This window comes from Streptomyces sp. NPDC002793, from assembly GCF_040295485.1.
Classification (GTDB): Bacteria; Actinomycetota; Actinomycetes; order Streptomycetales; family Streptomycetaceae; genus Streptomyces.
The window spans coordinates 115,344-173,014 of sequence record NZ_JBEOVL010000016.1 but is presented as its reverse complement, the minus strand read 5'-3'; the positions used below and the strand labels follow the sequence as shown (position 1 = coordinate 173,014).

Annotated in this window: 48 protein-coding genes and 1 tRNA gene (2 of these 49 cut by a window edge); 8 read left to right on the top strand and 41 right to left on the bottom strand. The window is 70.8% G+C overall.

Annotated elements, in window-relative coordinates; genetic code table 11:
* The 4 genes from ABT001_RS18395 to ABT001_RS18380 all read right to left on the bottom strand — a co-directional run.
* Positions 1–2,425 carry the 5' portion of an AAA family ATPase gene (locus tag ABT001_RS18395; RefSeq protein ID WP_351278348.1) on the bottom strand. 371 nt of this gene lie to the left of the window's left edge, so only the first 2,425 of its 2,796 coding nucleotides appear in the window; its start codon is at positions 2,423–2,425; its stop codon lies off the left edge, out of view.
* Positions 2,426–2,461: 36 nt separating this feature from the next.
* On the bottom strand, positions 2,462–2,899 hold the full coding sequence (locus ABT001_RS18390) for a hypothetical protein (protein ID WP_351278346.1): 438 nt from the start codon (positions 2,897–2,899) through the stop codon (positions 2,462–2,464).
* 165 nt (positions 2,900–3,064) lie between these two features.
* On the bottom strand, positions 3,065–4,165 hold the full coding sequence (locus tag ABT001_RS18385) for a methyltransferase domain-containing protein (protein ID WP_351278343.1): 1,101 nt from the start codon (positions 4,163–4,165) through the stop codon (positions 3,065–3,067).
* The gene (locus ABT001_RS18380; RefSeq protein ID WP_351278340.1) at positions 4,162–4,287 is read right to left on the bottom strand and encodes a hypothetical protein; all 126 of its coding nucleotides are present in this window, start codon (positions 4,285–4,287) and stop codon (positions 4,162–4,164) included. Before ABT001_RS18380 ends, ABT001_RS18385 begins: the two co-directional genes overlap by 4 nt.
* A gap of 576 nt (positions 4,288–4,863) precedes the next feature.
* Here ABT001_RS18380 and ABT001_RS18375 point away from each other — a divergent pair.
* Both ABT001_RS18375 and ABT001_RS18370 read left to right on the top strand, forming a co-directional pair.
* On the top strand, positions 4,864–6,234 hold the full coding sequence (locus ABT001_RS18375) for an NsdA family TPR-like regulatory protein (RefSeq protein ID WP_351278336.1): 1,371 nt from the start codon (positions 4,864–4,866) through the stop codon (positions 6,232–6,234).
* Positions 6,235–6,270: 36 nt separating this feature from the next.
* On the top strand, positions 6,271–6,753 hold the full coding sequence (locus ABT001_RS18370) for a hypothetical protein (protein ID WP_351278334.1): 483 nt from the start codon (positions 6,271–6,273) through the stop codon (positions 6,751–6,753).
* 173 nt (positions 6,754–6,926) lie between these two features.
* Here the strand turns inward: ABT001_RS18370 and ABT001_RS18365 are convergent.
* The 3 genes from ABT001_RS18365 to ABT001_RS18355 form a co-directional block, all read right to left on the bottom strand.
* Positions 6,927–6,999: transfer RNA gene (locus tag ABT001_RS18365), tRNA-His, on the bottom strand.
* Between the two features lie 126 nt (positions 7,000–7,125).
* Entirely contained in the window at positions 7,126–7,731 is a 606-nt protein-coding gene (gene orn / locus ABT001_RS18360) for an oligoribonuclease (protein ID WP_351278331.1), read from the bottom strand.
* A gap of 10 nt (positions 7,732–7,741) precedes the next feature.
* On the bottom strand, positions 7,742–8,977 hold the full coding sequence (locus ABT001_RS18355) for a helix-turn-helix domain-containing protein (protein WP_351278328.1): 1,236 nt from the start codon (positions 8,975–8,977) through the stop codon (positions 7,742–7,744).
* A gap of 825 nt (positions 8,978–9,802) precedes the next feature.
* Here ABT001_RS18355 and ABT001_RS18350 point away from each other — a divergent pair.
* A complete protein-coding gene (locus ABT001_RS18350) occupies positions 9,803–10,324 on the top strand; it encodes a universal stress protein (protein ID WP_351278326.1) in 522 nt (173 codons plus the stop codon).
* A 67-nt stretch (positions 10,325–10,391) separates the two neighbouring features.
* Here ABT001_RS18350 and glmS read toward each other — a convergent pair whose 3' ends face one another.
* The 7 genes from glmS to ABT001_RS18315 all read right to left on the bottom strand — a co-directional run bounded on the left by glmS (position 10,392) and on the right by ABT001_RS18315 (position 19,886).
* On the bottom strand, positions 10,392–12,221 hold the full coding sequence (gene glmS / locus ABT001_RS18345) for a glutamine--fructose-6-phosphate transaminase (isomerizing) (RefSeq protein WP_351278323.1): 1,830 nt from the start codon (positions 12,219–12,221) through the stop codon (positions 10,392–10,394).
* A 60-nt stretch (positions 12,222–12,281) separates the two neighbouring features.
* On the bottom strand, positions 12,282–12,557 hold the full coding sequence (locus ABT001_RS18340) for a hypothetical protein (protein ID WP_351278320.1): 276 nt from the start codon (positions 12,555–12,557) through the stop codon (positions 12,282–12,284).
* A gap of 309 nt (positions 12,558–12,866) precedes the next feature.
* The gene (locus ABT001_RS18335) at positions 12,867–13,895 is read right to left on the bottom strand and encodes an ABC transporter substrate-binding protein (protein WP_351278318.1); all 1,029 of its coding nucleotides are present in this window, start codon (positions 13,893–13,895) and stop codon (positions 12,867–12,869) included.
* A 176-nt stretch (positions 13,896–14,071) separates the two neighbouring features.
* A complete protein-coding gene (locus ABT001_RS18330) occupies positions 14,072–15,238 on the bottom strand; it encodes an acyl-CoA dehydrogenase family protein (protein WP_351278315.1) in 1,167 nt (388 codons plus the stop codon).
* Between the two features lie 7 nt (positions 15,239–15,245).
* Positions 15,246–16,196 (bottom strand): hydroxymethylglutaryl-CoA lyase, encoded by a 951-nt coding sequence (locus tag ABT001_RS18325; RefSeq protein WP_351278312.1) that lies wholly within the window; start codon positions 16,194–16,196, stop codon positions 15,246–15,248.
* On the bottom strand, positions 16,193–18,241 hold the full coding sequence (locus ABT001_RS18320; protein ID WP_351278310.1) for an acetyl-CoA carboxylase biotin carboxylase subunit: 2,049 nt from the start codon (positions 18,239–18,241) through the stop codon (positions 16,193–16,195). The genes ABT001_RS18325 and ABT001_RS18320 overlap by 4 nt, the downstream gene beginning before the upstream one ends.
* A gap of 13 nt (positions 18,242–18,254) precedes the next feature.
* The gene (locus ABT001_RS18315) at positions 18,255–19,886 is read right to left on the bottom strand and encodes a carboxyl transferase domain-containing protein (RefSeq protein WP_351278308.1); all 1,632 of its coding nucleotides are present in this window, start codon (positions 19,884–19,886) and stop codon (positions 18,255–18,257) included.
* 99 nt (positions 19,887–19,985) lie between these two features.
* On the opposite strand from ABT001_RS18315, the gene ABT001_RS18310 reads away from it, so the two are divergent.
* Both ABT001_RS18310 and ABT001_RS18305 read left to right on the top strand, forming a co-directional pair.
* A complete protein-coding gene (locus ABT001_RS18310; RefSeq protein ID WP_351278306.1) occupies positions 19,986–20,600 on the top strand; it encodes an SACE_7040 family transcriptional regulator in 615 nt (204 codons plus the stop codon).
* Positions 20,601–20,767: 167 nt separating this feature from the next.
* Entirely contained in the window at positions 20,768–21,562 is a 795-nt protein-coding gene (locus ABT001_RS18305) for a phosphatase (RefSeq protein WP_351278303.1), read from the top strand.
* A 7-nt stretch (positions 21,563–21,569) separates the two neighbouring features.
* Here ABT001_RS18305 and ABT001_RS18300 read toward each other — a convergent pair whose 3' ends face one another.
* The 4 genes from ABT001_RS18300 to ABT001_RS18285 form a co-directional block, all read right to left on the bottom strand.
* Positions 21,570–22,799 (bottom strand): cytochrome P450 family protein, encoded by a 1,230-nt coding sequence (locus tag ABT001_RS18300; protein ID WP_351278301.1) that lies wholly within the window; start codon positions 22,797–22,799, stop codon positions 21,570–21,572.
* A 132-nt stretch (positions 22,800–22,931) separates the two neighbouring features.
* A complete protein-coding gene (locus ABT001_RS18295; RefSeq protein ID WP_351278298.1) occupies positions 22,932–23,924 on the bottom strand; it encodes a cation diffusion facilitator family transporter in 993 nt (330 codons plus the stop codon).
* 28 nt (positions 23,925–23,952) lie between these two features.
* The gene (locus ABT001_RS18290) at positions 23,953–24,828 is read right to left on the bottom strand and encodes an acyl-CoA thioesterase (protein WP_351278295.1); all 876 of its coding nucleotides are present in this window, start codon (positions 24,826–24,828) and stop codon (positions 23,953–23,955) included.
* Between the two features lie 21 nt (positions 24,829–24,849).
* The gene (locus ABT001_RS18285; protein ID WP_351278292.1) at positions 24,850–26,007 is read right to left on the bottom strand and encodes an acyl-CoA dehydrogenase family protein; all 1,158 of its coding nucleotides are present in this window, start codon (positions 26,005–26,007) and stop codon (positions 24,850–24,852) included.
* Between the two features lie 266 nt (positions 26,008–26,273).
* On the opposite strand from ABT001_RS18285, the gene ABT001_RS18280 reads away from it, so the two are divergent.
* Complete coding sequence (locus ABT001_RS18280) at positions 26,274–26,738, top strand: Asp23/Gls24 family envelope stress response protein (protein WP_351278290.1); 465 nt, start codon at positions 26,274–26,276, stop codon at positions 26,736–26,738.
* Between the two features lie 47 nt (positions 26,739–26,785).
* Here ABT001_RS18280 and ABT001_RS18275 read toward each other — a convergent pair whose 3' ends face one another.
* From ABT001_RS18275 to ABT001_RS18245, 7 genes are all read right to left on the bottom strand, one after another.
* The gene (locus ABT001_RS18275; RefSeq protein WP_351278288.1) at positions 26,786–27,187 is read right to left on the bottom strand and encodes a peptidase inhibitor family I36 protein; all 402 of its coding nucleotides are present in this window, start codon (positions 27,185–27,187) and stop codon (positions 26,786–26,788) included.
* A 171-nt stretch (positions 27,188–27,358) separates the two neighbouring features.
* Positions 27,359–29,671, bottom strand: a complete 2,313-nt coding sequence (locus tag ABT001_RS18270; RefSeq protein ID WP_351278285.1) for a glycoside hydrolase family 3 N-terminal domain-containing protein — start codon at positions 29,669–29,671, stop codon at positions 27,359–27,361.
* A 37-nt stretch (positions 29,672–29,708) separates the two neighbouring features.
* A complete protein-coding gene (locus ABT001_RS18265; RefSeq protein WP_351278282.1) occupies positions 29,709–31,643 on the bottom strand; it encodes a glycoside hydrolase 5 family protein in 1,935 nt (644 codons plus the stop codon).
* 53 nt (positions 31,644–31,696) lie between these two features.
* Entirely contained in the window at positions 31,697–32,749 is a 1,053-nt protein-coding gene (locus ABT001_RS18260) for a LacI family DNA-binding transcriptional regulator (RefSeq protein ID WP_351278279.1), read from the bottom strand.
* A complete protein-coding gene (locus ABT001_RS18255) occupies positions 32,746–33,573 on the bottom strand; it encodes a carbohydrate ABC transporter permease (RefSeq protein ID WP_351278277.1) in 828 nt (275 codons plus the stop codon). The genes ABT001_RS18260 and ABT001_RS18255 overlap by 4 nt, the downstream gene beginning before the upstream one ends.
* A 14-nt stretch (positions 33,574–33,587) precedes the next feature.
* Positions 33,588–34,529, bottom strand: a complete 942-nt coding sequence (locus tag ABT001_RS18250) for a carbohydrate ABC transporter permease (protein ID WP_351278274.1) — start codon at positions 34,527–34,529, stop codon at positions 33,588–33,590.
* A gap of 30 nt (positions 34,530–34,559) precedes the next feature.
* Positions 34,560–35,852: an ABC transporter substrate-binding protein gene (locus tag ABT001_RS18245; RefSeq protein WP_351278271.1), complete on the bottom strand. Its 1,293-nt coding sequence runs from the start codon at positions 35,850–35,852 to the stop codon at positions 34,560–34,562.
* Between the two features lie 228 nt (positions 35,853–36,080).
* Here ABT001_RS18245 and ABT001_RS18240 point away from each other — a divergent pair, with 228 nt between their 5' ends.
* A complete protein-coding gene (locus tag ABT001_RS18240) occupies positions 36,081–36,935 on the top strand; it encodes an alpha/beta fold hydrolase (protein WP_351278268.1) in 855 nt (284 codons plus the stop codon).
* Positions 36,936–36,983: 48 nt separating this feature from the next.
* Here the strand turns inward: ABT001_RS18240 and ABT001_RS18235 are convergent, their stop codons facing one another.
* On the bottom strand, positions 36,984–37,523 hold the full coding sequence (locus ABT001_RS18235; protein WP_351278265.1) for a GNAT family N-acetyltransferase: 540 nt from the start codon (positions 37,521–37,523) through the stop codon (positions 36,984–36,986).
* Positions 37,524–37,646: 123 nt separating this feature from the next.
* Here ABT001_RS18235 and ABT001_RS18230 point away from each other — a divergent pair, with 123 nt between their 5' ends.
* Positions 37,647–38,507, top strand: coding sequence for an alpha/beta fold hydrolase (locus ABT001_RS18230; protein WP_351278356.1), 861 nt, complete (start codon positions 37,647–37,649; stop codon positions 38,505–38,507).
* A gap of 93 nt (positions 38,508–38,600) precedes the next feature.
* On the opposite strand, the gene ABT001_RS18225 is transcribed toward ABT001_RS18230, so the two are convergent.
* From ABT001_RS18225 to eccD, 15 genes are all read right to left on the bottom strand, one after another.
* A complete protein-coding gene (locus tag ABT001_RS18225; RefSeq protein ID WP_351278263.1) occupies positions 38,601–39,809 on the bottom strand; it encodes a sensor histidine kinase in 1,209 nt (402 codons plus the stop codon).
* A complete protein-coding gene (locus tag ABT001_RS18220) occupies positions 39,806–40,549 on the bottom strand; it encodes a response regulator transcription factor (RefSeq protein ID WP_351278260.1) in 744 nt (247 codons plus the stop codon). The genes ABT001_RS18225 and ABT001_RS18220 overlap by 4 nt, the downstream gene beginning before the upstream one ends.
* 4 nt (positions 40,550–40,553) lie before the next feature.
* Positions 40,554–41,120: a DM13 domain-containing protein gene (locus ABT001_RS18215; protein WP_351278257.1), complete on the bottom strand. Its 567-nt coding sequence runs from the start codon at positions 41,118–41,120 to the stop codon at positions 40,554–40,556.
* 197 nt (positions 41,121–41,317) lie between these two features.
* Entirely contained in the window at positions 41,318–41,728 is a 411-nt protein-coding gene (locus tag ABT001_RS18210) for a RidA family protein (protein WP_351278255.1), read from the bottom strand.
* A 148-nt stretch (positions 41,729–41,876) separates the two neighbouring features.
* Positions 41,877–45,851, bottom strand: coding sequence for a type VII secretion protein EccCa (gene eccCa, locus ABT001_RS18205; RefSeq protein ID WP_351278252.1), 3,975 nt, complete (start codon positions 45,849–45,851; stop codon positions 41,877–41,879).
* A 9-nt stretch (positions 45,852–45,860) separates the two neighbouring features.
* On the bottom strand, positions 45,861–46,022 hold the full coding sequence (locus ABT001_RS18200) for a hypothetical protein (RefSeq protein WP_351278251.1): 162 nt from the start codon (positions 46,020–46,022) through the stop codon (positions 45,861–45,863).
* An 817-nt stretch (positions 46,023–46,839) separates the two neighbouring features.
* Positions 46,840–47,223, bottom strand: a complete 384-nt coding sequence (locus tag ABT001_RS18195; RefSeq protein WP_351278248.1) for a hypothetical protein — start codon at positions 47,221–47,223, stop codon at positions 46,840–46,842.
* Between the two features lie 15 nt (positions 47,224–47,238).
* A complete protein-coding gene (locus ABT001_RS18190) occupies positions 47,239–49,470 on the bottom strand; it encodes a DUF8616 domain-containing protein (protein WP_351278246.1) in 2,232 nt (743 codons plus the stop codon).
* Positions 49,467–49,895, bottom strand: coding sequence for a DUF6507 family protein (locus ABT001_RS18185; RefSeq protein ID WP_351278243.1), 429 nt, complete (start codon positions 49,893–49,895; stop codon positions 49,467–49,469). Before ABT001_RS18185 ends, ABT001_RS18190 begins: the two co-directional genes overlap by 4 nt.
* Positions 49,896–49,991: 96 nt before the next feature.
* Positions 49,992–50,303 (bottom strand): pore-forming ESAT-6 family protein, encoded by a 312-nt coding sequence (locus ABT001_RS18180; protein WP_351278240.1) that lies wholly within the window; start codon positions 50,301–50,303, stop codon positions 49,992–49,994.
* 55 nt (positions 50,304–50,358) lie between these two features.
* The gene (locus ABT001_RS18175; protein WP_351278237.1) at positions 50,359–50,694 is read right to left on the bottom strand and encodes a hypothetical protein; all 336 of its coding nucleotides are present in this window, start codon (positions 50,692–50,694) and stop codon (positions 50,359–50,361) included.
* 123 nt (positions 50,695–50,817) lie between these two features.
* Positions 50,818–52,236: a DUF6177 family protein gene (locus tag ABT001_RS18170; RefSeq protein WP_351278235.1), complete on the bottom strand. Its 1,419-nt coding sequence runs from the start codon at positions 52,234–52,236 to the stop codon at positions 50,818–50,820.
* Between the two features lie 38 nt (positions 52,237–52,274).
* Positions 52,275–56,249, bottom strand: coding sequence for a type VII secretion protein EccCa (gene eccCa, locus ABT001_RS18165; protein ID WP_351278232.1), 3,975 nt, complete (start codon positions 56,247–56,249; stop codon positions 52,275–52,277).
* 34 nt (positions 56,250–56,283) lie between these two features.
* Complete coding sequence (locus ABT001_RS18160; RefSeq protein WP_351278229.1) at positions 56,284–57,438, bottom strand: MinD/ParA family ATP-binding protein; 1,155 nt, start codon at positions 57,436–57,438, stop codon at positions 56,284–56,286.
* A 53-nt stretch (positions 57,439–57,491) separates the two neighbouring features.
* A protein-coding gene (gene eccD / locus ABT001_RS18155; RefSeq protein ID WP_351278353.1) for a type VII secretion integral membrane protein EccD crosses the window boundary here: on the bottom strand, positions 57,492–57,671 show its 3' end. 1,161 nt of this gene lie beyond the right edge of the window; only the last 180 of its 1,341 coding nucleotides appear in the window; its start codon lies off the right edge, out of view; it ends in the stop codon at positions 57,492–57,494.

Genomic DNA, 57,671 nt, shown 5'->3' with positions numbered 1-57,671 from the left:
GACCGTGAAATGCCGCATTGGCATCCGGCAGGCTGTCCAGAAGGACGAGGCCGGGGTGTGTGTCCGGAAGGAGGTCCTCCAGACGGAGTGCGGCAAGCGGTGGCAGAACGACGAGGGGGCTGAGAGGCAGCAGGGGAATCCGTCGCAGGGCGTCACGGCGACCGACGCGTGGGCGAGTGAGGCGTCGGACCTCCTGGAGCTGACCCTCCAGACGCCGTGCCGCGTCCGAATCGATCGTCGCGAAGTGCCCTGCAGCGATGTCCATCCATCGCCGTACCTCCCGGGCCTCGCCGGCCGAAGCGTGGGCGAGCCCCAAGTTGTACGCGGCTTGCCCCCGGCCGAACTCGTCCGCTGCCGAGAAGTCACGATAGGCGCGCAGGTAGCACTCCTGGGCGCCGGGCAGGTCTCCGCGGTGCAGGTGGATGTTGCCGAGGTGCAGGAGGGATTCGGCCTCCCCCTGCCGGTCCCTGGCCTGGTGACTGTGGCGGGCGGCCCTCTCGTGCCGGATGAGGGCTTGCGAGAGGTCTCCGCGCCGGGCATCGGCTACACCGAGATTGTTCAGGACGGCCGCGATCGCTCTCCGTGTGACCGGCCTGAGCGAGCGCGGAAGGGATGGGTCGTACACGCCGTCCCCGAAGGCCACCTCGCTGTCCGCGGAGGTTCCGAGTCGTTGCTCGACCGTCGAGAGCACGCTCTCCAGCGCTGCGACGTGGTGGTCGGACTCCAGCGGGTCGTCGAGTTCGCTCAGCACCCGGTACATGAGTGAGACCGCCTCGACCGGGGTGCTCCTGTCGGTGGCACCCCAGGCTTCGATCGCCTCCCGGTAGCAGGCCAACGCCTCATCGAGCCGTCCCTGCTGGTGGTAGGCCCGGCCGGTCTCCCGAAGCAGGAGGCTCTCGGCCGCCCAGTCGCCTGAGCGCTGTGCCGAGAGGGCTGCCTGCCGGTGGGTGAGCACCCAGTCGTCCCAGTGGTTCCGCAGGTCGAGGAAGGGTGTCAGGGAGAGCGTCAGGTCCACGGCGTGGTCCGGCAACGACGGGTGGTCGTGGGTGTGGACGACGGCGGCGACCAGGCTCGGCCGCTCCGCGTCCAACCAGGCGAGCGCGTCGTCGGGCGTCGCGAAGCCCGTCGTCGCGCGGGCGGCGGAGTGTGGTGCGAGGGCCCTGAGCTGCGCGCTGACGCCCGCGCTCGGACGCTCGTCGAGGAGCCTGGCGACGGCGATCCTGGCCGTCACGAGGTAGTGCTCCAGGAGCCTTCTGAGCGCGGCTACCTGTTCGTCTGCGGCGACCTCCTGGCCACGTTCCCGTGCGTAGAGAAGTACCAAGGACTCGAAGCGGTACCCGTCGTAGCCGGTGCTTCGTTCGAGGAAGCGCAGGTCGTGCAGTGCGCGCAGGCACTCGTCGGCGCGGAGCGGAGAGATCCCCGCGAGTGCGCCTGCGGCATGCGCACCGATGTGGGGCCCCGGATGGAGCGGCAGGAGCCGGAGCAGTTCCCGGGCCTGCTCCTGGAGCAGTTGGTGCGACGCGCCGAGCGTCGACCGGATTCCCTGGTCTCCGGCGCCGAGTTCGGTGAGGCGCCGTGAGACGTCGGTGAGCCTGTCGCGCAGCCCGGCGACGGACATGCCCGGTCCGGCGACCAGGAGTTGGGCGGCTCGCATGAGAGCGAACGGCAGCCGGTCACAGAATTCGGCGACCTCGTGCGCCATTTCGAGATCGTCGGCGACGCGCCGGTCCCCGCCGAGTGCGTGCGTGACGACGGAGTCGAGAAGGGCGACGGCGTCGGACGGTGCGAGACGGTCGACCACGTGGAAACTGGCGTGCTCGTGGAGTAGTTCGGCGAGCTGTGATCGGCTGGTGACCAGGAGCCGCCCGGTGTCGCCGGGCGGTAGGAGCGAGGCGACCTGGTCGGCGCCCGTGGCGCCGTCCACGACGATCAGCGTGGGTTTGCCGTGCTGATCGGCGTGCTCGAGCAGGAAGCGGCCGAACAGTTCCCGCTGTTCGGCGTGTGACACCGACGGGGGCACGGGCTTGCTCAGTGCCGGGGCCAGCAGGCGCAGTGCCTGGCCCAGCACGTCGGTGACGGTGTCCGCGTCGCCGGGGCGGTTGTCCACGCCGATGAACAACTCACCGCTGAACCAGCGACGTCGGGATCGTCGTGCCTCTTGAGCCACCGCCCGGACCAGGAAGGTCTTGCCCACCCCCGCCGGCCCGTGGACCACCACGGGCCCCGGGGCGCCACGGCCGGGATCCAGCCGGGCCAGCAGTTCCCTGACCTCGTTCTCCCGGTCGATCCACCGGCCGACGGCGGGCATTCGGCCCACCACATGGGCTCTGCCGGGTGGGAGCGCGGCGTGGTAGTGGTGGTTGACGACGGCGGAGTTGTTGTCCCCTTGCTGGTGGACACTCCGGCTGTACGCGTTTCCCGTCACATGCGTGCCTTGCGGGTCATCGGCATTCATACCGCTTCACGCATCAGGGCCGTAGTGGATCTGCATGTGGTTGCCGTCGCCGATCTGCTGGGGTGACCGGTCGTACGTGTTGCCGTGGACGGTCGTTCCCGGGCGTGCCTGGGCCTCCCGCACCGACTCGACCAGCCGCGTGAGCTCCGCCTCGGCTCGCTGCCGGGCCCCGTCCTCCGCACTGCTGAGCAGCCCGAGGAAGTTGTCCCGCCAGAACTGTGCTTCGCCGTCGCTCTCCGAGCCGTCCGAGGCGATGACCCGTGCGGTCTGATCCAGCCTGCGTTCGAGCTCGCCGTCCGGCTCGGCCTCCTCGGGCCGGCCCGGCCCACGGCGGCACAACTGGACCACCCCGTCCCGGACGCTCTCCCACATCTCCGTCCCTGCCGCCTGCACCACCGCGGTGCCACCCGCTGCCGCCAGTGCGATCAGCGACTCAGCCAGCATCCTCGCATCCCTCCCCCAGGAAATGATCGGTACCGGAGTCCTCCCCACCACGCCGCATGGACAAACGGCGGCGGCCGTCGCCGAGCTGCCCCGGGCGACGGCCCTGCGCCCGGGGGTGAGCAACGGGACGTGCACCTCCGGCTGCGGACCTGACCCGTGGTGCGCCTACCGGCGCGCGGACTCGATGACGGTGTGCGGGTCGCGGAGCCAGACGTGTTGCCCGCCGGCGGTCACGGTCAGCCCGAACTGTCCGGGGTCGGGCCGGCCCATGTCCTCGTACTCCCGCCAGGCCTGCTCGACCTCTTCCCACAGGAAGCCGGGTCCGTACTGCCAGACCTCCTCGCCCGAGGCCGTGGTGACGGCGGCCCCGTTCTCGTGACTCACCCAGACCCGGGCACCCTCAGGGGTCTCCCTGCCGGTGACCCGCACGCCGGGCAGTCTGGCCCCGGCGTAGAGCGCGAAACCGAGGTCGAGGACGCGAGCGGGGTCCAGGCCGGCGGCGCGGGTCCGGCCGTTGCCCTCGATCGCGTGGGCGACCGGCCGGTGCGAGCGCATCGGCATATACATGGCGCTGCCGCAGACCGGCCCGGCCGCGGTCCCGTCGTCCTGGACGTGGAGCTGGACCAGGGCGCCTGACCAGAAGTCGCGGACGAGCGGGGCGACGATGACCCCACCAGGACGCACCTGCCGGACCAGGACGTGCGGGACGTACCGGAGAGCACACGTGGCGATCAGCCGGTCGACGAGGCCCATGCCGGGGAACGGCTGTGCGCCGTCGCCCACATGCAGATGCGGACGGTACCCGGCGCCGACGAGGGCTTCAGCCGCCTGCCGCGCCAGCACGGGGTCCAGCTCGGTGCTGTATACCTGCTCGTCGCCGAGCCGTTCGCAGAGCAGTGCGGCGACGTACCCGGTGCCGGTGCCGATCTCCAGTACCCGGTCCCCGTCCATGACACCGAGCAGCCCGAGCATCCGGGCCACCATCGAGGGCATCGAGTTCGACGAGGTCGCGATGGAGGGACCGCCCTCGGCCCCGTCGTCGAGCTGCGTGACGACCGGCTCATCCGAATTGACCAGAGCCAGCCAGTCGTCCGCTCCCACGACCGGTTCGCACCGGTCGGGGAGCTGACGCCAGACGTCCGGCGGGACGAACCGGCTGCGCGGTACGGCCTCGAACGCCCGCCGCCAGCGGGCATCGAGCAGCCCACGGTCGGCGAGGTCCTGGACCAGGGCCGGGTACGTGCCGGCCCCCTGCGCCGTACTCACGGCTGCGGGGTGTGCCGCTGCGGGCGACTGCCGTCCGGGGAGGGAGCCGGGGCCGGGTCAGGTGTCCATGGTTTGTCGGAGGGGGCGCCGCCGTGCTTGCCGTCGTCGACTCGTGCAGTCATCGTGTGTCTCCTTCGCGAGCGGTTGAGATGGTTGGGCGGGAATCGACCGTCCCGGCCGGGATTTCCTGAGCGGGAGGCTTGGCCGGAACGGGGTCAGTGGGTGTGGCAGGAGCAGGCACAGCGGTGCACTTCGACGGGTCGCTCCCAGGCCGGGGCGTCCGTTAGCCGCAACTCGGCGGGGCCAGGGCATTCATCGTGTTCGCCGATGCGGCATGCCGGGGCAAGCGCTGTCCCGGCCGGTGAGGCCTTCACTGCCACTGTGGGGCGGGCTGAGCGGGCGCGTGCTGGGGGCACCGACAGGGTGGGAGGACGGAAGACGGCTTCGACCTGGGACACGGGGACGGCCTCGGCCGCTTCCCGCAGGACTCGGATCCCGCCGTCGCGGTTCACTTCGTGCACCTTCGTCGTCATCGCCATCGCTCTCTCCGCGTCGCTTGCGGTTTCCGTCGCCACTACAGCGTCGTATCGCCGACTCGGCTTCGGAATGACCGGCGGGGGTTACCGAGGCGGCAATACACTCGTTGGCGCTCCGACAAGGCGCCTGCGCGTGCATAGGATCGCAACGGAAGTCAGCTCATGGATGCCACCACCCCAGGCCTTCTCACCTCGGACGTGCTCGAGAGAGCAGACGTCCGGGCAGCACTCGTCGAGCACGACTTCGCCGCTGCTTTCGCCCTGATCAAAAAGTGGGGCGGCCTCTCCCAGAACCGCATAGCGTCCGCCTGCCAGCTCACCCCGGGCAAGGTGTCCACGATCATCAGTGGGGCCCAGCGCGTCACCTCGTTCGACGTCGTGTGCCGGATCGCCGACGGTCTCCGCATTCCGGGGGCCCTGCTAGGGCTCGCGCCGCGCCCCTGGGAAGTCGCACGCAACACAACACAGCAGGCTCGGTCGGACGTTCGAGGTGCCTGGCCTGACCCGGACGAGATCCCGTGGCGGCCCGACACCACCGTGGACCTGGCTACCCACCTCACCAGGAGTGATCTCGTGATGGACCGACGGGCCCTCACCCGGGCTCTCGCAGGTGTCGCAGTATCCGGCCCTGCGCTTCTCGACAGCCTCGAAGGCTGGCTGATCCCTGCCGCCACCGTCTCGGAGCCACGGCGCCCGGGGCGGCTCGGGATGCGTGAAGTCGAAGAGCTGGAGACCACCGCACGGGCCTTCCGCCAGTGGGACCACCAGTACGGCGGTGGCCTGCGGAGAAAAGCGGTCCTCGGTCAGCTCTCGGAGGTCTCCGGCGCCCTTGACGATCACCAGGCCTCAGCCGTGAGGGACAGGCTGTACCGCGTCATGGCGCAGTTGGCCGGTACTGCGGCCACCATGGCCTGGGATATCGGACTGCACCAGCGGGCGCAGGACTACTACCGCCTTGCCCTCCGTGCCGCCCACGCCGGAGGAGACCTGGCCTTCGGAGCCAACGTGCTGGCAGGAATGGCCCGGCAAATGCTGTACCGCGACAGGGCCGACGACGCGCTCCAGCTGATCCACCTTGCGCAGGAGGGTGCCCGCGAAGTGATCGGGCCCCGAGCCCGCGCCATGCTCCACACTCGAGAGGCCTGGGCCTACGCGGCCCAAGGGCGCGTCGCCGGATTCCACCGGGCCACCGGGAAAGCGGCCGAAGACCTCGCCGACGCCGGCACGGACGTCGACGAGCCGTACTGGATCGCCTACTTCGACGAGGCCGAGCTCGCGGGGGTCACCGGGGGCAGGCTTCTTGACCTCGCCCGTGCCGACCCGGGTCGGCACGCAGCTCAAGCAGCCGACGAAATCCGGACCGCCCTGGAGCGCCGCGGTGCCGAGGCCGGACGTTCCCACGCCCTTGACCGCATCGGCCTGGCGGAATGCCAGTTCCTCGCCGGTGACCTGCGGGCGGCTGCCGCCGAAACAACCCTGGCAGTCGACCGTGGGACATGGTGCGTCGCGTCCCGTGCGCGAAGCGCGCGATAGTATCCGCGACCTGCTGTCGAGTTGAGGAACGGGCGCATGACGACACTTGCCGTGACCGGGCACATGGACCTGACCGACGACAGCGTGCCCTTGGTGCGGGCGGCGCTGCGCGAGTTGCTCGCCGAGTACAGCGACGACCTGACCGGGGTGTCGTGCATCGCCGCCGGGGCTGACAGCCTCTTCGCGGAAGAGGTCACCGCCATCGGAGGCCGCCTGGTAGCGGTGATCCCATCCCGGGACTACCGCGCCGCGAAGGTGGAGCCGGCCCATGCTGCCGTCTTCGACCACCTGGTGGAGGCGGCCGAGGACGTCATTACTCTGCCGCATGCGACTGCGAACCGATCGGCTTACGAGGCGGCCAACGCCGAGCTCCTGCGTCGCGCCGATCGTCTTGTCGCGGTGTGGGACGGCACACCTGCGTCGGGCAAGGGCGGCACGGCAGACACCGTGGAGCAGGCTCGGCAGGCGGGACTGGAAGTGGATGTGGTCTGGCCGTCCGGAGCCGCTCGACGCGGGTGACCCTGGACTGGACGCACGAATCGCCCCCTGCCCCGCCGCAAGGGCCGGACAGGGGGGCGATGTAATCCACAGGGCCGCCGGAGCAGGGCGGCCCTGTGCCCCCCGCGTTCCCGAAAGTTCTGGGCACGAAGAAGGCCCGACCTGTTTTCGCAGGTCGGGCCTTGATCATTCAGGGTGAGTAACGGGACTTGAACCCGCGACATCCTGGACCACAACCAGGTGCTCTGCCAGCTGAGCTATACCCACCATGTCGCCCGGTCGCTTCACTGACCGGCCGAGAAAAAGTGTACAGGGTCCGAGCGGGTGCTCGTGCACGAGTTCTTCCGGGCCCGTCCACGGGCCCCGGAGGGCCCGTGACCAGGGGCTGTGCGGTTACGCTCCGACGGCCGGCGCGTGGCGCGCCGCGATCTCCTTGGCGCGGGTCGAGTCCGGGCCGGGCTGCGGCACGAAGACCGCGTCCCGGTAGTAGCGCAGCTCCGTGATCGAGTCACGGATGTCGGCGAGAGCCCGGTGGTTGCCGTTCTTGTCCGGACTGTTGAAGTACGCCCTCGGGTACCAGCGGCGCGCCAGCTCCTTGACCGAGGACACATCGACGATCCGGTAGTGGAGGTAGCCCTCCAGCGACGGCATGTCGCGCGCCAGGAAGCCACGGTCGGTGCCGACCGAGTTTCCGCACAGCGGCGCCTTGCCCGGCTCCTTCACGTGCTCGCGGATGTACGCCAGGACCCGCTCCTCGGCGTCGGCCAGGGTCGTGCCCCCGGCCAGCTCGTCGAGGAGGCCCGAGGCGGTGTGCATCTGCCGCACCACCTCGGGCATGGTCTCCAGGGCCGCGTCCGGCGGGCGGATCACGATGTCCACCCCTTCGCCGAGCACGTTCAGTTCCGAGTCGGTGACCAGCGCGGCCACCTCGATCAGTGCGTCGTCCGTCAGCGAGAGCCCGGTCATCTCGCAGTCGATCCACACCATACGGTCGTTCATGGGCCCCACCCTACGGGGCTGTGCGCTGCCCCGGCAGGGCCGGGCGCCCCTGAACGTAAGCCTCCGAGCCCTGCCCGAGGCGTTCCACCGGACCGACGGGAGCGGCTGCCGCGGTGACCGGTGACGGGCCGGGGGAGGACGCTGCCGCGGCCCGCCGACTCGACGACGCCGTGCCCTGGGCGGGTACGGACGTTTCCAGCACCGCGCCGACGCTCTCCGGTGCCCCGCCCTGCGGACGGCGGGCCCGGTACGCGGCCCGGTACGCGGCGGGGGAGGACCCCAGCTGGCGGCGGAAGTGCCCGCGCAGTGCGACGGGCGAGCGGAAGCCGCAGCGCCCGGCCACCTCGTCCACCGAGTAGTCGGAGGTCTCCAGCAGCCGCTGCGCCTGCAGCACGCGCTGGGTGATGAGCCACTGGAGCGGCGCACTGCCCGTGAGCGAGCGGAACCTGCGGTCGAAGGTCCGCCTGCTCATGTAGGCACGCGCGGCCAGCGTCTCCACGTCGAACTGCTCGTGGAGATGCTCCAGCGCCCAGGCCACGACCTCGGCGAGCGGGTCGGAGCCGATCTCCTCAGGTAAAGACCTGTCCAGGTAGCGCTCCTGGCCGCCACTGCGTCGCGGCGGCACGACGAGTCGGCGGGCCAGCGCGCCTGCCGCCTCCGTGCCGTGGTCGGTACGGACGATGTGGAGGCACAGATCGATGCCGGCCGCCGTCCCGGCCGAGGTGAGCACGTCGCCGTCGTCGACGAACAGCTCACGCGGGTCGACGTGTACCGACGGATAGCGCTTGGCCAGCGTCGGTGCGTACATCCAGTGTGTGGTGGCCGGACGGCCGTCCAGCAGGCCGGCTGCCGCGAGGACGAAGGCCCCCGTGCAGAGTCCGACGATGCGGGCACCCTCCTCATGGGCGCGGCGCAGCGCGTCCAGGGCCTCCATGGGCGGCGGGGAGGTGATGGACCGCCAGGCGGGCACCACGACGGTGCCGGCCCTGCTGATCGCCTCCAGGCCGTACGGCGTGGAGAGTTCGAGCCCGCCCGTGGTGCGCAGGGGCCCGTCCTCACCCCCGCAGACCAGCAGGCGGTAGCGGGGAACGCCCGCGTCCTGCCGGTCGATTCCGAAGACGGAGAGTGGAATGGAGCTCTCGAATATAGGGCCGCCACTGAACAGCAGTACGGCTACGACTTCCCGGCGTCGCCGCCCGGTCAGTTTCCGTGCGGCCTCCGTTGCGGTGGCGGAGTCCTGGCTCATGACGCTAAGCCCCCCTCGGTGTTCGCGTCTTTCTGGTCCCTACGGGCCTGTCGCTCCTGCACGTTTCCCCTCGGTCTCGCACGCGTCCCCAGTCCTCGACACTCATGATCGAATCTACTGCGTCCCGTGGTGCCGGCGTGACACGTTCCCCCACCGGCGCTATGTCGACAATGCAACTTGGCGCGAAGCGTTCGACGACGAAGCGTTTCACTCGCGAGCCCCGCAGGGAAGTGCGCATCGCGATCATGGCCCGTCCTCGTAGGGTCAAAGCGTACCGCCCGGTCTATTCCTGCCTGGTGGCGCGCGGGTTGGGCGGCCGTGAAGTCAAGGGAACCAGGTCGTGCCGAAGTTGGCTGAAAACCGATGGTTGCATGCGTGTAATCCAGTCATGTGACCGGCGTACGCCCCCTGGCCTCATGAGCCTCCATGCGCCTCTGGGGCCCCTCGGGGCCCTCAGAACCTCGGGGGCGAACGATCCGCAGTTACGCGATGGCGGAATGTGACGGCCCGGGCGGGTGGAACGTTTGGCGCATTCGGCTGTCCTCTTCGGGCCAACGCGAAATCCGACCGTAGCGTCTGACCGGAACGCGTCAGAGCATCCAGGAGCTGGATGTAGGACGCAACGGGCATTGCCATACGAGGCGGTCTCCGGCATGCTCCCTCCATTGCCGCCTGCGCTGTGCGAGGGCTGGGCAGTGGAGGAGTGGCGCCGTACCCTTGGGGGTAAGGGGTTGGGAAGATGTTTCCCGGACACAGCTTCACCGCTCGCAGGTACACCTCCGAAACCGCTCCCTCCTCACGAGGACTCTCTTCGCCGAGACACCGATGGCCGGTCACGAAATCCCCGAACCCGTAGACCGCAAGCAGGTAGCCGACCCCGGGTCGGTACCGCAGCCGGTCACAGAGTCGCGCCCCTCCTGCGATCCAGCCTTCCGGCATGGCGTCGTGGTCGGCTTCGACGGCTCCACGTCCAGCGAGCGAGCCCTCGCGTATGCCATCGGCATGGCGAACCGGCTCGGTTCCGGGCTGATCATCGTCCATGTCGCCAACCGGCTGCCGACCACGGTCTGGGCCGGCTGCGAGCCACCCGTCTTCGTCGACGTGCCCGACCACCGCACCGAGGTGCTCGGCCTCGAGCTGGCCTGCGCGGACTATCTCGCCGAGGTGTCGTGGGTGCTCGTGGAGCGCGGCGGCGACATCTGTCACGAGCTGGAGGAGGTCGGCCGGGAGTATTCGGCCGACGCCATCGTCGTCGGCTCCACTCACGGCATCGTGGGCCGGATCTTCGGATCCGTGGCCGGCCGTCTCGCGCGCCGTGCCCAGCGTCCGGTCATCGTCATCCCCTGAGGCGCCGAAAAGGCCCCTGACGCCGCGTCAGAGGCCTTCTCGGGTGCCTCCGGGGAGGCCGGGGTCACTACTCGACGGTGACCGACTTCGCCAGGTTGCGCGGCTTGTCGATGTCGCGGCCCATGGCCAGCGCCGTGTGGTAGGCGAACAGCTGCAGCGGGATGCCCATCAGGATCGGGTCCAGCTCGTTCTCGTTCTTCGGGACGAGGATCGTGTGGTCGGCCTTCTCCTGCTCACGGTGGGCCACGGCCAGGATGCGTCCGCTGCGGGCCTTGATCTCCTCCAGCGCGGCCCGGTTCTTCTCCAGCAGGTCGTCGTCCGGGACGATCGCGACCGTGGGGAGCGCCGGCTCGATGAGCGCGAGCGGGCCGTGCTTGAGCTCCGAGGCGGGGTAGGCCTCGGCGTGGATGTACGAGATCTCCTTGAGCTTCAGGGAGGCCTCCAGTGCGACGGGGTAACCCCGGACACGGCCGATGAACATCATCGACTGCGCGCCCGCGTACTCCTCGGCCAGCTTCTTGATCTCGTCCTCGGACTCGAGGATCCGGCCGATCTGCTCCGGCAGCTTGCGAAGCCCCTCGATGATCCGCTTGCCGTCGGCCACCGACAGGTCGCGGATGCGGCCCAGGTGCAGGGCGAGCAGCGCGAAGGCGACGACGGTGTTGGTGAAGCACTTGGTGGAGACCACGCAGACCTCGGGGCCCGCGTGGACGTACATGCCGCCGTCCGCCTCGCGGGCGATCGCCGAGCCGACGACGTTCACGACGCCGAGGACGCGGGCGCCCTTGCGCTTGAGCTCCTGGACCGCGGCCAGCACGTCGTACGTCTCACCGGACTGCGAGACCGCGACGTACAGGGTGTCCGGGTCCACGACCGGATTGCGGTAGCGGAATTCGGAGGCGGGCTCCGCGTCCGCGGGGATGCGGGCCAGCTCCTCGATGAGGCCGGCGCCGATCATGCCCGCGTGGTACGAGGTGCCGCAGCCCAGGATCTTGATCCGGCGGACGCCGCGGGCCTCGCGGGCGTCCAGGTTCAGGCCGCCCAGGTGCACGGTGGAGAAGCGGTCGTCGATGCGGCCGCGCAGCACGCGGTCCACGGCGTCGGCCTGCTCGGAGATCTCCTTGTGCATGTACGTGTCGTGGCCGCCCATGTCGTACGACTCGGCCTCCCACTCGACGGTGGTCGGCGTGGCCGTCGTGGTCGAGCCCTCCGTGGTGTACGTACGGAAGTCGTCGGCCTTGAGGGTGGCCATCTCGCCGTCGTCCAGGGTGACGATCTGGCGGGTGTGCGTGACCAGGGCGGCCACGTCGGAGGCGACGAACATCTCCTTCTCGCCGATGCCGAGCACGACCGGGGAGCCGTTGCGGGCGACGACGATGCGGTCGTTGAAGTCGGCGTGCAGGACGGCGATGCCGTACGTGCCCTCGACGGACTTCAGCGCCTCGCGGACCTTCTCCTCCAGGGTGGCGGCCCCGGAGCGGGAGATCAGGTGGACCAGGACCTCGGTGTCGGTCTCGGAGAGGAAGACGACACCGTCGGCGACGAGCTTCGCACGGAGCTCGGAGGCGTTGTCGATGATGCCGTTGTGGACGACGGCGACCTTGTTCTCCGCGTCCAGGTGCGGGTGCGCGTTCTCGTCGCTCGGGGCGCCGTGCGTGGCCCAGCGGGTGTGGGCGATGCCGGTGGTGCCGGCGAACCGCTTCGGGACGCGGGCCTCCAGCTCGCGGACCCGGCCCTTGGCCTTGACCATCTTCAGGGCGCCGGGCTTCCCCGCCGAGGCCTTGCCCGTGATGACGATGCCCGCGGAGTCGTAACCCCGGTACTCCAGCCGCTGCAGCCCTTCCAGCAGCAGCGGAGCCACGTCACGCTTCCCGATGTAACCGACGATCCCGCACATAGGTCTCTGCCCCTCCATCGACGTACAAAAAGTCCGGTGCCCGGCTGCCGTCCGTCCCGCTCAGCCGTAGACGATGCGGCGCAGCTGGCGGAGCGAGAGCTCCGGTGGCGCCACCGCACGGTGCGGCAGCTCGGCCGCGATCCGCGCGAAGATCTCCGGGTTCACCAGGCCGCCCGCCTGCAGTTCGCGGTGGCGGCGCCGGACGAAGTCCTCGGTCGTCTCGTCGAAGTACGCCAGCACGTCGAGGATCACCCTGGCGGCCTCACCGCGCTGGAGCGCGGTGGATCGTACGAGGTGGTCGATGAGGTCGTCATGCGTCTGGCGGCGTTCGAGCACTCGTCGATATTGCGTGGATCAGTGTCGCTACGCAAGAAATCTGCCCGAAATCGGGCAGGATTCACATCGAGCGGGGGATGAATGACCGAAATAGTCCACATGTACCCTCGGGGGTCGGGGGGTATGCAGCCATCGACGGGTGCAACCGACCGACTGTGCGGTTTGGTTGAAACCGGTACGGTGCACTTCGGCCAACCGCGCCGCCGCCACGCGGAGACCCGGGCGGCTCCCACGATGTGAGGGGCCCTCCCGGGAACCGGGGCGGCGGCGGAGGTCCGGGCCGGGGGCGCGCCGGACCGGATCCTGAGGTCAGCTGACCTTCTTGGCCTTCTCGATGGCTTCGGCGAGGGCGTCGAGGATCGGTGCGCACTTGTCGTAGGAGTAGATGGGCTCCGTCGTGCGCGGGATGACCTGGCCGGCCTTGACGGCGGGCAGCCCCGCCCAGGTCGGCTTGGAGGTCAGGGCGTCGGGCTGCAGGGCCGAGGAACGGTTGTCCATCATGATGATGTCGGCGTCGTACGTGTCGACGTTCTCCCAGCTCAGCTCCTCGAAGAAGCCTGCCGCGTTGACCTTCGGCTCGACGAACCGCACGCCGAGCTCCTGGAAGTACAGGGTGTCGGCGGAGGTCTCGGCGAGGGAGACGTAGAACAGGTCCTGGCTGGCCGAACCGACCATGACCTTGATGTTCGGCCGGGACTTGGCGGCGGCGCGCAACCGGGCAGCCGCCTTCTCGAACGCCGCCTTGGCGTCGGTGACCTTCTTGGCCTTGACGTCGGCGCCGAGGGAGGCGGCGAGATCCTCGTGGCGCTGGATCGCCTTCGGGACGGTGGTCTGCGCGGCCCACAGGGTGACGCTCGGGGCGAGCTTGAGGATCTTGTCCTTGGACTGGTCCGGCACGTACCAGAGGGCGTCCTTCTCCCACATGGCGGTGACGAGGAGTTCCGGTGCGAGCCCGGCGTACTTCTCGACGTTGAACTCGCCCCAGACGTTGCCGAGCACCTCGACCTTGCTGACGTCGAGGTCGCCCGCCTGTACGTCGGGCTTGCCGTCGGAGGTCTTCGTCGGGCCGAAGACGCCCTTGACCTCGACGCCGTAGTCGTGGAGCGCTGCGGCGACGCCGATGAACGCGACGATGTTCTTCGGTACGGACTCGGCCTCGACCGTCTGTCCGCGGTCGTCCTCGAAGGACCAGGGACCGGATTCCTCCGCACCCGAACCCGAGGTGCGACTCGTCTCGTCACCGTCGCCGCAGGCCGCGAGCACGGCACCGAGACCGACGGCGCCACCGGCGGCCAGCAGGCCGCGGCGGGAGATGGGACTGGTCCGGAGGTTGGGCATGAGTGGGTCTGCTTTCGTACGCGCCCCAGGGCGCCCGCCGACGATGGGAAGGAAGGTTAGCCTAACCTTGCATGGTGGGGGCGGACAGGGCAAGGGGAAGCAGCCGTTCCGTTACCGGCGCAAGGAAAAGCCGCCTCCCCTGTGCGACCAGGGAAGGCGGCTGTCGTGCGCGTACGTCAGGCGTCCATGCCCAGCTCCCGGGCGATCAGCATCCGCTGGACCTCGCTGGTGCCCTCGCCGATCTCCAGGATCTTGGAATCGCGCCACATGCGGGCCACCGGGTACTCGTTCATGAAGCCGTAGCCGCCGTGGATCTGGGTCGCCTCACGGGCGTTGTCCACCGCCACCGTCGACGAGTACAGCTTCGCGATCGCAGCCTCCTTCTTGAACGGCTCGCCGGCCAGCAGCCGTGAGGCCGCGTCGCGCCAGCCGATACGGGCCATGTGCGCCCGCGTCTCCATGTCCGCGATCTTGAACTGGATGGCCTGGTTGGCGCCGATCGGCTTACCGAAGGCGTGCCGCTCCCTCGCGTACTTCAACGACTCGTCCACACAGCCCTGGGCCAGGCCCGTCGACAGGGCCGAGATGGCGATCCGGCCCTCGTCGAGGATCCGCAGGAACTGCGCGTAACCACGGCCCTCCTCGCCCAGCAGGTTCGCCGCCGGGACGCGGACGTCGGAGAAGGACAGCTCGCGGGTGTCCGACGCGTTCCACCCGACCTTGGAGTACGGGGCGGCCACCGTGAAGCCGGGGGTGCCGGACGGGACGATGATCGCGGAGATGCGCGGGGCGCCGTTGTCCTTCCGGCCGGTGACCGCCGTCACCGTCACCAACTCCGTGATGTTCGTACCGGAGTTGGTGATGAAGCACTTGGAGCCGTTGATCACCCACTCGCCGGCGGCCTCGTCCAGCACGGCCGTCGTCCGGGTGCCGCCGGCGTCGGAGCCGCCGTCCGGCTCCGTCAGCCCGAACGCCCCGAGCGCCTCGCCCGAGCAGAGCCTCGGCAGCCACCGCTGCTTCTGCTCCTCGGTACCGAAGCGGTAGACCGGCATGGCGCCCAGCGAGACCCCGGCCTCCAGCGTGATCGCGACGGAGGAGTCGACCCGGGCCAGCTCCTCCAGGGCGATCCCGAGGGCGAGGTAGTCGCCGCCCATGCCGCCGTACTCCTCCGGGAAGGGCAGGCCGAACAGGCCCATCCGCCCCATCTCCCGCACGATCTCGTACGGGAACTCGTGGCGTTCGTAGAAGTCGCCGATCTTCGGGGCGATCACATCGTGTGCGAACTCCTCGACGGTACGGCGCAGTTCCTCGTGGTCGGCGGTCAGCCGGTGGTCAAGGGACATGGACGCTTCACTCCTTGTGAGACAGCGCGCGGACGGTACGGGACGGGCTCGGGCGGCCCAGTTGTTCGGCCATCCACACGCTGGTGGCGGTGAGTGCGCCGAGGTCGACCCCGGTCCGGACACCGAGGCCGTCGAGCATCCACACGAGATCCTCGGTGGCGAGATTTCCGGTCGCGCTCTTCGCGTACGGGCAGCCGCCGAGGCCACCCGCCGAGGCGTCCACCGTCGTCACCCCGTGCCGGAGCGCGGTCAGGGTGTTGGACAGCGCCTGGCCGTACGTGTCGTGGAAGTGCACCCCGGTCGCGCCGGTGGACACCCCCGCCTCGTCCAACGCGGTCAGCAGCGCCGTCACATGGCCCGGCGTGGCCACGCCGATCGTGTCGCCGAGGGAGAGCTCGTCGCAGCCGAGGTCCATCAGCGCCTTCGCGACCCGGACGACCTGGGGTACGGGCACGGCGCCCTCCCACGGGTCCCCGAAGCACATCGACAGATAGCCCCGCACATGCACCCCGGCTGCCTTCGCCCGTGACACGACCGGTTCGAACATGGTGAGCGACTCGTCCACCGTGCGGTTGAGGTTGCGGGCGGCGAACGTCTCGGTCGCCGAACCGAACACGGCGATCCGGCGGGCACCGAGCGCGAGGGCCCGGTCCAGGCCGCGTTCGTTCGGCACGAGGACCGGCAGGGCCACGTCCCCGACGTCCGCGACATCCCCGATCAGCGGGAACAGCTGCTCGGCGTCCGCCAGTTGGGGCACCCACTTCGGGTGCACGAAGCTGGTCGCCTCGATCGTGGAGAGCCCGGCCCTCGCCAGCCGGCGGATGAACTCCGCCTTCACCCCGGTCGGTACGACGGTCTTCTCGTTCTGCAGCCCGTCGCGGGCGCCGACCTCATGGATACGGACCCGGGCGGGTAGCCCCCGCTCGGGCACCGTCATGGGCAGTCCGGTGTCGGTCACGATTCCTCCCTCGGGGCCACCACGGCCAGGACCTGGTCCATGGCGACCGTGGCACCGGCGGTGACGTCCAGCTCGGTGACGGTCCCGGAGTGCGGGGCGGAGATGACGTGCTCCATCTTCATCGCCTCGACGACCAGCAGGCTCTGCCCGGCCACGACCTCGTCCCCGACCGCCACCTTCACCACCGTGACGGTCCCGGGCATCGGCGCGGCGAGCGTGTCCGCGCCCGACCTGGCGGCGCCGCTGAGCGAGGCCTCCACCGGATCGTGGTCCTGGACGTGCCAGGCGTCCCCGTCCCGGCCGAGCCAGACCCCGTCCGGGGACGACGCACGGCTGAACGCGTGCGTCAGGCCGTCGAGTTCGACGACGACACGCCGCCCGGACACCTCGACGAGCCGGGACCTCTCCGCGCCCGGCAGGGACGGCACGGGACCGCACGCGTCCGCCGGGACCCCCCGGTCCCCGGCGTGGCCGAACGTCAGCTCCGCCGTGGACCCCGCGCCCGTACGCAGCCCCACGCGCACCGGGTCGTGCCCCGGGACACGGAAGTGGTGGAAGGTCTCGGCGGGAGTGCCGCCCAGCCGCCAGCCGCTGGGCACCGAGAACGGATCGACCCAGCCGCCCGAGGACGCGGGGGACGGCTGCCGCAGCAACGCCGCCGCCGCGTACACCTCCTCCGGTACCCCGTCCGGCACCAGGCCGTCCGCCTCGCGCTCCACCAGCCCGGTGTCCAGGTCGCCCGCGGCCACCGCCGGATGGGCCAGCAGCCGGCGCAGGAAGCCCGCGTTCGTCGGGACGCCCAGCACCACCGTGTCCGCCAGCGCCGCGCGGAGCCGGCGCAGTGCCGTGGCCCGGTCGGGACCGTACGCGATGACCTTCGAGAGCATCGGGTCGTACGTGCTTCCGACCGGCACGCCCTCGCTGAGCCCCGAATCGGTCCGCACCCCGCCACCCTGCGGCTCGTGCAGCGCCAGCACCGTGCCGCCGGACGGCAGGAAACCGCGCGCCGGGTCCTCCGCGCACACTCGGGCCTCGACGGCGTGCCCGGTGAGCGTGATGTCGGACTGTGCGTACGGCAGCCGCTCACCGGCGGCCACCCGCAGCTGCCACTCCACCAGATCGAGGCCGGTGACCAGCTCCGTGACCGGGTGCTCGACCTGGAGGCGGGTGTTCATCTCCATGAAGTAGTACGAGGAGGGATCGCTGCCCGGCACGATGAACTCGACCGTGCCCGCACCGGCGTACCCGCAGGACCGGGCCGCCTGCACCGCCGCCTCACCCATCGCCGCGCGGGTCCGCTCGTCGAGCAGGACCGAGGGCGCCTCCTCGATGATCTTCTGATGGCGGCGCTGGAGCGAGCACTCGCGTTCGCCGAGGTGCACGACGTTGCCGTGGCCGTCGGCCAGGACCTGGATCTCGATGTGGCGCGGACGGTCGATCCACCGCTCCACGAGCAGGGTCTCGTCGCCGAACGAGGCACGCGCCTCACGCCGGGCAGCCGCGATCTCGTCGGCCAGCAGCGCCTCCTCGCGCACCAGCCGCATGCCCTTGCCGCCGCCGCCCGCCGACGGCTTCAGCAGCACGGGCATCCCGATCTCCCGGGCCGCCGCGCCCAGTTGCGCATCGGTGAGACCGCTCCCCGAGGAACCGGGCACCACCGGCACCCCGGCGGCGGAGACGGTCTCCTTGGCGCGGATCTTGTCGCCCATCAGCGAGATCGCCGAGGCGGGCGGGCCGATGAAGACCAGCCCCGCCTCCGCGCAGGCCCGGGCGAAGCCGGCGTTCTCGGCGAGGAAGCCGTATCCGGGGTGGACCGCCTCGGCGCCCGTGCGGCGGGCGGCCTCCAGCAGCCGCTCCACCGACAGATAGCTCTCCGCGGCGGGCGCGGGCCCGATGCGTACCGCCGTGTCCGCCTCCCGGACGTGCCGGGCGTCCGCGTCGGCGTCGCTGAAGACGGCGACCGACCGCACGCCGAGCTCGCGCAGGGTCCGGATGACCCGGACCGCGATCTCGCCACGGTTGGCGACCAGAACAGTGCTGAACATGGAAGTCCTCACATCACATCCGGAAGACGCCGAAACCGGGACCGCTGGGATCCTTCTCGGCCAGCGGGGCGTTGGCACACGCGGTCAGGGCGAGCCCCAGCACCTGCCGGGTCTCCATCGGGTCGATCACACCGTCGTCCCAGAGCCGGGCGGTCGCGTAGTACGCGCTGCCCTGCTGCTCGTACTGCGCGCGGACCGGATCCTTGAACGCCTCCTCCTCCTCGGCGGGCCACTCCTCGCCGCGTCCCTCGATCTGGTCACGCTTGACGGTCGCCAGCACGGAGGCGGCCTGCTCGCCGCCCATGACCGAGATCTTGGCGTTCGGCCACATCCACAGGAAGCGCGGCCCGTACGCCCGGCCGCACATGGAGTAGTTCCCGGCGCCGTACGAACCGCCGACCACGACCGTCAACTTCGGCACCCTGGTGCACGCCACGGCCGTCACCATCTTGGCGCCGTGCTTGGCGATGCCCCCGGCCTCGTAGTCCCGGCCGACCATGAAGCCGGAGATGTTCTGCAGGAACACCAAGGGGATGCCGCGCTGGTCGCACAGCTCGATGAAGTGGGCGCCCTTCTGGGCGGACTCCGAGAAGAGGATGCCGTTGTTGGCGACGATGCCGACGGGGTGGCCGTGGATCCGGGCGAAACCGGTGATCAGCGTCTGGCCGTACTCCGCCTTGAACTCGGCGAAGCGCGAGCCGTCCACGACCCGGGCGATGACCTCCCGCACGTCGTAGGGCGTACGCGAGTCGACGGGCACCGCCCCGTACAGCCCCGCCGGGTCCGCCTTCGGCTCCTCGGCCGGCTCCACGGACCAGGGGAGCGGGACACGGCCGGGGAGGGTCGCGACGATGTTCTGCACGATCCGCAGCGCGTGCGCGTCGTCCTCGGCGAGGTGGTCGGTGACCCCGGACGTACGGGAGTGCACCTCGCCGCCGCCCAGCTCCTCCGCCGTCACGACCTCACCGGTGGCGGCCTTCACCAGCGGGGGACCGCCCAGGAAGATCGTGCCCTGGTTCCGGACGATGACGGCCTCGTCGCTCATGGCCGGCACGTACGCCCCGCCCGCCGTGCACGAACCGAGGACCGCGGCGATCTGCGGGATGCCGGCACCCGACATCCGGGCCTGGTTGTAGAAGATCCGGCCGAAGTGGTCCCGGTCGGGGAACACCTCGTCCTGCATCGGGAGGAACGCACCCCCGGAGTCCACCAGGTACAGGCACGGCAGCCGGTTCTCCAGGGCCACCTCCTGGGCGCGGAGGTGCTTCTTCACCGTCATCGGGTAGTACGTGCCGCCCTTGACGGTCGCGTCGTTGGCGACGATCACGCACTCCCGGCCGCTGACCCGCCCGATTCCGGCGATCACCCCCGCCGCCGGAGCCGCGCCCCCGTAGAGCCCCTCGGCCGCGAGCGGCGCCAGCTCCAGGAAGGGCGAGCCGGGGTCGAGCAGCGTGTCCACCCGCTCCCGGGGCAGCAGCTTGCCGCGCGCCACATGCCGGGCGCGGGCCTTCTCACCCCCGCCGAGCCGTGCTGTGGCGAGCCGCGTGCGCAGCTCCTCGGTGAGCGCGTGATGCGCCGCCTCGTTGGCCTGCCAGGCCTCCGAGGCGGGATCGGCCGCGCTCACCAGGACCGGTGCCTGCTGCATCCTGTCGAGCCCCCTTGCCCGTACGGCGGTGGTTAATGAGCGTTAACGCGTAGCGCTCAGGTTAACGAGCGCTAACGGCCCTGTCTAGAATCAATTCCCATGAGCACCCATGCCGCCGCCCGTGTCGCGGCCCCCACCCGCCGCGAGCAGATCCTCAGAGAGGCGGCCCGCCTCTTCGCCGAGCGCGGCTTCCACGGTGTGGGGGTCGACGAGATAGGGGCGGCGGTCGGCATCAGCGGCCCCGGCCTCTACCGCCACTTCCCCGGCAAGGACGCGATGCTCGCCGAGCTGCTCGTCGGCATCAGCGAGCGCCTGCTGGCAGGGGGCAGGCTCCGCGTCACCGAGGACGGCGCCTCCCGGGACAGCTCCCCGGAAGCCCTCCTGGACGCCCTCATCGAGGGCCACATCGACTTCGCCCTGGACGACCGCCCGCTGATCACCCTCCACGACCGCGAGCTGGACCGCCTGCGCGACGCCGACCGCAAGCGCGTACGCCAGCTCCAGCGGCAGTACGTCGAGGTCTGGGTCGAGGTCGTCCGCGCCCTCTACCCGGCCCTCGCCGAGAACGAGGCACGCGTCACCGTCCACGCGGTGTTCGGCCTGCTCAACTCCACCCCCCACCTGACCCGCCCCGAAGCCCTCCCGGACCGCGCGGCCACGGCGGCGCTGCTCCACCGGCTGGCCCGGGGGGCCTTCGAGGCCGCGGCGGCGTAGCCCGGCCCCCGCGGACCCCACGAAGGCCGCTGCCGCCCGTGGGCCACGAAGGGCCCGGGGCGGCAGCGGCCGCGCGCGGACGTCGGACGCGCCCGCGTGGTGCACGAACCGTGTCCGTCGGGCAAGACACCAGGCACACAGCGCTTCACCGACTGCACAATGGGTGCATGCCGATACCCAGCCGCGCCGCCCTCATCGAGCACCTCGTCCGCACCCGCATCGCGGGCGACGTCGCCACCCCCCGCGACAACAACCTCTCCCACTACCGCCAGCTCTCCAACGGCAACCGCCACTTCTGGCTGGGTCTTGAGCTCGGTGACCGCTGGCGTGACGAGCAGGACGTGCTGGCCGTGATGGCCGAGAGATGCGGGGTCAGCGACGACCCCGAGCACCGGGTGGGACAGGACACCATCGACCCGGAACTGACCGTCGACGCCCTGGACCGGATGGCCGCCCGGCTGCGGAAGGCGGCGGCGGACGGGGAGCGGGTCCTCTTCGCGACGGGCCACCCGGGAGGGCTGCTCGACGTGCACCGGCAGACGGCGAACGCCCTGCGGGCCGCCGGATGCGAGATCGTACGGATCCCCGGCGGCCTGATGGCCGACGAGGGCATGGTCTTCCAGTTCGCCGACGTCGCGGTGCTGGAGCGTGGGGCGACCCTGTGGCACACCCACTCCCCGGCCCCGATGGCCGCTGTCCTGGACGGCCTGGAGCGCGAGGGCCGGCCGCGCCCTGACCTGGTCGTGGCCGACCACGGCTGGGCCGGGTGCGCGGGGCAGCGCGGGATCGACTCGATCGGCTACGCGGACTGCAACGACCCCGCGCTGTTCCTGGGCGAGGCGGAGGGCACCCTCCAGGTCACCGTCCCGCTGGACGACCACGTCACGGACCCCCGCTACTACGACCCGATGACCGACTACCTGCTGGACGCGGCGGGCCTGCTCCCCTCCGCCGAGGCCTGAGGCACGGTCATCTCCCGGGCCTCAGGCGTACGGGCAGAGACCGGTGGCCGTTGCTGATCAGCGACGCCACCGGCCTCAGGTCCCCTTCCCCGGGGACGAGTTCGGCGTCCGGGAACCGCGTGAAGAAGGCGCTCAGCGCGGCCTCCCCCTCCATCCTGGCCAGCGCGGCGCCGAGGCAGAAGTGGATCCCGTGGCCGAAGGCCAGGTGCTCCTTGGTGATCCGGGTGACGTCGAAGACGTCCGGGTCGTCGTGCCAGCCGGGGTGCCGGTTGGCCGCCGCGTAGGAGGCGAGGATGGCCTCCCCCTTCGCGATGGTCCGTCCGTCGGGCAGCGGGATGTCCGCCACGGCGAACCGCAGGGGGAGGTGCTTGACCGGAGGGGAGTGACGCAAGGTCTCCTCCACGACGTCCAGCCACGACGCGCGGCCCTCGCGGATGTGGGCGAGCTGGTCCGGGTCCGTGAGCAGGGCCGCGACGGCCTGGTCGATCAGATTGCCCGTGGTCTCGTAGCCGGCATTGATCATCAGGAGCAGCGTGTCGCGCAGTTCCTCCTCCGACAGCCCCTCCCCGTCGGCGTTCTCCTCGCTCAGGGCGATCAGCACGGACGCCGTGTCCTCACCCGGCTCGGCCCGCTTGGCGGCGATGAGGGCGTCGAGCATGCCGTACAGCTGCGCGGTGTTGGCGGCGGCCTCCTCGGGGGACAGGGTGGTGGCGAACACGTCGTTCACGAGGACACGGAAGTCACCGGCCCGGTCGTCGGGGACCCCCAGCAGCCTGCCGATGACCGTGATGGGCAGCGGATAGGCGAAGAGGTCGCGGATGTCGACGACCTCACCGGGAGGCGTGGCCTCCAGAGCGTCCAGGAGATCCTCCACGATGCCGTCGACGGCCGGCCTCATCGCCGCGATGCGCCGGGCGCTGAACGCCGGGGCGACGATGCGGCGGAGCCTGCGGTGATCGCCCCCGTAGGCGGTGAACATGTTGGTGGCGGCCACCCACAGCGCCAGCGGCCAGGTCTGCAGCGCCTCCTCGAATCCCGGCCAGTGCCGACGGGGGTCCTTGGACACGTCCGGGCTGGTCAGCAGCTCCTTGAGCAGGGCCGGGTCGGAAACCGACCAGGCCTCGACCCCGAGGATGTCGACGCGCGTCGCGGCGCCCTGGGCGCGTAACAGCTCGTGTTCGGCGTCCGCGTCGCGGGCGACGGGATCCAGGACGATGGGGGCGGGATGCTGGGACACAGCCGGTACTCCTCGCTGGGGAAAGAGATCGGCGGAGTCCTACCCGTCGGCAGGAGGCCGGGACCCGGCGCCCGGGAGCACTCCAGCGTCCAGGAGGCCGACCGGCTCACCCGTGACCGCCCCGCGCGCGAATCAGCTTTCGGGGCGTGCCGTCAGCCGCTGCGCACGCCCTGGTGTCGGATCCAGGTACACCCGCTGGATGGAGGGGTAGCGCTCCCGCAGCTGCTGTTCCGCCTCCTCGCACGCCCACTCGATCTGCGCGGCCGTCGACGCGTCCCGGAAGTCGATCTTCGCGGCGACCAGCATCTCGGTGGGGCCCTGGATCAGGGTGGTCAGCTCCACCACCTCCAGGATGTGCGGCACGGACAGCAGCTCCTCGCGCACCCCGGCCCGCATCCCGGCCGGGAGCGGCCGGCCGATCAGCAGCTGGGCGTTGGACCGGCAGAGCACCCACGCCACGTACACCAGCAGGGCGCCGATGAGGACCGAGGCGATGCCGTCCCAGACCCCTGATCCGGTGAGCTGCCCGCCGAGCAGTCCACCGGCCGCCAGCAGCAGCCCGGCCAGCGCCGCCGAGTCCTCCATCACCACGGCCTTGACCGCCGTGTCCGGGGTCCTGCGGAGATAGCGCGGTGCGGGCATCCGGAGCCGGGCGGCCTCACCGCGTACCTGCCGGAGCCCGGTGCGCAGGGAGAAGCCCTCCAGCAGGAACGCGACCGCGAGCACGAGGTACGAGACGAGCGGATCGCCGAGCTCCTCGCCCCGCAGCAGGGTGTGGACGCCGTCGTACAGGGAGAACACCGCCCCGCCGACGAACGTCGCCACGGCGGCGAGCATCGCCCAGATGTAGCGCTCGGGTCCGTAGCCCAGCGGATGGTCCTCGTCGGCCGGTTTCTCGCTCCGCTTGAGCGCGGTGAGGAGCATGACCTCGGTGACCGTGTCGGCGACCGAGTGCGCGGCCTCCGACAGCATGGCGCTCGAACCGCTGATCAGGCCCGCCACCAGCTTCGCCGCCGCGATACCGAGATTGGCGGCCGCCGCGACGACGACGGTGGACGTGGACTCGCCGCCACCGTCCCGCACGTCGTCGCCCGCATCCCCCGTGGCGTCACTCGCTCCACTCATGAGGGGCAGTATGTCCGAATGTGCGGCTTCAGTCCCTCGGGACGCGGACCAGCCCCTCCTGGATGACCGTGATGGCCAGCTTCCCGTCAGCCGTGTAGATCCTGGCCTGGCCGAGACCCCGCCCCCCGGACGCGGAGGGCGACTCCTGGTCGTACAGCAGCCACTCGTCGGCCCGGAAGGGACGGTGGAACCACATCGCGTGGTCCAGGCTCGCGCCCACCACGTCACCGACCGACCAGCCGCCGCGCCCGTGGGCGAGCAGCACCGAGTCGAGCAGCGTCATGTCGGAGACGTACGTGGCCATGCAGACGTGCAGCAGGGGGTCGTCGGCCAGCTTGCCGTGGGTGCGGAACCAGACCTGGGAGCGCGGCTCGCGCGGTTCACCGGCGGTGGCGAACGGCGGGGCGTCCACGTACCGCAGGTCGACCGCAGCCCGAGCCTCCAGGAGCCGGTCCACGATGCTCGGATCGGTGAAGCGGTCCGCGTACCGGGGCAGCAGCCGCGCCGCCGTGGGCAGGGTCTCCGGATCGGGGGCGGCGGGCATGGCCGCCTGGTGGTCCATGCCCTCCTCGTGCGCCTGGAACGACGCCGACAGGTGGAAGATCGGCTTGCCGTGCTGGACGGCGACGACCCGGCGGGTGGTGAAGGACCGCCCGTCGCGGATCCGGTCCACGCTGTAGACGATCGGCGCGCCAGGGTCCCCGGGGCGCAGGAAGTACGCGTGCAGGGAGTGCGCGCCCCGGTCCTCGGGCACCGTGCGCCCGGCGGCCACCAGGGCCTGGGCCGCGACCTGGCCGCCGAAGACCCGGGGCACGATCGCCGAACGGCTCGTGCCCCGGAAGATGTCCTGCTCGATCCGCTCCAGGTCGAGCAGATCGAGCAGGGAGTCAAGTGCTGCGCTCATGGAGGAGAAACGTAGCCGTTCTCAGAGGCCCATGGACTTGGCGATGATCGACTTCATGACCTCGCTGGTGCCGCCGTAGATGCGGTTGACCCGGTTGTCCGCGTACAGGCGGGCGATCGGGTACTCGTTCATGAAGCCGTAGCCGCCGTGCAGCTGGAGGCACCGGTCGATCACGCGGTGCGCGACCTCGGTGCAGAACAGCTTCGCCGACGCGGCCTCGGCGGCGGTGAGCTCGCCGGCGTCCAGGGCCTCGATCGCGCGGTCGCAGACGGCCTCGGCCGCGTCGACCTCGGCCTTGCAGGCGGCCAGTTCGAACTTGGTGTTCTGGAAGGACGCGACGGTCTTGCCGAAGACGGTGCGGTCCTGGGTGTACTGCTGGGCGAACCGCACGGCGGCGGCGGCCTGCGCGTACGCGCCGACGGCGATGCCCAGGCGCTCCTGCGGGAGGTTCTGGCCGAGGTAGGAGAAGCCCTTGTTCTCCTCGCCGAGCAGGTCCCCGACGGGCACCTTGACGTCCACGAAGGCCAGTTCGGCGGTGTCGGAGACCTTCAGGCCCAGCTTGTCGAGCTTGCGGCCGACCGAGTAGCCCTCGGACTTGGTGTCGACCACCAGGAGCGAGATGCCGTGGCGGCGGTCGTCCGCCTTGGGGGCCTCCGTGCGGGCGCAGACGATGACCTTGTCGGCGTGCACACCACCGGTGATGAAGGTCTTGGCGCCGTTGAGGACGTAGTGCGTGCCGTCCTCGGAGAGCTTGGCCGTCGTCTTCATGCCGGCCAGGTCGGAGCCGGTGCCCGGCTCGGTCATGGCTATGGCGTACATGGACTTGCCGGAGACGAAGTCCGGCAGCCAGCGCTTCTTCTGCTCCTCGGTGGCGTACGCCTTGAGGTACGGCAGGCAGAGCAGGACGTGCACGCCGGAGCCGCCGAAGGAGATGCCGGCCCGGGCGGTCTCCTCGTACACGACCGCCTCGAACTTGAAGGACTCCTCGCCGGCGCCGCCGTACTCCTCGGGCACCTCGATGCCGAAGATGCCCAGCTCGGCGAGCTTGTAGTAGAAGTCGCGAGGCGCCTGGCCCGCGGCGAACCACTCGTCGTAGACAGGGACGACCTCGGCCTCGATGAAGGCGCGGATGGTCTCCCGGAACGCCTCGTGGTCCTCGTTGTAAACCGTACGGCGCACGGGGTGCCTCCTGGTGTCAGCTTCGGCTTCGGTCGCAGTGGCTAAGCGCTTGCTCAGTCCTGGTCAAAAGTTACCCGGCAGTTACGTCGGCTGTCCAGGGTGATGCTGAGCACGCCTGGACCGAGGGGCCGCGCGGTCGCGGAGCGTGGTCGCGCGGAGCCCTCTGTATGCCTCGATGGCGGGCGGCGGCAGGCGGGCGCACAGTGAAGTGAGGAGCTGACGGGGACACGAGCGGCCTCGTCGCATCTACTCACTGAGAGGTAATCATGGCTGATGTCGGAACCCTGAGCGGGAGTTCTCTCACGGACAGCAGTGCGGGAAAGACCGGACGCGGCACCACCACCATCGCGGACGGCGTCGTGGCCACCATCGCCGGGATCGCCATCCGCGAGACCGACGGCGTGCATTCGGTGGGCCGGGGGGCGGCCAAGGCGATAGGCGCGGTCACCGGGCGGAGGTCCGGGTCCTCCGGTGCGGGCCGCGCCGTCAAGGTGGAGGTCGGCGAGGAACAGACTGCGATCGACGTCGAGGTCGAAGTGGAGTACGGCGTACCGGTCCATGAACTCGCCGACCGGATCAGGACGCAGGTGACGGACGCCGTGGAGACGATGACCGGCCTGGAGGTCGTCGAGATCAACATCCACGTCTTCGACGTCCATGTCCCGGACGACGACGAGGACGAGGACGAGACGGGCGACCAAGGCGGCAGGGTGTCCACGCGGGTGCGGTGAGCACCCCGCGCGTCCGCCCCACGCACGCCGCTCGGCGGTGCGGTCGCCTACTGGGGCTTGAACGAGCGGATCTGGTAGTTCCCCTGGAGGTTGCCGCCCTGGCCGGCCAGGGTGGAGCCCACCCGTGACTTGAAGTTCGTCCCTGTGTAGTACTGCACGCGGTGCTCGGTCTTGTTCCACACCGAGAGGACGTTCTTCCCGTTCCGGATGAACGAGCAGTTGTCGGCGGTGTTCTTCATCTCGCGGGCCGACCACTGGCAACGGGTCCCCTCGCCGTTCCAGCCGTCGAAGGCGCAGAAGTAGCCATGGGCGCACCGGGCGAACGCGGCACTCGGGGCGGCGGCCCCCTCGGCGGAGGGCTTGCCCGCGTCGGTGGCGGAGACGGGCCCTGCGCCCAGTCCGAAGGCGAGAGCGACCGCGGCGGCGGCGAGTGCGGTGATGCGGTTCACGAAGGGGCCTTTCACTGTGCGGTGGACGGGCGGCGCCCGTGATCAACGGCAGCGTGGCACCCCGGCGACCCGTGCGGACAGGGCCGAAAGGGGGGCGCCCGGGGCCTGTTCGACGAGGCCGGATGCGCCTGCGCCCACCCGTGCGGCCCGGCCCCTCCTGGCCCGCCGGGGTCAGGAGGCCGCAGGCGTCACCGTGAGCCCGGCCGCCCGGGTGCGCTGCGACGACGGCCCCACCTCGATCGCGAACTCACCCGGCTCCACGGCCCATTCCCCCGCGTACGTGAACGAGGCCAGGGCCTTCGCGTCCAGCGGGAAGGTGACCTCGGCGCTCCCACCCGGTGCCAGCTCCACCCCGGCGAAGCCGCGCAGCTCACGCACGCGTGGCCACGCGGTCCCGCCGAGCACCCTGCGCACGTAGAGCTGGACGGTCTCCCGCACCGGCCGGCCGCCCGTGTTGGCGACGCGGACCGTACAGCTCAGAGGTGCGGGACCGGCGAACAGGTCCGCCGCCACGGACGACCGGGACAGCAGGGGCGCGCCGTACTCGACCGTCGTGTAGGACAGCCCGTGCCCGAAGGGATGGCGCGGGGTGGCGGGCTGGTCGACGTAGCCCCGGTAGCCGTGGTCCTTGCCGTTGTAGAACACCGGCAGCTGGGCGGACGAACGGGGCACGGAGACGGGCAGCCGCCCCTGGGGCCCCGCCGCGCCGAACAGCACGTCCGCGAGCGCGCGTCCGCCCCACGGGCCGGGATACCAGGCGCTCAGCACCGCCGCGGCCTTGGCGGAGAGGTCCGCCAGGGCGTGCGGCCGGCCCTGGACCAGCACCACGACCACCGGGGTCCCCGTAGCTGCGACGGCGTCCAGCAGGGCCGACTGCCCTTCCGGCAGGCCGAGTTCGGCCAGGTCGACGCCCTCCCCGCACGTCATCTCCACCGGGTTCCCCGAGGCGACGACGGCCGCCCCGTTCGCGTCGAAGCGCGTACCGGACTCGCGTGCGCTCGAACCGCCGAGGACCAGCACCGCCACATCGGCGGCGGAGGCGAGCGCCACGGCATCGGGCAGTTCCGACCGGTCACCTCCGACGAGACCGCACCCCGGGGCGTACGTGACGGCGGTGCCGTCGGGCGCCGCCGCCCGGATGCCGGCGAGCACGCTGCCGCCCGCGCCGGGCCGTTGCGGCGCGGTGTAGTCGCCGATCTGCTGCGGCACGGAATCGGCGTTCGGCCCGAGAACCGCGACCGTCCCGATACGGCGGCCGGCCAGCGGCAGCGTCACCCCGTCGTGTTCGAGAAGAGTGACGGACTCGCGGGCGAGGCGTTCACTCAGCCGCTCCAGGCGCGCGGGGTCCGCCCCCCGGGCGCCGGTGTACGGGCGCTCGAAGAGCCCCAGACGGAACTTCAGCGCGAGGACCCGGCCGACCGCCGTGTCCAGCGTGGACTCCTCCACCAGCCCCCGCCGCACGGCCTCCGCGAGCCTCGGGTAGCAGTCGTCCCACAGGCTCAGGTCGGTCCCCGCCCGAAGCGCCGTCGCACCGGCCGCCACCGGATCGCCCGCCATCCTCACCAGGCGGTCGATCGCGAGCCCGTCGGCCATCACCAGACCACCGAAGCCCCACCGCTCCCGGAGGATCCCGGTCAGCAGACGACGGTTCGCCGCGCACGGGACGCCGTCGAACTCGTTGTACGCGGCCATCAGACCCGCCGCGCCGGCCCGCACACCCGCCAGCGCCGCCACGAGGTGGATCTCGTGCAGCTCCCTCGTACCCAGCTCGGTCGCCGCGCTGTTCCGGCCGCCGACCGTGGCCCCCTGCCCGGCGAAGTGCTTGAGGACGACGGCCGCGCGGTCCGGCCCGATGCGCTCCCCGGCCGGGCCCTGCACACCGCGCACCAGCGCCTCCGTGAAGCGCGCCGCCAGGTACGGGTCCTCGCCGAAGCACTCCTCCGCGCGGCCCCAGCGCGGATCCCGCACCAGGTCGAGCGCGGAGACCAGCGCGACGTGGCCGCCACGTGCCCGGAGCTGCGCGGCGGCGAGGGCCGCCGCCTCCTCGTACAGCTCCGGGTCCCAGGTGGCACCGACCGCCAGATTCACCGGCAGCACGGTCCCGTCCAGCGCCTGGATGCCGTGCGGCATCTCCTCCACCAGCAGGACGGGGATGCCCAGCCGGGTGCTCTCGACGACGTGCCGCTGCACCGCGTCGGAGACCCGCGCCCCGTCCGCCGCGCCGATCCCCGTCTCCGCCGTCACCCCGGACCACGGATCGGCGCGCTGGAGCCCGTACAGCGCGCCCATCCCGTCGTACGCGGCCACCTCCGCACGGAACGCGTCCGTCAGCCGGTGGCCGGACGGGGTGCGCTCGTACGCGTCCCAGCCGTACATCCGCTGGTTGACCTGGCCCACCTTCTCGGTGAGCGTCATCCGCGACAGCAGATCGCGCACCCGGTCGGCGACGGGCGCCTGCGGATCACGGAACAACGGCTCGGACATCGGGTGGCTCGTTTCAGGGAGTCGGGAGGAGGGACGGTCAGCTCAGTTCGAGCACGCGCACGCCGTACGGAGCGAGGGTCACGGCAGGCACCGGACCCCCGCCCGTCAGCTCGCGCAGCTCCCCGTCCACCGACGGGCGCACGGTCAGCTCCTCACCGGACTGGCTCACCAGCCACACGAAGCGGGAACCGTCCTCGCGGACCAGCGTGTCGGCGCTGACGTACGGGGTGTCGACCGTCACCGGCCGTGCCGCACCGGCGATCTCGGCGAGCGCCGCGTACAGCCGGTGCGTCTGCTCGGGGTTGGCACGGGCCGTACGCGCGGCCATGTGCTCCAGCGGATACGTGGCCAGGACCGTGCGGCCCGCTCCCGTCTCGTAGCGCAGGAGGGCCGGGCGGCCGTGCGCGTCGGTGGCGACGACCCGTGCGCCGTCCGGCACGACGGGCAGATAGGCGCGGCTGTCCTCGTTGCCCGCGACCGGGAACGTCAGCACCTCTCCCGCGGCTATCGAACCGAAGTCCTCGGCGAACGTCATCTCCAGGACGTCGTCCTCGATCGGCTCGGCGACCCCGTACGACAGCTGGAGCTCCACCCCGAACAGCCCGTCGAGGTCGTGGAACCACGGACCGCGCGTCGTCGGGTACTCACCCGAGCAGAACGACAGGTAGACCGTGGCCCCCTCCTTCGCCCGGCGCTCCAGCGCACGCCGGGTGCGGGTGGTCAGCTGGCGGGTCGACGGCAGCAGATACAGCGAGGCGTCGTCGGGCAGCCCGTCCGCCTCCCGGGCGAACGCCACCGGCAGGTCCGCGCCCCGCGCCGCCACGTAACCCTGGTGGAGCGAGGTGAAGATCAGCGGGCGGTCGGCGGGCCTGCTGTAGGGGTAGCCCCGCTCCAGGAAGGCCGGCACCACGAGAGCCGCGTCCGCGTCGGTACGGCGGCAGCGTGCGAAGTCCACCTGCTCCAGGACCTTCGCGAAGGCGGCCAGCTCGCGCAGCGGCTCCTTCGGGCGCCCGGCGTGATCGGTGATCCCGAAGTGCATCTCGAAGGGGTGGTGGTCGTAGGGCGACTGCTCCCACAGGTCGTCGTAGTCCGTGTTGTTCCAGGCCATCCAGCCGGTGGCCCCGCCCAGCAGCGAGTTGTGCAGGGTCTGCCGGTAGAAGATCCCGGCGTTCGCCGCCGAGACCGTGTCGGTGGAGAGCCCGAACTCCTCCAGCACGACAGGCTGACCCGTGACGGCGGCCAGCTCGCACTCGAACGCGGCACGGTAGTGCTGGCGCGGCCGGTCCGTGTCGGAGCGGTAGACGTGCGGCCCCACGAAGTCGACGTACTCGGCGGTCTCACGCAGCGAGAAACCGTTGTCCCGGCCGGTCACCTCGATGCCCCAGGCGCCGTCGCCCAGCGACACCGGCTGGGTGCCGCCCGCGGCGCGCACCGCGTCACACATGAACTGCGCCCACGCGGTGACGACATCGCTCGACGGCGGGTCGACCTGGTAGATCCGGCCGTACCCCGGCATCTCGTTGGTGATCAGCCAGCCCGTGACCGCCGGGTGGTCCTTGAAGCGCCGGGTCATCTGGGAGACGAACCACGCCTGCCGGCCGACGAGCCACACGTCCTCGTACAGATCCCGGTCACCACGCCACGCCGGGTCCCAGTTCTCACCCGACATGTGCCCGACGATGAACGTGGGGACCGTGCCCATCCCCAGCTCCTGGTGCGCGTCGAGGAAGTCCCGGAAACGGTCGCAGAGTTCCTCGTCGATCCTCCCCGGTTCCGGGTGGAAGTCGGGCCAGTAGAAGAACGACCTGGTCATGTTCAGGCCGTGCTCCCTGAGCACGGCCAGCTCCTCGCGGACCGTGCCCGGCTCGTAGTTCCGCCACATCAGCGGACCGCCGGTCCGGGACCAGAAGTTGGTGCCGAGCCACGGGAGGACGGCGGAGTCGTGGGTGAGCTGGGCGCTGTGGCGTCGCATGGTGTTTCCGGGTCCTCTTCGGTGTGCGGGGGGTGCCGTGGTGGTGCGGCGGATCAGGGCGGGGAGGTCAGCGGGCCCGTCGATTCCCGTACGACGAGACGGGGTCGGCCGTCGAGCACCGGCGGGGGCACCTCCTCCCCGCAGCCGGCGAGCAGGGTGAGCGCGGCGGCCGCACCGACGCGCTGGACCTGCTGGTCGACGGTGGTGAGCCGGGGGTGGACCCAGCGGCCGAGCGAGAGGTTGTCGTACCCGATGACCGACAGGTCACCGGGCACCCGGAGCCCGGCGCGCTGCGCCGTGCCGATGCCGCAGACGGCCATGGAGTCGTTGGGGAACACGAGGGCCGTCGGCCGTTCGGGCAGTGCGAGCAGCTCCTCGGTGACGGCGACGGCGGCCCGCTCGGTGAAGTCGCTGTGCCGTACGGCGACGGGGCGCAGACCCGCCTCGGCCAGGGACTCCTCGAAGGCGGCCAACCGCAGCCGGGTGTGCAGCAGTTCGGCCGGACCCGCGACGTAGGCGACGCGACGGTGGCCCAGCTCCAGCAGATGGGCGACCGCCTCCCCTATGCCGGCGCCCTGCTGCCCTAGCCCCACGCGGGGCACGGGCGATTCGCCGTCGGGCGCGCCCAGGAGCACGGCGGGCAGCCCGAGGCCCCGCAGCAGGTCCGGGCGAGGGTCGTCGGCGCGGGCGTCGGTCAGCACGGCGCCGTCTATGCGGCCCTCCGCGACCAGCCGTTCGTAGAGCGCGTTCTCCTGGGCCATGTCGGCGACCAGGTGGAGCAGCAGACCGTAGCCGCGTGGGGCGAGTTCGCCCTCCAGACCGGTGATCAGCTCACCGAAGTGCGGGTCGGAACCCAGCACGTCGGTGGGCCGCCGGACGACCAGCGCGATCGTCCGCGTACGGGCCCGGCGCAACGCCGTCGCGGAGGCGCTCGGGGACCAGCCCAGCTCCGTGGCCGCGTCCAGCACCCGGCGGCGGGTGGCCTCCGAGATCCGGCCGGTGCCGTTGACCGCCTGGGACACCGCGGCGGTGGACACCCCCGCCGCCGCGGCCACGGCCTTGATGGTGGGACGTACGGCGGTACGCCCTTCGAGTCGCTTGTTCACATCTTCACTGCCCCACTGACGAGAGCCTGCTGCATCCGCTTCTGGAGCACGGTGTAGACCACCCAGACCGGGACCAGGGTCAGCACCGTGCCCGCCGTAAGGATGCCGTAGTCCGTACCCGTCAGGGACTTGAGCGTGGGCAGGGCGACCTGCACGGTCCGCTGCTCCGGGTCGGGGCCGATGATGACGAGCGAGTAGAGGTACTCGTTCCAGAAGGTCAGGAAGTTCAGCAGCAGGATCGTCGCGATGCCCGGCATGCACATCGGGGTGTAGACGTGCCGCAGGACGGCGAAGGTGGACGCGCCGTCCATGCGCGCCGCCTCCTCCATCTCGCGCGGGATGGTGCGCATGAACTGCACCAGGATGACGACGGACAGCGGCATCGCCGTGGCCGGCAGGAACAGCACCATGAACGCGCGGGTGTGGAACAGCCCGGTGGCGGCGGCGAGCAGGAACGTCGGGAAGAGCGCGGCGAACGTGGGGACCAGGAAGCCCAGCGAGAACACCCGCTCGACCAGGGCCCCGAGGCGCCCCTCGGTACGGGCGATGGCGAAGGCCGCCGGTATCGCGAGGCCCAGGGTGAGGGCCAGGGCCAGCACGGTGACGAGCATCGAGTTGAGGACGGCGGGACCGAGGTGCGCGGAGGAGAACGACTCGGTGAAGTTGGCCGTCGAGAGCGAGGTGGGGAGGGAGAAGGGGCTCCCGAAGATCTGGTCGTTCGTCTTGAACGCCGAGACCAGCAGGTAGTAGAGGGGGACGACCAGCAGCACCATGTACAGCCACGCGAAGATGTGCGCCGGCAGCCAGGACCTTCCGAACTTCATGGGACCAGCTCCGATCAGTAGTTCTGGCGGAAGACGCGGCGGATGGTCAGCAGCCCGGCAAGACCGACCAGGAAGAGGACCACACCGACGGTCTGGCTGTAGCCGAGGTCGGCCGCGATGAACGCCTTCTGGTAGACGAGGAAGGACAGCGTCGTCGACGAGCTCCCCGGCCCGCCCTGGGTCAGCAGCAGCACGTTCTGCGCGGAGCCGAACAGCGTCCAGAGGAACTGGAGCATCGTCACGACACCCACGAAGTCACGGATGACGGGGAAGTGGATGCGCCACATGGCCCGCCAGTGCCCGGCACCGTCGAGCTGCGCGGCCTCACCGATCTCGTCCGGGACGCTGCCGAGCCTGGCCGCGAACAGCACGGCGGTGAATCCGATGCCGCTCCACACGTCGAGGAGGATCAGGGAACCGAGCGCGGTGGAGGGCGAGGCGAGCCAGGCGTCGGTCAACGAACCGAGGCCGACCTTGTCCAGGGCGCCGTTGAGCAGGCCGTCGGGCGACAGGACCGCGTAGAACACCATCGCCTTGGCGGGGGTGGAGATCAGCCCGGGGATGAAGAGCAGATACCGCAGGACGCGGTGGCCCGGCGGTTTCTGCGCGACGTAGTAGCCGAGCATGTACGCCCCGATGATCATCAGGGGTACGGCGACGACGAGTTGTACGGCGGTGTTCCGCACCGCGTCCCAGAAGACCGGGTCGTCGAGGACGGCGCTGATGTTGCCGGTTCCGGCGAAGGAGACCGGCTGGAGCATGCCGGGCCAGTGCAGGGCGGCGATCACGAAGATGGCGACCAGCGGGCCGACCATGAAGACCAGGTACCAGACCAGCGCGGGCACGGCGAGGATGACCCCGCCCTGCGTACGGCGCTTCGTGGTGGAGGCGGACGGCGGGGGTGGGACCGGTCCGCGGACCGAGGCGCCGCCCGGGGCGGACGAGAGCATCGTCATGGGAGGACTCGCAGAGGTCGGGCGCGCGGATCAGGCCGTGCGGTAGGCGGATTCCAGGGCGGAGCGCACGGAGGCCGCGCTCGTCCCCCGGGTGAAGGCGGTGCTGGTGGCGGTGATCAGCGGCTGGGTGGCGGTCGGCGGGACGTAGAGGTCGGGCAGGAGTGCCTGGCCGACCCGGTCGCCGAGCCGCTGGGCCTCGGCGACCAGCGGGAAGTCCTTGCTGACCGTGTCGGTCACGAGCGCCATGTCCCGGCCGCTCTCGGTGATGAAGCGCGAGACCACGTCGGGCCGGTACATGAAGCGGAGGAACTTCTCGACGGAGGACAGCTTCTTCACGCCGTTGGGGCTGATCCAGAAGCCGATCAGGGTGTACGAGCGCAGGATGGTCGGCTTCTCGTGAGCGGCACCCGGCGCGAGCGGCCAGCCACCGATCTCGGTGTGCCCGGCCGCCTTCGCGGGGACCTTCGCCAGGGCGGAGGACATCGCGGACTGGATGGCAGCCGCCTCGGTGTTGTACTGCGTGGTCATCGTGTCGGAGGTCAGCCCCTGCGCCTTGTCGGCGAAGACACCGGCGTCCCGGAGGGCCACGAAGTAGTCGATGCCCTCGCGGGCTCCCCGGCTGCCGCTGAAGTCGCCGGTCGTGTAGACCTGCCGGGCGTCCTCGGGGGTGAGGAAGGTCTGGATGATCTGGGCCAGCAGCTTCTGCCCGGTCCAGTCGTTGCCGCCGACGGTGACGGGCGCGATGCCCTTGGCCCGCAGCTTCCGCGCGGCGCCGATGAGCTGGTCCCCGGTGGTGGGGACGGAGCCGACGCCGGCCCGGTCGAGCAGGTGGGTGTTGAAGGCGACGGGCCAGTTGGTGGCGAAGTACGGGAAGGCCCGGAGCCTGCCCTTGCCGTCGGACCACTCCGTCAGGGCGGCGGGCAGGACACGCTCCCGCAGCCCCCAGTCGTCGAGGTAGCCCTTGACGTCGACGGTGGCGCCGACGTCGGTCCAGGCGAGCGTCTTGTCGTACAGGTTGACCATGACCACGTCCGGCTCCTTACGGGCCAGCCGTGAGGTCTCGTAGACCTGGGGGAGGTCGTCGCCGTTGACGAGGTTCTTGACCCGGATGTCCGGGTTCTCCTTCTCGAAGGCCTTGACGACCGCGGTGTACGTGGCGGAGCCCGGCGCGGTGGTGCCGAGCTGGGTGTGGACGAGTAGGGAGCCGGGGTCGGAATCGGCCGAGGCGAGCGTGGAGCAGCCGGACATTGCGGGCAGCGCGGTAGCGGCGGCGAGGCCGGAACCAGCAGCAAGGAAACCGCGCCGACTCAGGGGTGAGCGCACAGCGGGATGTCTCCAACCAGGACGTTAACCGGAGTGGTTAATCGATGTACCAGCGGGTTGCGAGAAACTTAGGTGCGAGGGAAGGGATGGTCAACCCCTGGTTGCACATGCTGGAAGATCCGGCATTTCGGGCAGGGGTGGGGTGGGTGGAATGCGGTGAGACGCCGATGCGGAGGGCGTTCCCCCTCCGGGCATTGCTCCGGAGATCATTCTGTTGGAGGCTGAGGCATGCAGAATCAGCCGACCTTCGTCCTGGTCCACGGGGCCTTCGCGAATTCGTTCTCGTTCGCACCGCTGCAGGCGGAACTCGCCCTGCTCGGACACCGGTCCGCCGCGGTCGACCTCCCGGGGCACGGCTTCGAGGCGACCTTCCCCGCGCCGTACCAGGCTCCACAGGATCTCGACGCCCTCGCCTCGGAACGGGGGAGCATCACGGGGGTCACGCTCGCGGACAACGCCGCCCGCGTGATCGAAGTCCTCGAAAGGGCCAAGCGGAACGGGCCCACCGTCCTCGTCGCCCACAGCAGGGGCGGCGCCACGTGCACCGCCGTCGCCAACGCCCGGCCCGAGCTGATCGACCGGATCGTCTACGTCTCCGCCTGGTGCCCCGTCGAACTGGAGGCGAACGACTACTACGCCGAGCCGGAGATGGCCGACGTCGACCAGGGAGCCCTGGCCGCCGCGCTCGTCGGGAACCCGGCCGAGCTGGGCCTTCTCCGGGTCAACTTCCGCACCGCAGAAGCGGCGACGCTCGCCGCGTTCAAGCAGGCGTTCGCCGCCGACCTCACCGATGACGAGTTCCGCACCTTCCTGAACACCTTCCAGCCCGATGAGAACCTCGACATGGGCACGTCCGCCGACCGGGCGCAGGCGGCGACCTGGGGCCGGATCCCGAGGACCTACGTGCGCCTGGCCGCCGATGCCAGCCTCCCGCCCGCCGTGCAGGACCGCATGATCCGCGAAGGCGACGCGCTCACTCCCGACAACCCCTTCGACGTCCGGACGCTCGAGGGCAGCCACCTCCGCTGGCTCGTCCGTCCGAAGCCCGCCGCCGAGCTGCTGGCGGGCCTCGCGAAGCTCTGACGATGCTCCCGGCCGGCCGCTCCCCGCCGGCCGGCCGAACCGGGAGGGTCAGACCCTCAGCCCACGCGCGATGCGGTACAGCACGTTGGGACGCAGTGGCCCTTCGGGCTCGGTGGGGTCGTCGAAATCGTCCGCCGGGTCCCGGGTCATGCCGATCCGGCGCATCACCGCCTGGGAACGGACGTTGGTGGCAGTCGTCACCGCGAGGATCTCGGGAAGTCCGAGCGTCTTGAAGCCGAAGGCCAGACCGGCCGAGGCGGCCTCGGTGGCGTAACCCTGGCCCCATGCCGGGCGAGCGAGCCGCCAACCGATCTCCACCCCCGAGAACGGCATGCCGTCGTCCACCTGGTCCAAGCCCGCGAAGCCGATGAACTCACCCGTGGCCCGCAGCTGAACTGCCCACCATCCGTAGCCCCTTCGGTCGAAATCGTCCTGGAACCGCGCGACGGAGGCATCGCTCTGCTCACGGGTGAGCAAGCCGCCCAGGTGCTGCCGGACCTCGGGATCAGCATTCATCGCCGCCCACGGTGCAAGGTCGGAATCCTGCCATCGACGGAGCAGGAGGCGATCGGTACGCAGTTCAGTCATGCTGCCAGGCAACGTCAGCGCTGTCCCCGAGGCAACCCGATTTCTGGGGGACTGCTACCGCCTCGCCCCGCCGGGCCTTCACGGTGGCTGAGTGACACCGGTAGGTTCTCAGCGGTGACCTTGATGGAGACGCAGGGCCTCACGTCGATGAGCGACGAGGCGCGGTTACGTTGGTCGACGCTGGGGGACACGGCTCGGCGGCCGGCCGTGATCCTGCTCCACGGCGGTCCGGGGCTGCCGGACTATCTGGGCGATGTCGCCCCCATGATCGCGGACCTGGCACCCGTGTACCGGTACGACCAACGCGGCACAGGCCGGTCCCCGTGGCGGGGCTCCCATACCTTCGCCCGTCATGTCGACGATCTCGTCGAGCTGCTCGACGCCTGGGACGTGCCCGAGGCCGTGCTGATCGGGCACTCCTACGGCACCGACCTGGCGAGCCGGTTCTGCATGGCGCATCCTGACCGGGTCGCCGCGATGCTGCTGATGTGCGGGCCGTTCGTCGGTGACTGGCGTGCCGGGTACCGAGCGGAGAGAGGCCGCCGCATGTCCGCAGCGCAGCAGGAACAGCTCCGCTGGTTGCAGGAGTTGCCGCACCGCACGGAGGAGCAGGAAGTCGAGCTGCTCACCCTGGCCTGGTTCACCGACCACGCCGATCCCGAACGTGGCCGGCACCGGGCCGCGCATGGCGCACGGCGGCGTCGACCCGTCAACTGGTCCATGAACAGTGAGCTCGGCAAGGAAGCCCGCGCGGACCCGCTCGACGGGCATCTTACCGAGCTCCGCGCATGCCTGCCCGCGCGGACGGAGCTCCTCGGAGGGGCCGACGACCCTCGTCCTGTGTCGGTGCTCGAAGCACTCGCGCTCAGGCTCGACCTTCCGCTGACCCGGGTCGAAGACGCCGGACACGAGCCCTGGTCGGAGCAGCCCGACACCGTGCGTGCGCACCTTCGGCGCTTCGTGCACGGCACGGCGGGCTCCTGACGGCCCCTGCTTCGGCGCTCGGCTCCCCGCCGGCGGCTTCCCGAGCCGGGCCTCCGGGCCTGCGGAAACCGGCCGAGCGGTGAGGAGCAGCCCTCACATGTCCTGTGAGGGCTGCGGGGTGCCGGTGGCGGGCAGAGCGATCTCGAAGCGGCATCCCACGGCGGTGTTGCGAACCGAGGCGTGACCGGCGTGGGCCTCGACGATGCCGCGGACGATGGCGAGTCCGAGGCCCGCTCCGCTGTCCCCGTGCCGCTCCGGGGCGGCGGCAGCCGCCGTACCGTGCTCGGAGGGCGTCCAGGGATCCTTGACCGTCGCTTCGGGGGGTGTGCGGGCCTCACCGCCGCGCCAGCCCGTGTCGAAGACGCGCGACAGGTCCTGCTCCGCGATCCCGCCGCAGCCGTCCGCCACGCCGAGTACCACCCGGTCGCCCTCGGGATGCGCGCTCACCGCGACGGTACCGTCAGCGGGCGTCGCCCGGATGGCGTTGACCAGGAGGTTGCCGAGCACGCGCGTCATGGCCTGGGCGTCGACCCGGACCGGAAGCGCCGCGACTCCGCCGTCCACCAGACGCACCCCGCGGTCGTGGGCCAGCGGCCGGGCCGTGGCGAGGGCGTCGTCGATCAGGTCGTAGACCGACACCCGGGTCAGGGTCAGTTCCAGGGAACGGGCCTGGATGCGGGAGAGCTCGAAGAGGTCGTCGACCATGCCGGACAGCCGGTCGGCCTCGACCCGGATCCGGGTGTGGAAGCGGCCGGGGTCGGGTGCGACACCGTCCTCCAACGCCTCGGCCATTGCCCGCAGCCCGGCGAGCGGGGTGCGCAGGTCGTGGGAGATCCAGGCGATCAGCTCCCTCCGCGAGGTGTCCAGCGACCTCTCGCGGTCCTGCGCGGCCCGTAGCCGGGACCCGGCCCTCTCCAGAGCGGCGGCGAGCGCGGCGAGCTCACTGGTGGGCGGGTCCACCGGGGCGGCGAAGCCGGGGCCACCGACAGTGGCGGCGGCCAGCGCCAGCTCCCGGCTGCCCGCGGCGATCCGGCGTCCGAAGAGGAGTGCGGCTCCGAGGGAGATCGTTCCCGAGACGGCGACCACGATGAGCACCACACGGAGGTCGTGGTTCGACAGGAACATCTCCAGCGCCACCGCGACCGTGCTCGCGGCCATCGCGACGACGGCGAGCGCGGCGACCGCGAACATCGACAGGACCACGGAGCGGCCGCGCAGCCAGGTGATGACGGGAGCTGCCAGTACTCCGGCGAACAGTGCGCCCAGAGCGGCCAGGGCGACGATGATCAGCATGTCGATCACGACCGGACGTCCTCACGGCCGGCTTCGTCCCCGGGCGGGTCGAAGCGGTATCCGGCGCTCCACACCGTGCTGATGAGCTTCGGCACGGCCGGATCGTCCTCGATCTTCTCGCGCAACCGCCGGACGTGCACGGTGACGGTCGACATGTCGCCGAACTCCCATCCCCACACGTGCAGCAGCAGCTCCTCACGGGAGAACACCCGGCCGGGATTGCGCAACAGGAAGGCCAGCAGATCGAACTCCCGTGCTGTGAGGTTCAGTTCACGGCTACCGCGCCGTGCCCGCCGTGCGCCCGGACTGGCGACGAGGTCACCGGCCCTCAGGTCCCTCGTGGCGGCAGAGGGCGGCTGGGCCTCGGCGCGGCGCAGGACGGAGGCCACGCGCAGCACCAGTTCGCGGGGGCTGAACGGCTTGGTCATGTAGTCGTCGGCGCCCAGCTCCAGACCCAGGATCCGGTCCGATTCCTCCCCCCGAGCGGTCAGCATCACCACCGGTACCGGATGCCCGCCGCCCGCACGCATCCTGCGGCACACCTCCAGGCCGTCCAGCCCCGGCAGCATCAGGTCGAGGACGACCAGCTGCGGGCGCAGGGCGGCGACCGCTTCCAGGGCGGCGAGGCCGTCGGCGGCGTGTTCGACCTCGTAGCCGGCGGCGACGAGGTATCCGGTGACGACCTCGGCGACGGTCGGATCGTCCTCGACGACGAGGACCCGGCGGGCAGAGGCAGGGCGGACCGTCACCGAATCAGCCCTCGATCCGGGCGAGATCGGCAGCGCCGAAGGAGACCGAGAACCGTGCGCACCAGATGACGGCACTGTGGAACCGGGACAGGTCGGTGCCGGCCGGGACGGTGTAGTTCTGGTTCCCCCGATCGCCCTTGAGCTCTCCGAGTGCGAGGGCCCCGTCCCCGAGCCCCGCTTCGACCGCGTCGGCGTCGCGAGTAGACAGGTAGACCTGTACGTCAGGACCTTCCGAGGACGCGAAATCCTCGATCCGCAGCACCTGGCCGCCGTCCGCGAGCTGGACCGTGCGTGCGCTGCCGCTGGTGCCGTGCTCATGGGACACGAAGCGGCCCATGGCGAGGCTCTTCGGTCCGGTGTCCTGAGCCGAGGGTTCCTCGCCGTTCCTGCGGGCCGTGTCCTTCACAGCCGGTCCGCCGTTCGCCGCGGGGGCGGAAGCACCGGGCAGCGCCTCGTCCACGGTCGTGTCGGTGAACGCCTTCCACGGCTGGAAGAGGAAGAGCCCGATGCCGGCGACGACCGTCAGGACGAGCAGGACGGGCACAGCGGTACGACGGTACGAACGTGACACCAGGACCTCCGGAGGGCGACGAGCGGGCCGGCCGCGGCCGACCGCCCCAGCATGCGCCCATCCAAGCCACGTCCCGCCCGCCGGGGCAGTGACGGTCCTTCTCCGTAAGACACCGGTAACACGGCTGACGGGCCGTGGGCGCTGAGGCGCCCTCGTCGTGGACGTCCCCTGCCCGGCGGAGGCCGGGCGCCGGGCGGTCAGGAGTCGAGCACGGCGGCGACGCCTTCGATCTCCACCAGTTGGTCGGCGTATCCCAGAACGGTGACGCCGAGGAGCGTACTCGGGACGTCGTGGGCGCCGAACGCGTCCCGGACCACCTGCCAGGCGGTCACCAGGTCCTCCTGGCGCGTGGAGGCGACCAGTACGCGCGTGCTGACGACGTCCTCCAGGTCGGCCCCCGCCGCCGCGAGCGCGGTCCTCATGTTCTCGACGGCCTTCGCCGCCTGGCCGGCGTAGTCGCCGACGGCCGCCGTGGACCCGTCCTCGTTCAGGGGGCATGCCCCGGCGAGGAAGATCAACCGCGCGTCGGCGGGGGCGGTGGCGGCGTAGGCGTACTCGGCCACGTCGGACAGGGCGGTGGAACGGATGAGCGTGACGGCGCGGGGCATGGCATCCAAGTCCTCGTGGACGGGCTGGGTTCGTCTTTCTAGCAGACAGCTGTCCGGACTTCCCGTCATTTCCGCCCTGGCTCCGCTCGCCGAGGACCGGCAGCACAGGAAGAGTGCCGGCCCTCGTGCGCCCCGCCGCCGACGTGCGTCATTCGGGCGTGTACACCGTCTGGATCAGGCGGTTCGGCCGGCCCTTGCGGAGGAACACGCCCCGGCCCGGAGGCTGTTGACTCGCGTACACCCCGGGGAACAACTGGCCTTCGGAGTGGTCGCCGTCCATGAGGACGGCGCTTGCGCCCGACTCGCGCAGGCTGTGGACCAGCGGCTCGTACATGCCCCACGACGCTCCTGTCACCTGCCGCGACAGGACGAAGTGGAGGCCGATGTCCACCGCCGAGTGGAGGTACGGCACGAACGGGTCGAGCGGTGAATGGCGGCCCGTCATCAGGGCGTCGAAGTCGTCGACGAGCACCACGATCCGTGGGCCGGCGCCCCAGTTGCCGGGCTCCAGGTCCTCGGAGGGAGTGTTGTCGTCGGGCAGCCGCTTCTCCAGCTCGATGGCGATTCCGGCGGCGAGGCCCTCGCACAGTTTGGCGTTGTGGGCGTAACCGCCGTCGAACTCCTCAGGGACCACGCCCCGCAGCCCCTGCTTCGGATCCATGACAGCGAAGAGCAGCTCGTCCTCGCTGTAGCGGTCGACGAGGCCGTGGACGACGGTCCTGAGGAGGGTCGTCTTGCCGCACCCGCTGTCTCCCAGGACGAGCAGGTGCTGGTCCTGGCGGAAGAGGTCGAGCAGAACGGGAGCGAGAGCGTCCTGGTCCAGGCCGATCGGCACCTGGCGGGGCTCGGCGGCCCGGCGGGGGAGCAGGTGGGGTTCCAGGAGGTGGGGCAGGACCAGGACGGGCGGGGTGACCTCACCGCTCCAGGCGGCGTGGACCGCACGCACCGTGCGTTCGAGGACGGCCTCCAGCTCGGTGGCGTCCGCGCGTCCGTCCGTACGCGGGAGCGCGGTCTGGGCGAAGAGCCCCCCGTCGGTCAGGGCGCGGCCGGGTTCGTCGGGTGACAGGGTCCCGGCGAGCTCGGGATCGATGCCGGAATCGCCGGGGTCGTCCAGACACAGTTCGACCCGGGTGCCGAACGACGCCCGGGTGGCGGTGCGCACCTCGTTCCAGTGGCGCATCCCGGCGACGATGTGGATGCCGTGGCCACCGCCCCGCTCCAGGATGTCGAGGAGCGTGTCGTCCAACTCGTCGAAGTCGTCGCGCAGTGCGTCGAAACCGTCGATGACCAGCACGATCTCCGCCGACGCCAGCTGGGGCAGCCAGCCCGCGCGGTGCAGGGTGCGCAGGTGCTCGACGGATTCGACGGAGTGCTCGCGGAAGAGGTTCTCGCGCTCTTCGAGCATGCTTCCCACCATCTCGACCGCCCGCACCACGCGTGCGCGGTCGTCGTGCCCCGCGATGCCGCCGACGTGCGGCAGCCCGGCGAGGACCTGGAGGTCGTCGGCGATCAGGTCGAGGCCGTAGACACCGACCTCCTGCGGGGTGTGGGTGAGCGCGAGAGAGAGGACCAGGGTGCGCAGGAAGGTCGTCCTGCCCGACTGCGGGTCACCGATGACGGCGGCGTGGCCACCGGCCGCCGTGAGGTCCAGGTACCACTGTCCCTGCCACTGCGCGACCGGATCGTCGAGCAGGCCGAGCGGAATCTGGAGCGGGCCCTGCCGCCCGGCCAGCTGCATTCCGCGCGGGCCGGTTTCCAGCGGGCCGGCGGCCTTGTCGAGGGCGAGCGCGGCGGGGAGCGGGGGCAGCCAGATGCCGTGCACCGCTGCTGCGGCGTCCTCCAGCTGTTCGACCACGACGTCCACCTCGGACGGCCCGGTCTCACGGCGCCCGGACGCCGGTGCCCCCCGGCCCGGGCCGCTCGGTGCGGACAGGGTGTTGAACGCCTCGTACTCCACCGCGAGCGGGCCGCTCTCCACCTCGTCCGCACGCTGCGAGGGCCCCTGGTAGCCGCCGGAGACGTGGGCGGCCTGGAAGCGCTCGTAATGACGGGTGTCGACCTTGAGGTATCCGAGGCCCGGCCGCGGCGGCAGGTGGAACGCGTCCGTGGTGTCCAGGACCGCCCGTGACTCGTCGGCGGAGAAGGTGCGCAGACCGATCCGGTACGAGAGGGAGTTCTCCAGGCCCTTGAGACCGCCGTAATCGATCTGTCCGCCGGAGAGGAGCAGATGCACACCGACGGAGCCGCCGATGCGGCCGATGGAAAGGAGGAGCTCGATGAAGTCGGGTTCCTCGGCGAGGAGTTCTCCGAACTCGTCGATGACGACGAGCAGGTGCGGCAGCGGATCCAGCTCGGGCCGTTCTTCGGAGCGCAGTGCGGCGTACGCACCGATGTCGGGGACGTCACCGGCGTCCCCGAGGGCTTGGCGACGGCGCTCCACCTCACCGGCGAGCGAGGCGTGGAGGCGCTCGACCAGGCCGGCCCGGTCCTCCAGGCCGGTGATGACACCGGAGACGTGGGGGAGCATCGCGAAGGGGGCGAAGGTCGCCTCGTCCGCGTAGTCGACGAGTACGAGGGCGAGGTCCTCGGGTGGGTGCGTGGTCACCAGGGCGAGGACGAGGGAGCGCAGGAACTCGGACCGTCCCGCACCGTCGGCGCCGACACACAGCCCGTGCGGGCCCATGCCGAACTCCGCGGAGTCCTTGAGGTCAAGCAGCACCGGCTCATGCGTCTCGTTGATGCCGATGGGCACGCTCAGGAAGGCGAGTTCGCCGCGTGGCGCCCACAGCCGGGACAGGTCGAGGCGCGCCAGGTCGTCGATGCCGAGGAGACCGGCGAAACCACCGGTGTCCGGCAGGGGGGAGGCCACCAGGCCTTCGTCGGACAGCCGCAGCGGCGCCAGCATCCGGGCCAGGCCCTCGGCGAAGGAGCTGCCGACCTCGTCGACGGTGCCGTGGGAACTGACGGGTTCGGGCTCGCGCAGGTCCTCCATGACGACCTGGGTGCCCTCTACGGTGAGCCGGATGCCGACGCGCCCGGGCTCCTGAACGCGCTGTTCGACCAGGTGAAGGACGGTGACGCCCATGTCACGCAGGCCGACCGTGTCGTCGGGGAGGGGCAGATCGACGGCGTTCCCGCCGTGTCCGTCGGTGATGACGAGGAGCCGGGACGTCATGGACAGGGCATCGTGCCCGGCCGGCCCCCCACGTACCTCCGCCGCGCAGGACGCGCGCCGGCCCAGGTCGGCGGCGAGCTGCCGCGCGAGCTGGGGCGCCGACGGGGCGATACGCCGGGCGGCGACCGGGCCGTCGTGCTGTTCGAGGTCCAGGAGGTGCGGCAGCCACTTCGCCCAGTCCCAGTCGGCGATCCGTTCGCCGGGAACGGCGAGCGCCATCGCCACGTCCTCGGGGGCGTGCGTCGCGGCGGTCTGGACGAGCAGGGCGCGGGCCACGCGCAGGCAGTCCTCGCGCGGGCCGACGACGCTGATGTTCCCGGCCCGGTCCAGGGGCACCGTGAGGGGAAGGTCGGTCCCCGTGCGGAAGCGGCTCACCAGAGCAGAGGCCTCGTTGAGCATGAAGGGGTCCGGTGGCGTGAGGACGGAGGACCTCGCGTGGGCGATCTTCAGGTCGCCCACGGGTATCTCCCCGACGCCGACCCGCACACGCAGGAAGTCCGCGTCGTCGCGGCGGCGTTCCCACCGGCGGGCGGGGTCCCGCACGATGTCGTACAGGGCGTCCGGCGGCGGATCGAGTACGTCGGCGAGCTCCCGGCGCGCGCGCTCCTCCGCGGAGAGCTGCCGACGCAGCCTCTCGACGTAGGCGAGGTAGGTCTCCCGTCGCGTCCGATGGGTGCGCCGGGCCCTGCCGTGAGGGGAGAGGTGGAGCGAGACGGAGCCGATGACGGTCACGACGAGGATGACCGCGCCCAGGGCGGCGAACCGGCTGTCGCGTACGGCGGTCATCATCACGACGGACGACATGACCCCGGCGGCGGGGAACAGCGACATCGTGATGACGCCGGCCTTCCCCTCGGGGAGGTTGGGCGGGGCCTCGACGGTGAGGGGCGGCGCGGCGGCCGGAGGCCGTGTGGTCCGGGCCGGGCGGTGTATCAGGCGGGTGCTCATGGGCGTCCGTCACTCACGGTCGGGCTCGGCCAGGGGGTAGCGACGCTGCTGCGGGAGCGGGAAGACGCCCGCGCCGAGTCGGGTGACCCCCTGCCGGGTCGCGCGGGAGAGCCGTTCGGTGTGAATCGCTCGGCCGGCGCCCAGGTGACGGCCGCACGGGAGGACCGGCACGCCCGCTCCGGTGAACCCGAGCGTCTGCGCGGCCTCGTCGAGGTCGATCCCCGCACGGGGCGTCTGTTCGGTGCGGCAGCCGGTCGAAAACCCCTGCGCACTGCCACTGGTCCAGGCGACGTCAGCACGTCCGGCCCGAACCGAGCCCCAGCCGGGCTCGCTCCGGCCGAGGCGGCGACAGCGGCGGCTCCATCAGCGCACACAACTCATCGTCCACGATCCACTGTCGAGTACCCACCCTCACGAACGGCCGGATCCGCGCGCCGATTACGCCCTGCCAGCTCACTTTAACAAGATGGTGTGATGAGCTCTCAGGGCGTGCCGGAAAACAAGTCGTGGCTTCCAGCTGTCGGACACGTTGTTCTGGTGTATGTCCTGGCGGCGGCGTTCCAGACGTTGTTGCCGCATCTCGACGAGCGTAGGCGTCGGCTGGTCATGGGGGTGGTACGGGCGGTACCACCTCGGGCTGCCGCCGCTGGGTAGCGGAGGGCAGATCCAAGGGCGCTTGTCTGTCCGGGGCAGGGCGGAGAGTCGGCCGCCGTGCGATCAGGAGTCGAGCAAGGCGGCCACGCCTTCGATCTCCACGAGCTGGTCGGCGTATCCGAGAAGTGCCCCCCTGCACGCAGCGCGTGGACCTGCCGCCCGTCTCGGTGGCGTGCTGGTTGGCGTTTGCACTCGAGCAGGCGGCTGGTCTCTGACCGCGCAGGAGGCGCATGCCGAGTTTCTTGCCGAGCTTGACTCGCTTGTGGAGCGGCTCGCATGGAACTCCAGCACTGAGGGAGTTATTTCCTGTTCGTGTTGCAAGCTCTAGCAGCCTTTATAGATTGGCCTGCACGTACTTAGCGATCTCTACAAGCTGGATTTCGTCCTCGGCGGGAGTGCGGTAGTTATTATCCCTCACGCGTTTGAGGAATTCCTCCGGAAGTTGTACGTGATAGTTCCAGACGTAGAACCAGAGGTCACCCCGCCAGATCCACTCATTATCACTCAGGATCGAGTCGCCGCCAAGTACGGTTTTTCCGGAGCCAAATACGTCCTCGGAAGAGCCCATCACGCTGAAGATATCGTGTCCAGCCAGCAGGTACTCAGTGATTTTCTTGGCGTCCTCATAGGGGGTTGGCCTAGTGAAGTCCCGCACGCTGCCTGCGGCCTTCCCGAAAGGTGGTGCCCATAGTTCCTGAAAGAAACCAGCGATTCGCATGTGTGTCACCCTCTACTAGCGTGCCAGGGGTAGGAAGGTTCGCCAGTATCCCCCATCGAAGATGGTGGGGGTTTGGCCAGGGCCAAGCCTTATGTTCACGCCGACCTTGTTTGTGGGCGCCATCACGGGCACCCCTAGCTCATTGGCGATGGACTGGGCTGCGGGAACATCCAAGGCATCCTCTGCGGCTGTGCCTGTGTGGCACGAAACCAACCGTACGGGGCCCCCGTTGTAGCTAGGGTTAGCTCGGATCGCATCAGCGATGTGCGTCGGATGAGTGTCCCCCGCTGAGAAGCCAGACCCAGCTTCATTGACCCGGCCGGGCTCGAAGAAGCCTTGATTGTTTCCGTGTACTACCACATCGTGGTATCCGTCGAGCGGTCGTACGTAGTCAAAGTTAACCCTGGTGCTTCTGTCATAGCCAATGGCCGTCCTGCCATCACTGAAGTAGACAGGGTCGCCCGTTTCCAGTACGAAATCGCCAGGTTCTTTGGGGGGTGCCGGGATCGTGGACTCAGGTGCGACGCGTGCCTCAAAGTCGCGACGGGTCGCCATGCCGACGGCTTCTGGACTGGAGACGTCATCAGGCTCTCGGGCGGACGATCCGTCTTGGCTATCCGGCCTATCGGTGTGGTCGCTACCTCCGGGCCCCCCATCAGAGCCGGGGCCGTGGCCGCTCGAGTCATGTACTGGCGGGCTTTCGGAGGAATGCCCCGTGGAGGACGTTGCCCTCGTATCCTCGCCCGCACGGGCTCCCACGCCAGCCATCTCCGGGATCCGGACCGGGGTCTCCACGCGGGTGTGCTCCGGGTTGTCCGCGTCGGTCCTGCCGGGTTCGACGTGGGCGTCCTCGGCGCGCTGGACGAGGTTGCCGTTCTCGTCGTAGAGGTTGCCCTTGAGGTCGGCGTAGGCGGCGCCCTCGTCGAAGGGGTTCTTGACGGTGCCTTCCGGGAGGGCGATCACGCCTTCCGGCAGTTGGACCGTGCCGTCCGCGAGGCGGACCGCGCCCTCCGGGAGGGTTGCGCCTGCGGGGAGGTCGATCGTGCCGTCGGTCAGGCGTACGGCCCCTTCGGGGAGGGTGAAGACGTTGTCCGGGAGCGGCGGTATCTCGATGGTGCCCAGTCCCTTGAGGCCGGCCATCGCGTCGCCTACCTTCGTGAGGCCGAAGCCCGCGCCCTTGAAGACGTACGTCATCGGGTCGACGAAGCGGCTGACCTTGCCTGCCGTAGACAGGGCCTTCGCGGCGAGGGCGGCCTTGCCGCCGCCGGCGACCGCGCCCCCCGTGCCGCCGGTGAAGACGGTGGTGATCACGTTGAACGTGACCGCGCCGGCTGCCCGGGAGGGGTTCTCGCCCCACTGGTCGTAGGCGATCAGCGCCTTGCCGGTCTCCTTCACCGCGGTGCGCGATTCACGCAGCCAGGTGGGGAGTTCCTCGTCCTTCGCCGTCCAGAACTGCACGGCCGCCACCGGGCTGAGTGATATCGCGACACCGGTGGCGAGTTGGCCCAGGCCCGTCCAGGCCTGACCGGCCGCGTCCCAGCCGTCGAAGCCGACCAGGGTGCCCAGGCCCTTGATCGTGCCCCAGACCCCGTCGACGAAGAAACCCTTGGTGAAGTCCCAGGCGTGCTCCCACACCTGCCACCCCGGTGTGGACTCGACCAGCGGATCCCCCCAGGGAAGCCCCTCGGCCTGCTTGAGGGTCTCGGCGTCGAAGCCGTACTGGTTCGGGCTGTCGGAGCCGTCGCTCTTCTTCAGGGGCAGGAGGCATACGAGGGCGACGATCTTGTTGTAACAGGCGGTCTCCGCCTCCTGGAACGCGGCCAGCGTCTCGGCGATCTCATCACGCCGGTTGTTGTTCTCCTCGATCAGGTCGCCGTCCTCACGCCACTTGTCGTCGGCGTTGACCTTCACGAGGAACGCGCCCGCGTCCCGTTTGATCTCCTTCAGCTTCTCCACCAGCGGGTGCACCGTGTCCGAGTACGTGCTCAGCGCACCCGCGATGGTCTTCAGGTCCGACTGCAGCGTCAGCCCGGTGTCCACGACCGGCTTCGTCGTCGCGAACAGCTGCTCCGCCTCCGGCGCCTTGTAGAAGGCCTGGAGACCGCCGAAGCTGCTGTGGACGTCACCGGTCGTCGTCGCGATCGTCGCCCCGGCCGACGTCAGCTCGGTGACCTTCACATCCAGCGTGGCCAGGTTCCCCGTGAAGACCGGGATGCCTGCCAGGGGTATCGGCTGGTCGTTGCTCACTTGTTCCCCCCGGGAGCGTCCTTCAGCAGGTCCAGCCGCACGGCCTTCGCCGCGTCCTGCGCGTGCTTCGCCGCGTCCAGGTCGCCCGCCACGTACTCGTTGGTCGCCTTCGCCGCCCCCAGCACAGCCGCCTGGATACGCTCCGCCATCGACTTCAGGTAGCCCTGGCGCTGCTCCAGGTACTGGCTCAGCGCAGAGGCCACCGGCCCCAGCGTGGGCGCCGACAACGGGGCCGCCCCCACCGGAACCGGGCCCTGCAGCGGCACCGAGGCCTCCGAACCCGGCACGGCGGTCCCCGCCGCCGTCGCCGCCTCCGACATCGTCGTGACCAGCGCCGTCAGAGCCTTCTCCAGGTCACCCGCGTGCGTGCCGGTCACCTGCAACTGCCCCTGCACACCCTGCGGCTTGATGTCCCACGCCGTCATGAACGTCCACCCCCGTGTACCCCTGCACCACCGAACCGCGTCACCGCCCCGTCCGTGACGGAAGGAACGTTCCTCCCGCTCCGGACGCGCTGCGCGTCAGCCGATGTTGTCGACCGCTGCCTTCGCACGCGCCAGCGTCTGCTGCGCCGTGCCGTCGTTCTTCTCCAGCGTGGTCTTCAGCAACTGGATGATGTTCCTGACCTCGTTCGAGGTGTTGTTCCACCGCAGTTCCTTGCCGTGGTACTCGTCCGCCACCCCGTCCGCGGCGAAGTCCAGCATCGCCGCCTTCACTTGGGCGTCCCGCGCCGAGATCACCTGCTCCAGGCGGGCGATGACCGCCTGGATGTTCCCCTGTGCCTCCGTCGACGCACCGGTGTCGTACGAACGGCGGTCACTGTCCGTGGCCATAGTTGATTACTCCCCGTGGAATGAGATCCGAGCCTGCGAGTGGAAGGTGAGGCGGTCAGCCGCGACCCGAGAAGCGGGCGGCGTCGAAGTTCGCGGATGCCATCTGCGACTTCGCGTTCTCGCCCTGCTCCTGGTCACCCTCACCGAACGCCGCGTCCATCCCCGACTGGCCACCCAGCAGCGCCGCCAGCGACCCGTTCAGCGCTGCGGTGATCTCGTCCGAACGCGTCTTGAACGAGTCGAAGGCCACCTTGCCGGCACCGTTGAACTTGCCCTCCAGCGGCTGCGCCGCCTGGATCAGCTGATTGATCAGCGTGCCCAGGTCCGTGCTCGACTCCGAGGAACGCGACCTCAGGGTCGTCAGAACCGATGCCCCCATGTCGAACTTCATCAGCTTCCCCCCACCAGACTGAACAACCGTACGAACCATCATGTCTATCAACCCGCGCGTCGCTGATGCAATCAGCAATCACCGCACTGTGACCATCCCAATACACTTCGGCGGCAACCCCTGTCACGAGCCCTTCAGATGCCGCACCAACCGCTCGAAGTCCTGCCACCCCGCCAGGTCCGACGGATCGCCGGGCAGCGGGTAGTACAGCGCGGGACGAGCCCTGGGCCCCAGCTGAACAGGGGTCGCCGCCAGCGGAGTACGCCGGGCGCGGTCGCCCGGGATCTCGCGGACCTCGTCGGCGCCCAGGACGAACGCCAGGGGGACGCCGGGGCCTTCGAAGCGGGGCGGCACCGCGAGATCGCGGCGGGCTCGGCGGAGTTGGACGAGCATCGACCGGAGCCGGTGGCGGGTGGCGAGCACCTCGGCCGCCCGGGGCAGCGCGTCCAGCGGTGTCTCCTCGTCGGCGCCGTAGCCGAACGCCAGCGTCACCTCCTCCTCCACCCCCGCCGTCGTGCGGGTGACACGGACGGTGGCGAGCCCGGGCCGGTCCGGCCCGCCGACGACCACGACCCACGTCGGCCGGGGGGACCGCTCATGGGCCAGGTCGGTGAGACGCTGCGGTGACCAGGGGAGGTTGGCGGGTTCGGATGTCCCCCAGCCGGCCGGGGGCGCACCGGTGAGCTCGCGCCAGACCGACTCCACACCGCCACCGAGCACCAGACGGTCGTCGGCGGGGTGGACCGTACGGAAGGTGAGCGCCAACTGCCGCTCTCCGCTCTCCGCCACCTCTCCGTAGGACGCGGCGACCAGGCTGTCCGGTTCGTCGCCGGTCGCGCCGGGGCCCGCGACCGGCGCGAAGATGCCGTCCTGCCAGCGCAGTACGGCTCCCGACAGCCCGTCGTAGTAGCCGTCCCGGTCGTCCTGGACGATCCAGCGGGACGGCCATGTTCCGAGGGCGGGGCGTGCCGCCGGGGAGAGTGTCGTTCCGGCCGGTGTGACGACCTGAAGTCCGATTCCGGCCTCCGTGGCGGCCCGGTAGGCGTCCGCGAGCCAGGCCGTCATCGCGACGACCGGGCGGTCCTGGATGACTACGGCGACCTTGTCCGTGAGTACGTCGACGGCGGGGACCGCCGCGGCCGGTGCGGGAGCGACGCTCACCCCCTCGGAGGGCACCACGGCCAGCGATCGGGCGGCCTCGGGGGGCCAGGCGGAGCCACCGGCCAGGTGGGTGAGCCGGGCCGCGAACGTGCCCGCGAGCTGCTCGGCCTCCGCGACACCGGTGGTGGCACGGGCCTCCGTCCACCAGAACGGCAGCGGCGGCGCCTTGGCTCCGAGGAGACGCTCCGCCTCGCCGGCCACCTGGACGAGCAGCGGTGCCTCCACGGATACCAGGGGCCTGCCCTCCGGGTCGCAGAGCTGTACGACGGCGCCGTCGCCGTGGGTGTCCACCAGCTTGTCGGGACCCCCGGAGAGCAGCCCTACGAGCACGGTCCACGGGTCGGGCATGCGGGTGGTGAGGGCGATGACGTCCTTGGTCATGAGGTCCGTTCGGTCCTTCGTCGCATCGGTGCCGGAGGTCAGCCCGGCGTGTACACGGTCTGGATCAGGCGGTTCGCGTACCCCCTGCGGATCAGCACGCCGCGCCCCGCGGGCTGCTGGGTGGCGTACACGCCCGGGAACAGCTGGCCCTCGCTGCGGTCGCCCGCCATGAGGACCGCCGAGGCCCCCGACTCGCGCAGGCCCTGCACGAGCGGCTCGTACATCCCGCGCGACGCGCCCGCGACCCGGCGCGTCAGAACGAAGTGGAGGCCGATGTCCACCGCGGACGGGATGTAGGGAAGGAAGGGGGAGAGCGGCGACTGACCGGCCGTGGTCAGCACGTCGTAGTCGTCGATGAGGACCACGATCCGTGGGCCGCTGCCCCAGTCGCCGGGTTCCAGGTCCTCGACGCGAGTGCTGTCGTCGGGCAGCCGCTTCTCCAGCTCGGTGGCGATTCCGGCCGAGAGACCGGAGCACAGCTTGGCGTTGTAGGCGTAGCCACCCCTGTACTCCTCGGGGATCGCGCCCCGCAGGCTGCGCCGGGGGTCCATGACGGCGAAGACCAGCTCGTCCTCGCTGTAGCGGTCGATGAGGCCGTCGGCGATCGTCCTCAGGAGGTTCGTCTTCCCGCATTCGCTGTCGCCCATGACCAACAGGTGCTGATCGTGCTCGAACAGGTCCAGGAGAACGGGCTCCAGCGCCGTCTGGTCGACGCCGATCGGCACGCGCCGGGGTTCGGCGGCGGGGCCCGGCAACAGGTGCGGTTCCAGGACGTGCGGCAGGACCCGTACCTGCTGGGCGACCTCGCCGCTCCAGGTGGCGCGGACCGTGCGGGCCGCGCGCTCCAGGACCGCTCCCAGATCGGTGGTGTCGGCGAGACCGTCGGTACGGGGCAGCGCCGCCTGGGCGAAGAGCTTGCCGTCGGTGAGTACGCGGCCCGGCTCGTCGGGGGACAGGGTCTGGGACAGCTTGCGGTCGATGCTGGACTCGCTCGGGTCGTTCATCCGCAGTTCGAGGCGGGTGCCGAAGGTCGACTGGGTGGCGATGCGTACGTCGTTCCAGCGGAGCATGCCCGCCACGACGTGGATTCCGTAGCCGCCGCCGCGCTTGAGGATGTCGACGACGGCGTCGTCCAGGTCGTCGAAGTCGTCGCGCAGTGCTCCGAACCCGTCGATGACGAGCACGATCTCGGCCGAGGCGAGCTGAGACAGCCGGCCCGCCGCGTGCAGGGAGCGCAACTGCTCGACGGAGTCGATGCCGTGCTCACGGAAGAGGTCCTCGCGGGTGGCGAGCATGCTCCGCACCTCCTCGACCGTACGTGCCGCTCGCTCGCGGTCCGCGCGCCCCGCGACGCCGCCGACGTGCGGCAGGCCGGACAGGGCCTGGAGGCCACCGCCGACCAGGTCGAGACCGTAGACGCCGACCTCCTGCGGGGTGTGGGTCAGCGCGAGCGAGAGGACGAACGTGCGCAGGAGAGTCGTCTTGCCGGACTGCGGGCCCCCGATGAAGGCGGCGTGGCCGCCGGCCACGGTGAGGTCCAGGAACCACTGGCCCTGCCACTGCTTCGTCGGGTCGTCCAGCAGACCGAGCGGCACCTGGAGGGCGCCCCGGCGCTTGGCGAGCTGCATTCCGCGCGGGCCGGCCTCCAGGGGTCCCGCGACGCTGTCCAGGGTCAGGGCGGCGGGCAGCGGGGGCAGCCAGATACTGCGTACGGGTCCGGCGGCGCCCTCCAGCTGCCCGACGACGACGCCCATCTCCGTCGGCCCCGTCTCGCGGCGCCGCGACGAAGGCTCCCGCGAGCCGGAACCCTCGTCGCCGTGCAGGGAGTTGAACGCTTCGTACTCGAGGGCGAGCGGTCCGCTCCCCTCCTCGTCCGCGCGCTGCGCGGGGCCCCGGTATCCCCCCGACACATAGCTGGCCTTGAAACGCGCGTAGTGGCTGGTGTCGACCTTGAGGTAGCCGAAGCCCGGCAGTGGCGGCAGATGGAACGCGTCCGTGGTGTCCAGGACCGTCCGGGACTCGTCGGCCGAGAAGGTGCGCAGGCCCAGCCGGTACGAGAGATAGGTGTCCAGGCCCTTGAGCTTGCCCCCCTCGATGCGCTGGCTGGAGAGCAGCAGGTGCACCCCGATGGAGCGTCCGATGCGGCCGATGGACAGGAAGAGGTCGATGAAGTCCGGCTTGGCTGTGAGGAGTTCACCGAACTCGTCGATGACGACGAACAGGTGGGGCAGCGGATCCAGATCGGGCCGCTTCTCGGCGCGCAGTGCGGCGTAGTCACCGATGTCGGCGATGTTGCCCGCGTCCTTGAGCGCCTGCTGCCGGCGCTTCACCTCACCGGCGAGGGAGGCGTGGACGCGTTCGACGAGGCCCGCCTGGTTCTCCAGGTTGGTGATGACACCGGCGACGTGTGGCAGGCCCGCGAACGGCGCGAAGGTCGCGCCGCCCTTGTAGTCGACGAGGACCAGGGCGAGGTCTTCCGGCGGGTGTGTGGTGACCAGGGCGAGGACCAGGGTGCGCAGCAGCTCCGACTTCCCGGATCCGGTGGCGCCGACGCACAGGCCGTGCGGGCCCATGCCGAGCTCCGAGGACTCCTTCAGGTCCAGGAGTACCGGTTCGTGGGAGTCGCTGATGCCGATGGGGACGCGCAGGAAGGCGCGTTCGCCGCGCGGAGCCCAGAGACGGGACAGGTCGAGCCTGGCCACGTCGTCGATACCGAGCAGACCGGCGAAGTCGACGGGCCCGGACAGAGGAGCGTCGACGAGCGACTCGGCGGACAGGCGCAGCGGCGCCAGCATCCGGGCCAGGCCCTCGGCGAACGGGATGCCGACCTCGTCGACGGTGCCGTGGGCGCTGACCGGTTCCTGCTCCCGCAGGTCCTCGATGAGCACGTCGGAGCCTTCGACGCTGATCCGGACGCCGACGTGGCCCGGCTCCTGGACGCGCTGTTCGAGCAGATGGAGGACGGTGACGCCCATGTCGCGCAGGCCCACGGCGTCGTCGGGCCGTGGCAGGTCGACGGCGTCCTCACCGTGGCCGTCGGTGACGACGAGCAGCCGGGACGTCATGGACAAGGCGTCCTTGCCGGCCAGGCCCCGGCGTAGCTCGGCGGCGTAGGAAGCGCGTCGGCGCAGTTCGGGGTCGAGCTGTCGGGCGAGCTGGGGCGCGGAGGGGGCGATGCGGCGGGCGGCGACCGGGCCGTCCAGCTGTTCGGTGTCCAGCAGGTGCGGCAGCCACTTGGCCCACTCCCAGTCGGCGACCCGGTCGCCGGGTACGGCGAGCGCCATCGCCACGTCGTCGGGTGCGTGCGTCGCCGCGGCCTGTACGAGGAGGGCGCGGACGACGCGCAGGCAGTCCTCGCGGGGGCCGACGACGCTGATGTTGCCGACCCGGTCGAGGGGAACGGCCAGCGGGAGCTCCGTGCCGGTGCGGAAGCGGGTCATCAGCGCCGACGCCTCGTTGAGCATGAAGAGGTCGGGCGGGGTGAGGACCGTCGAACCCTGATCGGCGATGCGCAGATCGCGTACGGGCATCTCGCCGGTGCCGAGCCGCACCTGGAGGAAATCGGCGTCGACGCGGCGGCGCTCCCACAGGCGGGCCGGATCCCGCACGATGTCGTACAGGGCGTGGGGCGGCGGGTTGAGCACGTCGGCGCGTTCACGGCGCGCGCGTTCCTCACCCGAGAGCTCCTCCCGCAGGTCCTCGACGTAGGCGAGGTAGGCCTCGCGCTGGCTGCGGCGGGTGCGCTGCGCCTTGCCGCGCTGCGAGAAGAGCAGTGCGACGGAGCCGACGACGGTGACGACCAGGATGATCGCGCCGAGCGCGGCGAACTGGCTGTTGCGCACGACCGTCATCATCACGACCGACGACATGACCCCGGCGACGGGCAGCAGCGACATCGCGATGTTGCCCGCCTTCCCCTCGGGGAGGTTGGGCGGGGCCTCGATGACGCGTGGCTCGGACGCGGCCGGAGGCCGTGTGGTCCGGGCCGGGCGGTGTATCAGTCGGGTACTCATGATCGTCCGTCACTCACGGTCGGGCTCGCACGGGTCAGCGGCGCTTCTGCGAGAGCTGGAAGACATCCGCGGCGAGGAGGGTGGCGGCCCGTCGCGTCGCACGGGCGAGCAGCTCCGGGCGGATGGCACCGCCGGCGGCGAGATGCCGGTCGTACGGGAGGACCTGGACACCCGCCCCCGTGGACTCGAGCTTCGCAGCGGCCTTGCCGAGGTCGATCCCGGCGAGTGGCGTCTGTTCGGTGAGGACGACGACCGTGCCCTCGATCACGTGGCGGGGCAGCCCCTTCATCCACTCGAGCACGTTGTATGTGCTCATGACGCCTTCCAGGGTCGCCGGGGTGGTCAGCACGCGGGCCTGGGAGGCCGAGAGCGCGACCCGGGCGACCTCGGCGGGCAGCGTCTCGCAGTCGACGACCGTCACACCGAAGTAGCGGCGCAGCGAGACCATCACCCGTTCGTACGCCCTGGTGTCCAGCATCGCGCCGATCTGGCCCTGGCTGCCGGGCAGGAGCCAGGCGTTGTCCGGGAGCTGGACGAGATAGCCGGTCACGTCGAGGAGGGACATCTGCGGCTCGACGATGTTCGCGACGTCGCCGGTGGTCCAGCGCAGGGACCGGGAGCCGAGCCGCAGAGGCAGGGAGCCGAGTGCAGGGTCGGCCTCGACGAGGAGGACCGGGTCCTGCCGGTAGTGGGCGTACGTGGTGCCGAGGAGCGCGGCGACGGTCGACTTGCCCGCGCCGCCCCGGATGGAGGTGACGGCGATCTGCCGGCCCGTCGTCACGGGCTGCTGGAGCCGCTCGGCGGTGCGGGTGAGCTCGGCGACCTCGCGCGCCGCCGACGAGGAGACGATACGGCGCACGGCGTGCGCGGCACGCGACGCGAAGGGCTCCCCGTGGCGCGGTTTGCGTATCGCTCCGGTCAGGGCCTCGTCCACCACGGACAGCGAGTCGGGGGTGTTGCGGGGCCGTCCGGCCCCGCGGGGGTGGGGAGCCGGAGTCGGTGGTTCCTGGCGGTGCCGATGGCCGGTCTGACCGGTGTGAACCGGTGCACCGCCACCCGGGACGGGGAGGCCCGGGCCACCCTGGGGGGAAGCACCGGGTGTCGCCGAGCCGGGGCTCTGCCCGCCCTGGGGGGCCGCGCCGCCCAGATCGCGCAGCACATCGCCCTGCCAGTTGTCCGCGTTCGGCATCTCTGCCCTTCTTCTCCGCCGTGCTGCCCCTGCCGGAGCGCCCGCGCGTTGACTCAGAACTTGTTGAGCAGCTGTCCGAACACACCGAACACACCGACGGCGAGCGGGAAGAGGCCCACCATGCCGATGGATTCGACCAGGTCGGCCGTTCGCCGCAGCCGGACCCGCACATGCTCCGGCGGCTGTACCGCCAGGACGAGCAGCGGCAGAACCGCCGCCGCGCCCAGCACGGC

Coding starts and splice junctions, on each gene's coding strand:
- ABT001_RS18390 (WP_351278346.1), bottom strand. CDS start 2,899: ATGCTGGCTGAGTCGCTGATCGCACTGGCGGCAGCGGGTGGCACCGCG.
- ABT001_RS18380 (WP_351278340.1), bottom strand. CDS start 4,287: ATGACTGCACGAGTCGACGACGGCAAGCACGGCGGCGCCCCCTCCGAC.
- ABT001_RS18375 (WP_351278336.1), top strand. CDS start 4,864: ATGGATGCCACCACCCCAGGCCTTCTCACCTCGGACGTGCTCGAGAGA.
- ABT001_RS18370 (WP_351278334.1), top strand. CDS start 6,271: ATGACGACACTTGCCGTGACCGGGCACATGGACCTGACCGACGACAGC.
- orn (WP_351278331.1), bottom strand. CDS start 7,731: ATGAACGACCGTATGGTGTGGATCGACTGCGAGATGACCGGGCTCTCG.
- ABT001_RS18355 (WP_351278328.1), bottom strand. CDS start 8,977: ATGAGCCAGGACTCCGCCACCGCAACGGAGGCCGCACGGAAACTGACC.
- ABT001_RS18350 (WP_351278326.1), top strand. CDS start 9,803: ATGGCCGGTCACGAAATCCCCGAACCCGTAGACCGCAAGCAGGTAGCC.
- glmS (WP_351278323.1), bottom strand. CDS start 12,221: ATGTGCGGGATCGTCGGTTACATCGGGAAGCGTGACGTGGCTCCGCTG.
- ABT001_RS18335 (WP_351278318.1), bottom strand. CDS start 13,895: ATGCCCAACCTCCGGACCAGTCCCATCTCCCGCCGCGGCCTGCTGGCC.
- ABT001_RS18330 (WP_351278315.1), bottom strand. CDS start 15,238: ATGTCCCTTGACCACCGGCTGACCGCCGACCACGAGGAACTGCGCCGT.
- ABT001_RS18320 (WP_351278310.1), bottom strand. CDS start 18,241: ATGTTCAGCACTGTTCTGGTCGCCAACCGTGGCGAGATCGCGGTCCGG.
- ABT001_RS18315 (WP_351278308.1), bottom strand. CDS start 19,886: ATGCAGCAGGCACCGGTCCTGGTGAGCGCGGCCGATCCCGCCTCGGAG.
- ABT001_RS18310 (WP_351278306.1), top strand. CDS start 19,986: ATGAGCACCCATGCCGCCGCCCGTGTCGCGGCCCCCACCCGCCGCGAG.
- ABT001_RS18305 (WP_351278303.1), top strand. CDS start 20,768: ATGCCGATACCCAGCCGCGCCGCCCTCATCGAGCACCTCGTCCGCACC.
- ABT001_RS18295 (WP_351278298.1), bottom strand. CDS start 23,924: ATGAGTGGAGCGAGTGACGCCACGGGGGATGCGGGCGACGACGTGCGG.
- ABT001_RS18290 (WP_351278295.1), bottom strand. CDS start 24,828: ATGAGCGCAGCACTTGACTCCCTGCTCGATCTGCTCGACCTGGAGCGG.
- ABT001_RS18280 (WP_351278290.1), top strand. CDS start 26,274: ATGGCTGATGTCGGAACCCTGAGCGGGAGTTCTCTCACGGACAGCAGT.
- ABT001_RS18270 (WP_351278285.1), bottom strand. CDS start 29,671: ATGTCCGAGCCGTTGTTCCGTGATCCGCAGGCGCCCGTCGCCGACCGG.
- ABT001_RS18265 (WP_351278282.1), bottom strand. CDS start 31,643: ATGCGACGCCACAGCGCCCAGCTCACCCACGACTCCGCCGTCCTCCCG.
- ABT001_RS18255 (WP_351278277.1), bottom strand. CDS start 33,573: ATGAAGTTCGGAAGGTCCTGGCTGCCGGCGCACATCTTCGCGTGGCTG.
- ABT001_RS18250 (WP_351278274.1), bottom strand. CDS start 34,529: ATGACGATGCTCTCGTCCGCCCCGGGCGGCGCCTCGGTCCGCGGACCG.
- ABT001_RS18240 (WP_351278268.1), top strand. CDS start 36,081: ATGCAGAATCAGCCGACCTTCGTCCTGGTCCACGGGGCCTTCGCGAAT.
- ABT001_RS18235 (WP_351278265.1), bottom strand. CDS start 37,523: ATGACTGAACTGCGTACCGATCGCCTCCTGCTCCGTCGATGGCAGGAT.
- ABT001_RS18230 (WP_351278356.1), top strand. CDS start 37,647: ATGGAGACGCAGGGCCTCACGTCGATGAGCGACGAGGCGCGGTTACGT.
- ABT001_RS18210 (WP_351278255.1), bottom strand. CDS start 41,728: ATGCCCCGCGCCGTCACGCTCATCCGTTCCACCGCCCTGTCCGACGTG.
- eccCa (WP_351278252.1), bottom strand. CDS start 45,851: ATGAGCACCCGCCTGATACACCGCCCGGCCCGGACCACACGGCCTCCG.
- ABT001_RS18195 (WP_351278248.1), bottom strand. CDS start 47,223: ATGCGAATCGCTGGTTTCTTTCAGGAACTATGGGCACCACCTTTCGGG.
- ABT001_RS18185 (WP_351278243.1), bottom strand. CDS start 49,895: ATGACGGCGTGGGACATCAAGCCGCAGGGTGTGCAGGGGCAGTTGCAG.
- ABT001_RS18180 (WP_351278240.1), bottom strand. CDS start 50,303: ATGGCCACGGACAGTGACCGCCGTTCGTACGACACCGGTGCGTCGACG.
- ABT001_RS18175 (WP_351278237.1), bottom strand. CDS start 50,694: ATGAAGTTCGACATGGGGGCATCGGTTCTGACGACCCTGAGGTCGCGT.
- ABT001_RS18170 (WP_351278235.1), bottom strand. CDS start 52,236: ATGACCAAGGACGTCATCGCCCTCACCACCCGCATGCCCGACCCGTGG.
- eccCa (WP_351278232.1), bottom strand. CDS start 56,249: ATGAGTACCCGACTGATACACCGCCCGGCCCGGACCACACGGCCTCCG.
- ABT001_RS18160 (WP_351278229.1), bottom strand. CDS start 57,438: ATGCCGAACGCGGACAACTGGCAGGGCGATGTGCTGCGCGATCTGGGC.